Genomic DNA, 57,671 nt, shown 5'->3' with positions numbered 1-57,671 from the left:
GCGCTGCACAGCACGGCCGAGCAGGTCGCGACCGACCTGGACGCGATCGCCGGCTGGAACGTCCGGGTCGCGGTCGACGCCCGGCCGCGCGCCGGCGACGTCGTACTGAAACTTGATCCTGCTGCTGAGGTCGGCCCGGACACCGAGGTCGCGGCCAAGGAGGGCTACCGGCTGCAGGTCGGCGATCGGGTGGAGATCGTCAGCCGGACGGCGACCGGCGCGTTCTGGGCGAGCCGCAGTCTGCTGCAGATGCTGGTCCGCGAGACTCCCGGGCTCGCGACGGCGCCGATCGGGAGCGCGGTGGACTGGCCGAACTACGCGGTCCGCGGCTTCATGCTCGACGTCGGCCGCCGGTGGTTCGATCAGCAGTACATCCGGGACTCGGTGCGCTACCTGAGCTGGTTCAAGCTCAACACCTTCCAGCTGCACCTCAACGACAACGAGATCAGTCCGCCGGGCGGCGACTGGTCGAAGGCACAGTCCGCCTTCCGGCTCGCGTCGGACAACCCGCGGTTCGCCGGACTCGCGGCCAAGGACGGCGCCTTCACCCGCGCGGACTGGGATCGGCTGGAGACCGTGGCGGCCGGCCATCACGTCACGATCGTGCCCGAGATCGATGCCCCAGCTCATGCCCGGGCCTTCATCAAGTTCGATCCCGCACTCGGGCTGAACGGCGGCAGCTCCGATCATCTCGACCTGGGCAAGCCCGCCACCACAACCTTTATGAAGCAGGTCTTCGACGAGTTCACGCCATGGTTCCGCGGGCCGGCCGTCCACGTCGGCGCCGACGAGTACCCGCGGGAGTATGCGACGCAGTACCGGCAGTACTTCAACGACATCACCGCGCACGTGCGCTCGCTGGGCAAGAGCCCGTCGGCGTGGGGCAGCCTGTCGGTGATGTCCGGTGGAGCCGCCGGCTACGACCGCGACGTGACGATGAACTCGTGGAACAACAGCTGGTACGGACCGCAGCAGGCGATCGCCGACGGCTATCCGGTGATCAACACCAACGACGCGCTGCTGTACGTCATCCCGTTCGCGAACTACTACCACGGCAACGGGCTCGACGGCCGCTGGTTGTTCGACAACTGGCAGCCGAACGTGTTCCCCGGCAACCAGACCGTCGATGCGGGCGAACCGTTGCTCCGGGGCGCGATGTCCGCGGTCTGGAACGACCTCGTCCACGCCGAGTACGACGCTCTCGACGTGCACCGCCTGATCGAGCCGACCTTCGGCGTCCTGGGTCAGAAGATGTGGCGGGGCAAGGATTCCGGCCTCACCTACGACGCGTTCCTCGAGCGGATAGGGGCTCTCGGCAACGGGCCTGGTACGGAGCTGATCGCGAGCACGTTGACCAGCACCGGCGATCCGCGGATCGGCATCACTGTCGAGAGTCCGAAGCCATTGCCCGCCGGCGAGTCGGTCATTCTCAGCGCGACGGTGACGAACCGCAGCTCGGCGAAGCTCACGGGGATCGCCCCGAAGTTGTTCGGTGTCACTGCGACTGTTGCTACGCATGGCGCGTCGCAGCTCGATCCGGGGCAGTCTACCGTCTGGAGCTGGCGCCTCACTGCGTCTGCCTCCGCGACGAGCGGGACTGTGACGGCCACGCTCGACGTACCGGCGTCGCATCGCGGTCTGCGGCTCACCGCGCGAAGGCAACTACCGGTACGCACGGTTCCCGCAGCACCGGCGGGGTCGCAGCATCTGTCGTTCAGCGCGACTGCCACCGCATCGTCGGTGGAGGCCGGTCTCGATCGGCTGGCCGCCCGCAACGTCAACGACGGCGACCTGACAACGCGCTGGGCGTCGAACTACACCGACGGCGAGTGGTTGCAACTGGCGCTTGCCGAGCCGAGCCGCGTCACGTCGGCCCGGCTCTTCTGGGAAGCCGCCTGTGCGTCGTCATACCGGATCCAGGTGTCGGCCGACGGCACCACCTGGCGTGATGCGGCCACCGTCGGCACGTCGACCTGCAAGGACGACCAGGTGACGCTCGATGCCCCGGATCCGGTGCGTTTCGTCCGGATGCAGGGCACCAAGCGCGCAACGACGTACGGGTATTCGCTCTACGAGGTCTGGCTGTTCGGCACCAACTAGTGCTGCGGACGGAAGGCGACGGTTCGCCCGTTGAGCGGTTGCAACGGGCGGCTGTCGCCGTCGGGGAAGCGGGACTGGAAGTGGGCCAGTGAGGTCGACTTGATCTCGCGGATGTGGTTCAGGACCAGCCAGGAGACGGGTTCGGAGTACGGGTTGGTGGTGAGCGAACCGTCGTATCGGAAGGTCGAGAGGTTGGCCGGGAGTGCGCCGGCCAGGTTGGCGGCGGGCAGCTTGACGTTCTCGCTGCACTCGGCGGGAACGCTGGCCAGGGCTTGGTCCTGAAGGGTGCCGCCGTGACCGCCGGTGGTGATGAACAGGCCGATCACCAGCTTCTCGCCGTTCGGGCCGAGGTGGACGAAGTGCTGTTCGAGCGGGAACTGGTGGCCGTCGAGGCGGTGCTCGGACCGGGTGTGGAAGTGGAAGTTGGCCAGGTCGTAGCGGACGCCACCGAGCGTCACCCAGGCCGCGCCGGCCGGGATCTCGGCCAGCACGGTCTCCTCGGCCGTCCGGTGCTCGCAGCCGCCGGGCTGGCCGGAATCCTTGCTCTCGTAACGGATTTCCAGGTCGAGCGACCGCGGGTAGTGCACGTGCAGCGCGGGCAGCTGGTGGCTGACGACCGCGCCGCTACGACGGATGTCGATCGGGCTCTGGTGCGGGGTGGCGGCGGTCGCTCTGCTGATCAGCGCCGGGGACGCGATGGCGGCGGCAGCGGCCGGTACGGCGAAAAGGACGGAACGCCGGGTCAAACCGGACATGGGTGTTCTCCGAACTGTGGGCGGACGAAGCGACCGGCCTCATCCGGTCGCCTCGAGCAGTATCGGACTCCCCCGCGCGCTACTGCACGGCGGGCCAGGTGAAGGCCGGATCGCGCAGGTAGTCGTCGCGCCGCCACTCGAGCGCCGCCCGCACCATGTCGTGCGCGCCGGTACCGATGATCTTGCGCAGCGGTGGCTCGGGGTCGTCGAGCAAGGCCAGTAGCGCCTGCGCGGCGACGGCGGGCGACTCTTCGGTGGACGGCTCGGCGGCGGCGACCAGCTCCGGCGTCGGGTAGTCCGGCATCCCGAGGATGCCTTCGCGAGTGCCGTCGTACGCCGGGTTGGCGGTGCTGAAGCGCAGGCTCGAACCGGCCCAGTCCGTGGCGAAGCCGCCGAGCTGCAACAGGTGCACACCGATCCCGAACGGTGCGACCTCCGCGGCCAGCGCCGAGCTCAAGCCCTCCAGCGCCCACTTGGTCGCGTTGTAGGCCCCGAACAGCGGCAGGTACCCGACCGCGCCGACACTCGAGACCTGCACGATCCGCCCGGACCCACGCGCCCGGAGATGCGGAAGCACCGCCTGCGTGACCCAGACCGCGCCGAAGAGATTGACGTCGAACTGCGCCCGGATCTCCTCCTCGGTGAGCTCTTCGATCGCGCCGACCAAGCCGTAGCCCGCGTTGTTCACCACGACATCCGGCGCACCGACGGTCTCGACGACCTCCGTGATCACCCGGCTCACCTCGGCCGCCGACGAAACGTCGAGTTGCCGCGGGACCAACTGATCGCCGTACTGCTTGACCAGGTCGTCGAGTACGCCGTCCTGGCGGATCGTCGCGACCACCCGATCACCACGCTCCAGCGCCGCCTCGGCGAACGCCCGGCCGAGCCCTCGACCCGCCCCGGTGATCAACCACAAAGCCATCTGCACGCCTCCCTTGAACTTCAACGAGACGGACCGTATCGTCTCGCTTATGGAAAGTAAAGACCAGCGTCGCCGCTCCGACCGCGCCCGGACGGCCATCCTCACGGCCGCCACCGAGGCCGTCGCCGAGCTCGGCTACGCCAAGACGTCGATCGAAGGCATCGCCGCCCGCGCCGGAGTCGGCAAGCAGACGATCTACCGCTGGTGGCCCTCCAAGGGCGCGGTCGTGCTCGAGGCCCTGACCGCGGATCAGCAGGACGTCGAGTGGCCGGACACCGGCGACCTGACCGCCGACCTACACCTGGTTCTGCGTGCCACCGTCGACGAGTTCGCCGACGGTGGCACCTCGGCCACCCTGCGCGCGCTGATGATCGACATGCAACAGGACGAGGCCCTCAGCGAGCAGGTGCTGACCCGAGTGCTCGGGCCGCAACTGGCCGCGACCAAGCGCCGGCTCGAGTCCGCGCGAAGGGCTGGGCAGGTTGCCGATGGCATCGACCTCGATGTCGCCGTCGAGATCATCTTCGGCCCGATCTACCACCGCTGGATCCTGCGCACGCACCCCTTCGACCAGGCGTACGCCGACACCCTGACGACGCTGGCCGTCCGGGCCCTCGGAGCACCTTGAGCAGGTCGGTCGGTCTCGTACTTTTGACCGGGGCGATGTGACCGCGCGTGCGATGTGTGACGGCGAGCGAGCCGGAAGGGTTGGGGCGTCCACACAGCTCGGGAGGAATTCGAGATGCGGAAGTCCCTGTCCCTGGTCGTTGCCGCCGCCACCATGGCAACGGCACTGATCCCCAGTACGTCGCAAGCCGACAGCACGAAGGAGTTGAGCTGGAGCGCATGCCCAGCCGATGCCTCGCCGAGCGTGCCCATTCCACCCGGAATGCAGTGCACGACCCTCCAGGTGCCGCTCGACTACCGTGATCCGTCCGGCGCCAAGATCGACATCGCGATCTCGCGGCTGGCCAGCAAGAAGCCGGAGCAGCGCCGCGGGATCCTGCTGACGAATCCCGGTGGGCCCAGCGCCGGCCTCGGCTATCCGGCCACGCTGGTGGCCGCGAAGCTGCCGCAGAGCGTGCTCGACAGCTACGACGTGATCGGATTCGATCCGCGCGGGATCGGGCACAGTACGCCGATCACCTGCGACCTGACCGCGGATCAGCAGCTGTACGGCAACATCCCGCCGTACGCGAAGGATGCGGCCGATGTCGCGAAGCGCGCGACCGAGGTGCAGCAGATCGCCAAGCAGTGCTGGAGTTCGAAGACGGCGTCGCTGTTGCCGTTCATGTCCACCGCCAACACCGCCCGCGACATGGACCAGATCCGCGGCGCCCTCGGCGAGGAGAAGCTTTCGTACCTCGGCGCATCCTGGGGCACGCACCTCGGCGCCGTGTACACGACGCTCTTCCCGGCCCGCAGCGACCGGATCGTGCTCGACAGCAACCTGGCCCCGGGCGGCTGGGACTACACCGGCGATCGCCTGTGGTCGCAGGGAGTCGAAGACCGGTTCCCGGACATCGCGGCGTACGTCGCGGCCAACTTCCGCGAGTACGGTTTGGGGAGGACGCCGGCTCAGGTGACCGCGAGGTACCACGCCCTCGCCGCCAAGCTCGACCGGAAGCCGGTGCCGGTCGACGGGGTCGCCTTCGACGGGTCGATGCTCCGCCTGCTCACGTTCGCCTACTCCTACGGCCCGACGCAGCTGCCCGTCCTGGCGCAGTTGCTGAAGGCACTCGACGCCGGTCAGGCGCCGAAGGCACTCGACGCGCCGGCCACCGCCCTGGCCGAGGGTTCGGACGCGCTCATCTCGGGCCGCTACGCGATCATCTGCAACGACTCCCGCTGGCCGACGTCGGTCCGGACCTACCAGCGCACGGTCGCCCTCGACCGGATCCGCTTTCCGCTGTTCGGTGCGGCCGGGGCCAACATCCAGCCGTGCGCCTACTGGCCGGACTCGATCGAGCCGCCCGTTCGCGTCAGCGACAACGGTCCGGCTAACGTGCTGATGGTGCAGAACCTCCGCGATCCCGCTACGCCCCTGGCCGGAGCCCGGAAGCTGCGGCAGGCGCTGGGGGAGCGCGCGACGATGGTGACGGCGGACGCGGGTGGTCACGGTGTCTACCTGTTCGGCCGCAACCAGTGCGCGAACTACCCGATCACCACCTTTCTGACCACCGGGGTCCGCCCTGCGCACGACTACGCCTGCTCCGCAGCGGCGGCGCCTCGGTGAATCGCACCCGCGCCCTGATGATCGCCGAGATCGTGCTCCTCGTCGGCCTCAACGTCGACGAAGCGGTCCGGCGGATCATCCTGGACGGAGCCCAGCCCGGCGAGGTTCTCTACTACTCGTCGGGCGCGGTCGTCAGCGCACTCGCGCTGCTGCGCCGGCGCTACCCCGACCGGACCGGGCAGCTCGCGGCCACGGCGGTCGCAGTCTCGTTACTGTGCAGCGGTATCGGCCTGCTCACCAGTCCGTCCGCACCGATCGCCGGTGACTGCGAGACCACGGGGCTGATGCTCCTGATCGGCGCCTGCTGTCATCGGCTCGGCTCCCTCCGGGCCGGCGCGCTCGCCGTACTGGGTGGGGTGGCCATGGTCCTCGGGCCGCTGCTGCGGTACGGCGCCGACCAGCCGCGGCTCACCGTCGCCATCTTCTGGGCGATCCTGTGGGGAATCGGAGTGGCGGTCGGGCTGATGCTTCGGGACAGCGTCACCCGCCGCGAAGCCGCACTGGCCGCCGCCCGGAACCGCGAGCGGCTGGCCCTGGCGCGGGAGTTGCACGACCTCGTGGCGCACCACATCACCGGTGTGGTCGTCCGCGCGCAGGCAGCCCAGGTGGTTGTTGCCGACGGCACCGAGAAGGAGATGCTCGGCGAGCTCGAGCAGGCCGGTGCGGAGGCGCTGGCCGCGGTCCGGCGGCTGGTCGGCGTACTGCGGAGTCCGGCCGACGCACCGCCCGTCACCACCGGCGGGCTGGTCGAGGCGGTCGAGTCCGTTGTCGACGGCAACGATCGGGTCGTGCTCGAGCTGGCACCCGGTCTCGCCGAGCTGGCCGTCGCTCCGGAGACCGTCTCGACCGTCCACCGCGTCGTCCTGGAGTCGCTCACCAATGTCACCAGACATGCGCCCGAGGCTCGGCACGTGACGGTCGCGGTCTTTGCCGAAGGCCACCAGTTGCGGGTCGCGATCCACAACGACGGCGTGACCCGCGGCCGGCGTAACGCCGGTGGTTTCGGGCTGATCGGCATGCGCGAGCGGATCGAGGCGCTGGGCGGCCGGTTGACCACGGGACCGGACGGCGACCGCGGCTGGCGAGTCCTCGCCGAGCTGCCCCTGCCCGAGGAGGGCTCATGAGCGTGCGCGTGCTGCTGGCCGACGACCAGGCGCTGGTGCGGACCGGCTTCCGGCTGATCCTGGAGCGCGAACCCGGGGTCGAGGTGGTCGGCGAGGCAGCCGACGGCAAGCAGGCCGTCGCTCTCGCCCAGGAACTCCGGCCCGACGTGACGTTGATGGACATCCGGATGCCGCTGCTGGACGGCCTGGCCGCGACCCGGATTCTGGCCGGTCCGGACGTCGCCAACCCGCTGCGGGTGCTCGTGGTGACGACGTTCGACCTGGACGAGCTCGTGCACGAGGCCCTCCGATCCGGTGCCTGCGGTTTCCTCCTGAAGGACGCAGGGCCGCGGCTGCTGGTCGAAGCCGTGCACGCGGCAGCGAACGGCGAGTCCCTGGTGTCCCCTTCGATCACTACTCGGCTACTGGCCCAGTTCAGCGAACAAGGCCGGGCGCGGCCCGCCGTACCGGCTCTCACTCAGCGGGAGATCGACGTCACGATGGCGGTCGCCCGCGGCCGGACCAACGCCGAGATCAGCAAGGAGCTGATGATCTCGCTGTCGACGGTGAAGTCGCACCTCACCGCGGTCCAGCGCAAAATCACCGCCCGTAACCGGACCGAGGTCGCCGTCTGGGCGTGGGAATCGGGACTGGTGCGGTAGCACCACGGAATCTTCACAGTCGATCAGTACTATTTCGGGGTGGCCGGAGCTGAGCTCGTTGGACGCCGTGCGGAGAGCGCCGAACTCGATCGGCTGATCGCTGTGGCCCGGACGGGGCGCAGCGCGGTTCTGGTATTGCGCGGTGAGCCCGGTGTCGGGAAGACCGCGCTGCTGGATGCACTGGTGACCCGGACCAGCGACTGCGGCTTCACCCGGACGACCGGCGTCGAGGCCGAGAAGGACCTCGCCTACTCCGGTCTCTATCCGCTCTGCCAGCCGTTCCTAGCCCAGCGCGATCGGCTGCCGGCCCCGCTCGCCCAAGCCCTCGGTACGGCGTTCGGCCTGGTCAGCGGACCGACGCCGGACGCGTTCCTGGTCGGCCTCGCCGTGCTGAACCTGTTCGCCGACGCGGCGGCCGACCAGCCGCTGGTCTGTGTGGTCGACGACGCGCAGTGGCTGGACAAGATGTCCGAGCGGATCCTCGCCTTCGTCGCCCGCCGGTTGACCGCGGAGGCGGTGGTGATGATCGTCGCGGTCCGGGACGGCTTCGAGCACGACTTCACCGGGTTGCCGGAGCTGGAGCTCGGCGGTCTGGACCGCGCCGACGCCCAGACGTTGCTGGAGGCCTCGATCCCGGGACTCGTCGACCCGCGGGTCAAGGACCGAATCGTCGCCGAGGCGCAGGGCAATCCGCTCGCGCTGCTCGAACTTCCGCACACCGGCGCCGAGCGCGCCAACGGCTCGAGCCGAACCACGCTGATCGAGGAGAGTTTCGAACGACGACTGGATGCCCTGCCGCCCGCTGCCCGGCAACTGCTCACCCTGGCCGCGGCCGAACCGCTCGGCGATCCGACGCTGCTGTGGCGCGCCGCCGAGCGACTTGGGCTTGGCGCGGAGGCAGCCACGGCGGCTCTTGAGTCCGGGCTGATCACCTTCGGCACCCACGTCCGGTTCCGGCATCCGCTGGTCCGCTCGACGGCGTACCGGACGGCGATCGCCTCGGATCTGCAGGCCGCGCATCGCGCCTTGGCCGAGGTGACCGATCCGGATCGCGACCCGGCTCGGCGAGCCTGGCACCGCGCGCAAGCTGCTCCCCTGCCCGACGAGGAGGTCGCCGCCGAGCTCGAACGGTCGGCGGCCGGCGTCCGCGAACGCGGTGGGCATTTCGCGGCCGGCGCCTTCCTCGAGCGGGCCGTCGAGCTGACTCTCGATCCCGACCGCCGGGCCGAACGGCTGCTGGCCGCTGCGACCGCGCGGTGTGCCGGTGGCGCGCTCGACACGGCTCTCGGTCTGCTCGACCACCTGAAGAACAGTCCGCCGGATGAGCTGCGATCGGCGCTCGCCCAGCGGCTCCGCGGCCAGATCCAGTTCGACCAGGGCGACAACCGGGAAGCCGCAGCCACGCTGCTCGCGGCGGCACGGCAGCTCGAGCCGCTCAAGCCCGACCTCGCGCAGACCACGCACCTTGCGGCGTTGACGGCAGCCATCTGGGCGGCCGGGCGCGATGCCGCCGGAATCATCGGCGAGACGGCGGCCGCCGTACCGGACTCGTGCGATCCGGCCGAGTCGTTGCTGCCTGCGCTGGCCCGGCGATTCACCCGCGGATACGTCGAGGCCGCGCCTGATCTGGCCAAGGCGGTCGCGGCCGAGCTTCGGGACGGTTCCGGCGAGGCAGCCGGGCATCTGGCCAGCGCGATTGTGGCCGTCGATCTGTGGGACTTCGAGAGCGCCCGCAGGCTGGTCGCGCGGCAGGAACGCCTCGCCCGGCAGACGGGTGCCTTGCTGCGACTCCAGTTCGCGCTCGACTTCAACGCGGCCTTGCACAGCATCGCCGGCGACCTCGCTGCGGCGGGCCGGATGGTCGAGGAACGCCGCCGGATCGCGGCAGCGACCGGCAAGCAGTCGGCCGAGTACGGCGGAGTGCTGCTGGCCGCCTTCCGCGGTACCGAGGCCGGCATCACGGCTCGCGGCGTCCTGACGACGTACGCCGAAGCCGTGCGGAACAACGGACTCGGGCGCTACGAGCTCGCCCGGGATGCGGCCCAGTGGGTCTTCGACCAGGACACCATCGGGTACGGCGCTCTGGTCGTGGGCGAGCTCGCGGAGGCGGCTTCACGGACCGGCGACACCAAGATCGTCGCGTCTGCCCTGGCCTGGGCGACTGAGCGGGCGGCCGTCGTACCGACTGACTGGGGTCGCGGGATCGAGGCGCGGGTCCGGGCGCTGCTGGAGGCGGACGAAGCGGCGTACCGGAGTTCGATCGAGTGCTTCGACCACACCAGCCTGGAGGGCGAGGCCGCGCGCGGCCGGCTCCTGTACGGCGAATGGTTGCGCCGTGAGGGTCGTCGGGCCGATGCCCGTGCCGAGCTGCGGACGGCGCACGAAACCCTCACCGCCTTGGGCCTCGAAGCGTTCGCCGAGCGGGCACGCCATGAGCTGCTCGCCACTGGCGAGACGGTCCGGAAGCGCTCGGTCGAGACGGTGAACGACCTGACCACGCAGGAGGCGCAGATCGCCGGGCTGGCTCGCGACGGCCTGACCAATCCGGAGATCGCCGCGCAGCTGTTCCTCAGCCCGCGGACGGTCGAGTGGCACCTGCGCAAGACCTTCGCGAAGCTCGGCATCACGTCGCGGCGGCAACTGCGGGACGCCTTGCCCCGGTGACCAGGGACTACCCCAGTGTGCTCACTGGGGCGACCCGGGAGCGCGCTGGCGATGGTGGACGGACAAGATCCCGTCCGCTACGCAGAAGGAGCCCTCCCCATGACCGACCGTCGTCAGTTCCTCGGCCTCGCCGCCGCGAGTGCGGCCGCCGTCCAGCTCGGCGTACCGAACCTGGCGCACGGGGCGCCGGTGCCCGGTGACCCGCGGATCCGTCCGTACAAGATCAAGGTGCCGCAGGCCGCGATCACGGATCTGCGGCGGCGGATCAAGGCCACCCGCTGGCCCGACCAGGAGACCGTTGCCGACCGTACGCAGGGCGCGCAGCTGGCCAAGCTCCGGCCGCTCGTGGAGTACTGGGGGTCGCACTACGACTGGCGCAAGATCGAGCACAGGCTCAACGCGCTGCCGCAGTTCATCACCTCGATCGACGGGCTGGACATCCAGTTCGCGCACATCCGCTCCAAGCACGCGAACGCGCTGCCGATGCTGATGACCCACGGCTGGCCCGGCTCGATCATCGAGCTGCTCAAGGTGATCGACCCGCTGACCAACCCGACCGCGCACGGCGGCAAGGCCGAGGACGCGTTCCACCTCGTGCTGCCGACCCTGCCGGGGTACGGGTTCTCGGGCAAGCCCACCAAGGTCGGCTGGAACCCCGGCCACATGGCGACCGCGTTCCACGAGCTGATGCAGCGACTCGGCTACAAGGAGTACGTCTCGCAGGGCGGTGACTGGGGCGCGATCATCTCCGAGGTCCTGGCGACGCAGGAACCCGAGGGCCTGCTCGGGATCCACATCAACATGCCGGGCACGGTGCCGCCCGACGTCCTGCGCCACCTGCGCAACTTCGACGCGGCGCCGGCCTCGCTCTCGGCACGCGAGAAGGTCGCCTACGACCGGCTGCTGCACTTCTACCGCGACGGCTTCGGCTACGCCGCGATGATGAACCAGAGCCCGCAGACCATCGGCTACGCGCTCGCCGACTCGCCGGTCGCGATGGCCGCCTACTACTACGACAAGATCGCCGAGTGGACCGACAGTGACGGCGTACCGGAGAAGGTTCTCAGCTACGACGAGATCCTGGACGCGATCTCGCTCTACTGGCTGACCAACACCGGTACGTCGTCCTCCCGCTCGTACTGGGAAGGCGCGCAAGCCGGTGGCGGCCCGTTCAACGCCGTACCGATCCCCCGGGTCCCGGTCGCCGTCACCGTCTTCCCCGGCGAGATCTACCGCGCCCCGCGCAGCTGGGGCGAGCAGACCTTCGGCAACCTGATCCACTGGAACGAGGTCGACCGCGGCGGCCACTTCGCCGCCTGGGAACAGCCGAAACTCCTCACCCAGGAACTGCGCACCGCCTTCAGAGGCCTGCGCTGACAACCAGCCGGTGGGCGTCTCGGTCGGGCGGGCCCGACGCCCACCGGCTGTTCGGTCAGTACTTCACCACCACTTGTCTTCGCGGGCCTCGGCGGTGCCGTTGGTGGTGTCGAGGGCGTCCAGGGCCGCGACGGTGGCGTCGTCGAGCTCGAAGTCGAAGACCGCGAAGTTCTGCTCGATGCGCTCGCGGTGCGTCGACTTCGGGATCACCGACATACCCTTCTGCACGCCCCAGCGGATCAGGACCTGGGCCGGGGTCCGGCCGAGCTCCTCGGCGATCCGGCCGACGGTCGGGTCGGTGAGGTGGTCGCCGGTGCCCAGCGGGCTGTAGGCCTGGGTGACCAGGCCGGTCTCGTTGCCGGCCTCGAGGAGCGCGCGGCGGTAGGCGAACGGGCTGAAGTACACCTGGTTCACCGCGGCCGGGATCTCGCTCACCTTCGCCAGCTCGGCCAGCTCGGCGGCGCTGAAGTTCGAGACGCCGATGCCCTTCGTGAGGCCGGCCGCGCTCGCCTTCTCCATCCCCGGCCAGGCCCAGGTCGGGCCGCCCTGCGGCCAGTGGATCAGGTACAGGTCGAGGTAGTCGGTGCCGAGCCGCTCGAGGCTCTTTTGCGCCTCCACGAACGGGTCGTCGTGGTGCGGCAGGAACTTGGTCGTCAGGAAGATCTCCTCGCGCGGAATCCCGCTCTCCCGGATCGCCTTCCCGACGCTCTCCTCGTTCCCGTAGCCCTGCGCGGTGTCGATCAGCCGGTAGCCGGCCTCAAGCGCCGCCGCCACCGCCCCTTCGGTCTCCGCACCGTTCTCGACCTGCCACACGCCCAGACCCACCGCCGGGATCTCAGTACCGTTCACAAGCTTCAGATTCATGTTTCAACCTTACGTCTCACTGCCGCTCGAGCTTCCAGACCTGCGGCTGCAGGTTGTTGCAGTACCAGATCTGCAGATCCGCGCCGGCCGCCGTCGAGCCGCCGGCCACGTCCAGGCACAGGCCCGAGTTCTGGCCTACCACCTGGTAGTAGTTCCGGCCGACGTTCACGAACTTCCACCGCTGCCACCCGCCGTCCTGACACGCGTACTGCTGGATCTTCGCGCCGGGTTCGAACGAGTTCTTGGTGACCTCGACGCAGAGCTGACTGTTCTGGCCCTTCAGCCGGTAGTACCCATTCCCCTCCGCCGTGAACTGGAAGTTCTGCGGGCCGAGGCCGTTGCAGTACCACTGCTGGATGCGGCCGCCGTACTCACGAGAGTCGGCCGCCACGTCCATGCAGTACGTGCTCTGCGCACTGAGCAGCCGGTACGTCGCTCCGCCGGCCACGCCGGTGTCGGTACCGCTCCCAACAGCGGAGCCGGTGGCGAAGAAGGTCTGGCAGTCGCCGTTGCTGAAGTCGCTGGCCAGCTGCAGGACTCGCGTGCCGTCGGCGGAGCCGACCAGCGGTGAGCTGTAGTTCGGGCAGTAATGGTTGATCGGGTTCGGTACTTGGACCGGCGCCTCGAGTTCGTACCAGGGGCCGTTGCCACCTTCGGTGTTGGCGAGGATCGTCCGGCCGTTGTCCGCGGCAACTGAACCGTTGCCGTTGAGCAGGATCTGGCCGATCAGCAGCAGCTTGTTCCCGGCCACCGCGAGGGTCGGCGCATGCGCGAAGTACTTGCCGTCGAGGGTCTGCGGCCGGATGCCGAGGTCGCTCGGCGAGCCCCAGTTCCAGCCGTCGCTCGAGGTGCGCTTGTGGACGACGCAGTCGTACTGGCCGCCGAGGCCGCAGAGCTCGTAGACCATGACGTAGAAGCTCGGGTTCAGCTGCCGCACCACTGGCATTCCCGGCCGGTGACCGCCGGTAGTGCTCTGCACGGTCGGCACCCGGTCGGTCCAGTTCACGCCGTCACTGCTGCGGACCTCCATCAGCTTCTGGCTGTGGACTCCATCAGTCTCGTCCGCGTAGTGACAGACCAGCCGCCCGTCCGCCGCCACGGAGAACTCGGGCTCCCACAGGCCGCCGTCATTCGGAGCGGTGGCGCAGTTCGACAGGTAGCTCCAGGATCGGCCGAGGTCGTTGCTCCGCCAGATCCGGATCCCCATCGGACGGTCGTTCGCGCCGACCGAACCGGCCCACAACAGAGTGCCGGCCGGCATCGCGCCGATCTGCCGCGGCAGCTCGAACAGGGTCGCGCAGCAGAGCCCCTGATTGGTGGCGGCTTCCGGATCGGCGACCGTGCCGACCTCGGCGAAGCTCGCGCCGTCGTTGGTGCTCTCGTGGATCACACCGACGCCGTTCGCGGAGCCTCGGAACGAGACCACACTCGCGAGGATTCGGCCGTTGGCCGCACCGCTGTGCTGCAGCCGGATCGCGCGTGGATACAGGCTCGCCCCGGCCGGTTGCAGCAGCGTGCCGCTGGCGACTGAAGCGTCAGGCCGGGCCGAGGCCGGCAATGGGCCGGCGACCAGCACCAGGCCGGCGACCAGCAGCAACAGGAAACGTCTCATCGGAACCACCTAACGCGTCGGGGCGGGGACGGATCGGTTACAACGATGTATTGAGCACCATGGCAGCAATCCGCCCCGTAGACAACCCCAAGCTCGCGTCAGTCCCGCGCGGGGAAAAGCACGCGCCACACGGGCAGGTACGCCGGCTGGTTCGGCTGACCGATGAGGTAGCCGGTCAGGCCTGCTTGCTCGGCGGCGGTGATCTCCGCCGGTGTCTCGCCTTCGTAGAAGGAGCGGCACGGCGCCGCGTCGTCCTTCCCGCGCTCGAAGAGGGCGAGTGCCGGCTTCGACTCGGCCTTTGTCCGCGGAGTCAGGATGCGGTCGCCGAACAACGCCCACGGGAACGGGTCCGCCTCGGCCCACTGGCCGTCGACGTACGCCTTGGTGGCCGCGGCGCGCTCGGCGTCCGTGGCACCCCACTCCGGCGGCACGTTGGTGATCAGCCCGATCGGTACGCCGACGGCCCGCAACTGACGGAGGTGGCGTTGAGCGCCCGCCATCCAGGTCATCCGGCCGGCGACCGTGGTGTCGACCAGGGTGTTGCCCAGATCGAACCAGACGACCGAGCACCGCGCGGACCGGGATTGTGGTTCCGCGGTGGGCGTCGCCGTTGCCGTGGTGGGCAGGGCGAACAGGAGACCGGCCGCGGCGGTTGCCGCGGCCAGCCGGGTGAAGAGCTTCACTGTGCCTCCGAGCGCCCGTCCGCCTGGGGCGGTGGCGCGGTCGATTCTCGGTGGATGACGCGGTTGACGGTGTGGACCGACGGCTCCGGCGCGGGCTCACCGCGGATCTCGGCGAGCAGCCGGGCGATCGCGTTACGGCCCTGGGCCTCGCGGTCGACGGCCACCGTCGACAACGCCGGGGTCGCGAACCGGCCCATGTCCTCGTCGTCCCATCCGAACACACTAAGGTCACGCGGCACCTCCCAGCCGCGGTCCCGCGCGCCGCGGATCACCCCCATCGCGACCACATCATTGGCGGCCACCACCGCGGTCACTCCGCAACCGGCCGGCAGCGCGGCGATCGCGTCGTACCCGGACTGGCCGGACCAGTCACCGTCGATCACTCCGAACGAGTGCAGGCCGAGCCGCTCGATCGTCTCCAGATAGACGCTCTTCCGGTTGCGGGCCGAGGCGTACTCCTGGTCGCCGGCCACGTGCAGGAACGTCCGGTGTCCCAGCGAGCTGAGGTGCTCGACAATCTCGCGCACCTCGGCGGCTCCGGCCAGGTCCCCCAGCACCCGGAGTTTCTCGTCGTGGCTCTCGCTGCGGACCAGCGGTACGCCGAGCGACTTGGTGACCTTGAGATCGATCGACGACATGGCCAGGATCCCGTCGACCTGACCCGACCGGGCCAGTTCGTCGATGCGTGCGGCCCGGGCCCGCGGGCCACCCTCCACGCTCACCACCTCGACCTGATAGCCGGCCTGGTGCGCGACCTCGGAGGCAGCGGCCAGTTGCCGGCCCGGGAAGTGCGGACCCGTCGCGAGCACGATCGCGAGCCGGTTCGTCCGCCGGGTCCGCATCGAGCGCGCGACCAGGTTCGGCCGGTAGTCCAGCGCCTTCACCGCGTACTCGACCTTGAGCCTGGTCTTCGGCTTCAGGTTGTCCTTGTCCTGGAGGTACCGCGACACGGTGGTGTGCGAGACACCGGCCAGCCGGGCCACCTCGTGAATGGTCGACGGCCGTTTCCGCCCCGCATCGGTCACGCCCCGAACGTTAGCCGATCGAGCGAACTCTTGACACCCTCCACCGGCTGCGGTTAGCTACCGGCTCAGAAGTGGATCGATCACTTTTTATTTCCCTCAACCTCCATAAGGAGGATGGTGTCTCTTTTCACGCGATTGCGCCGCGACTATCCCATCCTTTTACTGGCGGTCCCGGGAATGCTGATCATCTGTGCATTCCATTATTTCCCGCTCTGGGGAAATGTGATCGCCTTTCAGGATTACCAGCCGTACCTGGGCGTCGGCAAGAGCCTCTGGTCCGGCCTGGAGAATTTCAGCACCATCGTCGACGGCGACCCGGAGTTCCTGAACGCGGTCAAGAACACGCTGGTGCTGACCGCCATCCAGACCGTCATCGTCTTCCCGGCGCCGATCGTGGTGGCGCTGGTCCTGCACAGCCTGCTGTCGAACCGGCTCCGCCAGTTCGTCCAGACCGTCATCTACCTGCCGCACTTCATGTCCTGGGTGATCGTGGTCGCGGTCTTCCAGCAGATGCTCGGCGGCACCGGCATGATCAACAACTGGCTGCGCTCGCACGGCTACGACCCGATCCACATCATCGGCAACGCCGACGCGTTCCGGGCCCTGCTCACCTCGCAGGTGATGTGGAAGGACACCGGCTGGGCCACGATCCTGTTCCTGGCCGTGCTGTCGCAGATCGACCGGTCGCTGTACGAGGCGTCCGCGGTCGACGGCGCCGGGCGCTGGAAACAGACCTGGCACATCACGCTGCCGGGCCTGAAACCGATCATCATCCTGCTGCTGATCCTCAAGCTCGGCGACTCGCTGACGGTCGGTTTCGAGCAGATCATCCTGCAGCAGCAAGCCGTCGGCACCGATGTCAGCGAAGTGCTCGACACCTACGTCTACAACAACGGCATCCTCGGCGGCGACTGGGGAACCTCGGCCGCGGTCGGTCTGGTGAAGAGCGTGGTCGCGCTGATCCTCGTGCTGGGCGCCAACAAACTCGCCCATCGCTTCGGTGAGGAAGGGGTGTACCGCGGATGAAACGCCAGCAGGTGCTCGTCGGCGGGATGCCGATGCCGGGCCGGGCCGAGCGGGTGGTCAAGGCGATCTTCCTGACCGTGATCTGCGCGGTGGTCGTGGTCCCATTCATCGGGGTCGTGTCCACCAGCCTGGCCTCGCCCGAGGAAGTGATCCGCGCCGGCGGCTTCGTCCTGTTCCCCACCCATGGGATCGACCTGTCGTCGTACCGCTCGATCCTGTCCGGCGGGACGGTCACGCAGGCGCTGCTGATCAGCGCCTTCATCACCACCGTCGGTACGACGATCGCCCTGGTGCTGACCTGCATGCTGGGCTGGGCGCTGAGCCGCCGCGGCAGTGTCGGCAACAAACCGCTGCTGCTGCTCGTGCTGATCAGCCTGCTGTTCAACCCGGGCCTGATCCCGAGCTACCTGGTGATCCAGCAGTTCGGGCTGCTGGACAGTCTGTGGGCTGTCATCCTGCCGACCTCGGTGAGCGCGTTCAACGTGATCGTCGTCCGGGCGTACTTCGTCGGGCTGCCGGCCGCGGTGCTCGACTCGGCCCGGATCGACGGCGCTTCGGAATGGAAGATGTTCTGGCACATCGGCCTGCCGCTGTCCAAGGCGGTGGTCGCGGTGGTCGGCCTGTTCTACGGCGTCGGCTACTGGAACAGCTTCTTCGGCGCCCTGCTCTACCTGAACGACCCCGGCAAGTGGCCGCTGCAACTGGTCCTGCGGACCTATGTCGTCAACGGCGTCGAGATCGGCGCCCAGGACCTCGGGGCGGCCGGTGAGGCGCTGCCGCCCCAGACCTCCATCCAGATGGCGATCCTGATGATCTCGGTCGTCCCGATCCTGTGTGTCTACCCGTTCATCCAGCGGCATTTCGCCAAGGGCGTGCTGACCGGAGCAGTGAAGGGCTGAAGATGAGTAATCACGATGCGCGGCTCAGCCGCCGTACCTTGCTCGCCGGCGCCGCGGCCATCGGCCTCGCCGGTTGTTCCAACGACGGCCGCGGCGGATCGGCCGGTGCCGGCGGCACCACGGCCGGCGTCCGTCCGGCGTACCAGCCGTACACGGGCGTCAAACCCGACCTGTCGGGTGTGGAGTACAAGATCCCGAACGCGTTCACCCGCTATCCGGCCGATCCGGTCCAGGCGATCACGACCCCGCCGGGTGACGGCAAACCGATCGACGTGCTGACCTACACCAACACGCCGATCCCGCCGAAGCTCGAGCAGAACCGGTTCTGGCAGGAACTGAACCGCCGGGTCGGGTCGCCGGTCACCGTGAACCTCACGCCGTCGGTCGACTACAACCAGAAGTTCGCCACCGTGCTGGCCGGCGACCGGCTCAGCGACATCTTCCTGGTCGGCGGCGTTCCGCAGGTACCGCAGATGCTGGAGGCGAAGGGCGTCGACCTGACCCCGCATTTGTCCGGCGACAAGATCAAGAAGTACCCGTTCCTGGCGAACATTCCGGAAGCGGCCTGGAACGTATGCATTTTCGGCGGCAAGATCATGGGCGTCCCGATTTCGCGGGGCGCGATCAGTTCGAACGCGATGTACAGCCGGGCGGACATCCTGAAAAAGCACGGACTACAGGGTGACATCAAGGATCTCGACGAGTTCTTCGAATTGTGCAAGGCACTGACCGACAAAAGGCAGAACCGCTTCGCGCTGGCAGCCTCGCCCACGGTGTTCGTCCGCAACATGTACGGCGTACCGAACAACTGGAGCGAGAACGGCAAGACCCTCGTCAGCGCCCTCGAGCACGAGGGGCAGGAAGACGCCCTCGAGGCACTGCGGAAGTTCTGGAGCTCCGGCTACATCCACCCTGACGGGTTCTCCGGGCAGAACCAGGACCTCAAGGTGCGGTTCGGGAACGGATCGAGCGCGCTGGTCGTGGACACCTTCAGCGCCTGGCCGAGCTACCTGCAGACCGCAGTCGACAAGGAGGCCGAGATCGCGATCATCGGTCCGCCGAAACACGACGGCTCGGGGGCAGCCCCGATCTGGCTGGGCGTTCCCGCCATCGGCTTCGCCGCGATCAGCAAGAAGGCCGAGGCCCGGGTCGAGACGCTGCTGGCGTACATGAACTACCTCGCGGCGCCGTTCGGCACCCAGGAGTATCTGTTCCGCAAATACGGGCTGCCGGGGCTGGACCACAAGGTCGTCGACGGCAACCCGGTGCTGACCGAGAAGGGCTTCAGCGAGGTCCAGCTCGGTCTGATGTACACCGCGGACGCTCCGTGGACGATCTTCCTGCCGGAGAAGCCGGGCAGCGCCGAGGCCGAGTTCGAGGCGATGAAGAAGCTCTGCCCGACCGCCCTGGCCGACCCGGTCGCCGGGCTCTACTCCGAGACCAACGTCCGCAAGGGCCCGCAGCTCACCACCGACATCACCCAGATCACCAACGACATCATCCAGGGTCGCAAGCCGGTGTCCGCCTGGGCCGGCGCGGTCAAGAAGTGGAAGAGTGGCGGCGGCGACAAGATCGCCGAAGAGTTCGCCCAGGCGCTGCACTCCTCACGCTGACAGATCACTTTCGAGAGGAACTCCCTTGAGCACCAACACCGTCAGGTTCGCGGCCGTCGGTCTTGATCACGCCCATATCCACGGCCAGATCGCCGGCCTGATCGCTGCCGGCGCCGAGTTCGTCGCGATGGCGACCGACGACCCGGCCGCGGCGATCGCCGTGCAGGTTCGAGAGCGGTACCCCGAGGTTCCGGTCGCCGACGACCCGGCCGAGCTGATCGGCCGCGACGACATCGATCTGATCGTGACGGCCGCCGTACCGGACCGGCGCGGGCCGATCGCGGTCGCCGCGCTGCGGTCGGGCAAGGACGTCGTCGCCGACAAGCCCGGCTGCGTGAGCTTCGCGCAGCTGGAGGAGATCGAGAAGGCGGTCGCCGAGAGCGGCCGGTTCTGGTCGGTGACGTTCTCGGAGCGCTTCGAGGTGCGCTCGGCGATCAAGGCCGGTGAGCTGGTCCGCGCCGGCAAGATCGGCACCGTCGTGCAGACCATCGGGCTCGGGCCGCACCGGATCGGCGACCGCGGTCACCTCGGCGGCGGCGCGGGCCGGCCGGACTGGTTCTACGACAACACCCGGTACGGCGGCATCCTGGTCGACATCGCGTCGCACCAGATCGACCAGTTCCTCTGGTACACGGGATCACGCACCGCGGAGGTCGTGGCCAGCACGGTCGGGAACTTCGCGAACCCCGGCAAGCCCGGGCTGCAGGACTTCGGCGACCTGCTGATCCGCAGTGACAACGCGCAGGGCTACATCCGCGTCGACTGGTACACGCCGGACGGGCTGCCGACCTGGGGCGACGGCCGGCTGATGATCCTCGGCACCGAGGGCTACATCGAGCTGCGCAAGTACGTCGACATCGCCGGCCGGCCGGGCACCGACCACCTGTTCCTGGTCAACAACGACGGGATGGAGTACATCGACTGCTCCGACGTGCAGCTGACCTACTACGCCGACCTGCTGAACGACGTACGGGATCGGACCAGTACGGCGGCGCCCCAGGAGCACACGATCGAGACCATGCGGCTGGCGCTCACCGCACAACAGCAGGCGGTCGTCCGTGGAGCCGCCCAGTGACGGATCTCAAGGTCGCGATCGTTGGCTGCGGCAACATCAGCCGCAGCCACGCCCGCTCGTACGCCGCTGCTCCGGCCGAGCTGGTCGGAGTGGCGGACATCGTGCCGGCCAAGGCGGAGGAGCTCGCCGGGCAGTACGGCAGCACGCCGTACGCGAGCGTCACGGAGTTGCTGAAGGCAACGGATCCTGACCTGGTCTCGGTCACCACTCCCCCAGGCAGTCATGCCGAGATCGCCATCGAGGTCCTGGCCGCCGGCAAGTCCGTGCTGCTGGAGAAGCCGCCGGTCCTCAACCTGGCCGAGATGGATGCAGTGGCTGCAGCCGAGGCTGCCAGCGCCGGCTCCGTGTACGTCGTCTTCCAGCATCGGCACGGCTCGGGTGGCCGGCGGGCCGCATCGCTGCTGGCGGACGGCACGCTGGGCAAGCCGCAGGTCGCCGTCTGCGAGACGTTGTGGTACCGGCCGGTCAGCTACTTCGATCCGGAGTGGCGCGGCACGTGGGTCGGCGAGGGCGGTGGCCCGACACTCGGCCACGGCATCCACCAGATCGACCTTCTGCTGCACCTCCTCGGTCCTTGGCGAACACTGACCGCGACCGCCCTTCGGCTCGACCGGCCGGTTCAGTTCGAGGACGTGTCGATGGCTTCGGTGATCTTCGAGAGCGGCGCGGTCGCGACCGTGATCAACAGCCTGCTGTCACCCCACGAGCTGAGTCGCATCCGGATCGACACCACCGGTGGTTCGCTCGAGGTCAACCACCTCTACGGCTACTCCGACAACGACTGGCGCTTCACTCCCGTCCCCGATGCTGCGCGGGCCGCGACGCTGGGGATCGATCCCGGCACCCGTCGTACCGATTCAGTCGTCGTGGACACCGACCCGTGGGCGGCCTCCGCGGGCGACGACATACCAAGCAATCACGCGGCGCAAATCACCCGCCTGGTCGACGACCTGCTGGCCGGCCGCGCCCACGAAACTACGCTGGCCAGCACGCGCCCCACGATGGAGTTCGTCACGGCTCTCTACGCGTCGGCGCTCACCAGCAGCCCCATCCACCGCGCCGACCTGACCCCCACCCATCCCTTCTACCAAGCCCTGCACGGCAACGTCCCGCAGTCCGATATCGACCAGGCGATGTCGAACCGGTAACGGCTCACCGGTACGACGAGCACCGGCGTGACCGCAGTCAGTACGTTGTGAATCATGTCCCGCCCCGGTCAGCCTGAGCGCTCTGCCACGTATGCGGAGGTCTTCGCGGTCGCGGAGTTCCGGTGGTCGTGGCTCGCGCTGGTCGGGTCGGTGATCGGCGACCAGCTGGCCCGGGTCGCTCTCGCGATCCTCGTCTTCGACCGCACCGGGTCGGCGGGGCTGTCCGCGTTGACGTATGCGCTGACGATGTTGCCGGACGTCGTCAGCGGGCCGCTGCTCGGCGGCCTGGCGGACCGGTTCCCGCGGCGGCGGATCATGGTCGCCTGCGACGCCGCCCGCGCGGGACTGGTGGCCTTGATGGCGATCCCCGACACGCCGCTGTGGGTCCTGTGCGTGCTGCTGGTCGCGGTGCAATTGCTCGCCGCCCCCTTCCAGTCCGCCCGTACGGCGTTCCTGGCGACGCTGATGACCGGCGACACGTATCGGGCCGCGGTGGGGTTGTCGACGGTCACCGTCCAAGCCGCGCAGCTGGCCGGATTCGTGGCCGGTGGCACCATCGTGGCGCTCCTCGGCTCGAGCCAGGCCCTCGCATTGAACGCGTTGTCCTTTGCGGTCTCGGCCGTATTACTCCGCTTCGGCATCCAAGAACGCCCCGTCCCGCTGGATCCCGCCGCCCGCCCGAGCTGGTGGGGCTCGCTGGTCGCCGGCGCGCGGCTCGTCTGGCACAACCGCCGCCTGCGCTACCTCCTGGCGCTCATCTGCGTCCCCGGCTTCTACATCACCGTCGAAGGCCTGGCCACGCCGTACGCCGCCTCGATCGGCGGCGGCGCGATCGCCGCCGGCATCCTGTTCGCCGCCAACCCGGCCGGCCAGGTCGTCGGCATCCTGCTGGCATCACGCATCGCCCCGGCCCGCCGGATGGCGATGATGGGACCGCTCGCGATCGGAACCTGCGCGGTCCTGATCGGCTGCGTGTTCCAGCCCGGGTTGTGGGTGACGGTCGCGTTGTGGACGGCGTCCGGCCTGTGCGCATCGTTCATGCCGCTCGCCCAAGCGACGTTCGTCCAGGCGATTCCTGATGCGCAGCGGGGCCAAGTGATCGGCCTGGCCCGCACTGCGCTGGTGGTTGCTCAGGGGATGGGGATCCTGGTCGCCGGAGCGGCCGCGGATCATGGGAAACCGGCCATGGTCGTGGCCGTAGCAGGTGTCCTAGGCGTCCTCTACGCCGCCGGCGCCGCCCGGGGGTACCGGCGTGCGGGAGTCTGAGGATCAGGTCCAGTCGTTGGAGCGCATGGTGACGCACCTCCTCCCGGGGAGCGCCATCACTACCTGACAACGCAGTGACATTGGGTGATACCGCGTTTACTCTGACAGTGAGGACCAGTGGGGCTGGGGGAAACGTTAATGACGAGTATCCGCCATTTGAGCCTGCGGCGCAGGCACCGTCGTGACACTGACGTGCCCGTGTCCAAGTGGTTACCTGCGCACTGGGCGCTGTGGTCTGCGCCCAGGGTCGTCCTGGGCTACGTCCTGGTCGTGGACGCGCTGGCACTCACGGTGATCGGCGCCTCCTTCATCGGCTTGGACGTCCACTCGCACGACTGGATCCGCTTCGGCGCTCTGGTGATGGGGTCAGTGCTGCACGTCGAGGCCGGCCGAGAGATCGAACGGCTGCGCGTGGTCGTCTCCGAGGGGACGACGTACGTGAACCTGAAGTCGATGTGGATGTTCGCCGCCGTCCTGATCCTGCCACCGCCACTGGCCGTCGCGGTGATCGCGGTCAGCTACATCCACTCGTGGGCCCGGCTGCGCCGGAGTCCACCGCACCGCGGCTTCTTCTCCGCGTCCACGGTCATCCTCGGCTCGGCGGTCGCGACGATGTGCTTGCGGACCGTCAATCCGGACAACCACCCCGCCTTCGCCGGCGGGTTCATCGGTCTGGTCGCCGTGACTGCTGCCGCACTTGCCTACTGGCTGATCAACTTCGCCCTCGTGGTCGGCGCGGTTCTGTTGTCCAACCCGGATGCCAATGCCAGCAAGGCTTTGGGGCAGCTGTCGGATCAGCTCATCGTGGCTGGTGCAATCGGCCTCGGCGTCAGCACTGCCGCGCTGTTGATGTACCAGCCCTGGCTCAGCGTCGCCCTGCTGATCACCGTTCTGGGGCTGCACCGAGCGTTGCTCGTCGGGCAGTTCCAGTTCGCGGCGCGCACCGATCCGAGCACCGGCCTGGCGAACACCATGTTCTGGCACGAGATCGCCGCCAAGGAGCTCGAGCGCGCACAGAACACGCATAGCCAGCTCGGCGTTCTCTACCTGGACCTCGATCACTTCAAAGCCGTCAATGACACGTACGGCCACCTGGCCGGCGACCAGGTGCTGAAGGCGATCGCAGCCGAGCTGAAGCACGAGGTCCGCACCGACGACCTGGTCGGCAGACTCGGCGGTGAGGAGTTCGCGATTTTGCTGCCGAGCACGAGCGCCGACGACACACTCCGCACGGCCGAGCGCATCCGGCGCCGAGTCGCCAGTCTCGCCATCCCTGTCAACACGCCGAGCGGAGACACTGTCGTCGACGGGCTCAGCTGCTCGATCGGCGCGGCGACGTACCCGGCGGCCGGCCAGGACCTCGACGTGCTGCTGATGGCGGCGGACACCGCGACCTACGCAGCCAAGGAGTCCGGCCGGAACCGCGTTGTCACAGCTCCCAGTCGGACTCCTGGGCAATTGAGCTGAAGTAGACCGCCTGCTCGTCCGGATGTGGTGGATCGAAGTCGGCGAGGTGCTGAGCGAGGACCTCGTCCGTGACGTCCTGCCGGTGTCTGCTGGCACGATTCGCCGCGTGGCGGGCGCGGACGACGGCGGGGTCGGTGTCCACGTAGAGGAGTGTGAAGCGGGCGTCGGCTTCTGCGGCCAGCTTGCGCCAGGCGTCGCGGAGGAAGCGCGGGGAGCTGGTGTCGTCGACGATCACCGAGGTGCCGGCGGCCAGGAGCTCGCGGGCTTCGGCGTGCGCTTCGTCGTTGGTCTTGATCCACTCCGAGACCGGGATGCCGTCGCCGCCCCACAGACCACGGCGCGCGTTGATCTCGTCCAGGCTGACAACCTTCGCCGCGATGCGCGTAGCCAGCTCTCGGCCGACGGTGCTCTTGCCGGAGAACGACGTCCCGCAGAGCAGGACGAGTCTGGGAGGCATATCAGTCCTTCAAGAGAGCTTTGGCGAGCATCGCGACGACGCGGTCGGGGTCGTCGGTCAGGCTGCGGAGGATATCGTCGGCGAGGGGCGCGGGAAGCTCGGCCAGGGCCTGGGTGAGGCGGATCCGGGCCGGCGAATCGGAGACGGCCAGCGCGTCGGTGAGCGCGGTGAGCACGCTGGTGTCTTCGGCGAGAGTGCCGAGGATTTCGGCGGCCTCCACGTCGTTGACCCCTTCGACGATCAGACCGACCAGCGCCGGAATCGCCGCGACGACACCTCGGTTGCCCAAGGCAAGGGCTGCGTGCTTGCGCACGGTCGGGTCGTCGTCGGCCAGCACACCCTCCAGTACGGCGGTCGCCTCCGCACCAGGCAGTTCGACGATCGCCTGCACCGCACGCCGCCGTACGGCGGCATCGTCCGACCGCAGACCGGACGCGAGACTCGCCACACCGCCCTCGGCGCGGGCGAGCGCCCAGCGCAGAGCGCCGGCGACGTTCGGGTCGGATTCGGTCAGGATCGCCTTGGCGAGGACTTCGGTCGGGACGGGGTCCGGAGTGAGGGCGGCCTGCTGGCGACGGGCGGGGTTCGGCGAGTCGATGTTGTGCAGGAGCTCGATGATGCGGAGGACGTCTTCCCAGCCGGACGGCGCCGAGGCGTCGACGGTACGGAGCCGGTCGAGGAGTTCCTGCTCGCGGCGCAGGCGGTCCTCGGTTCGCTGGATCAGGTCGCTGACGAGAGCGGCCGGGGCGAAGGCCGGATCCTCCAGCGCCTGACCGATCTCGCGGAGCGAGAGGCCGAGCGAGCGCAGGCTCTCGACGTGGAAGATCCGGCTGATGTCGTCGGCGGAGTACTCGCGATAGTTGCCGACGGTTCGGCCGGTAGGGCGCACCAGCCCGAGGGAGTCGTAGTGCCGGAGCATCCGGCTACTCACCCCCGAGCGGCGCGCCACCTCACCGATCAGCACGCGAGCCGCGCCTCTACCTGAGCCGCTTTTTCGGGGCCGAGGGCATCGATCCGCTTCGCCGCGTCGACGTCCGCCGCGAACGCCGCATCCGGATCCCGCAGCAGCAACTCCGTCGCCCGGGCGTGGGCACGCACCCGCGGGTCCGGGTTCGTCAACGCCTGCTGCAGATGCGGCTCGATGAGGTTGTCCAGGGCAACCAGCGCCCGGCTGAGACTCAGCTGCACCGTCCGGTCCCCTCGTCCGAGCTGCGTGACCAGTACGGCGGCCAGCGCCTCCCGTTCGTCGACAGGCGCTAGTGCCACCGCTGCGCGCCACGCCGTACGGGCTACTTCGTCGTCCGGGTCGCGCAGCAACTCCGGCGTGATCGCGGCCCACGTGCTCGGGACTCCAAGCTTCGACAGCGTGTGCAGCGCCTGACTGCGCGCCTGCACACGCTCCGACTGCAACTCCGCCAAAACCTTCGGCACCGTCACCTCGGCCGGCTGGCGCAGCAACGCCCAGGTCAGCATGTCGCGCACGAAGAAGTCCGGCTCGACCGCGCACCGCTCCAGCAACGCCTCCACCAGCCCCGGCTCCGACCCGACCGTCATCGCCGTCCGAAGCCGCGCCGACGCGTCCCCGGCACCCAGTACCGCCACCAACCTGTCCACCGCACTCACGGTGATCACCTCCTGCGCCCCAGTGAAGACCTTGTCACAGTGTCAAGGTCAACCCCGGGGCGCCGTACCCGTTACGGGTAGTTGACCCATTGGGCCTTGTTGGTTTGGGAGTTGGAGGGGCCGCCGGTGTTGTTGATGATGTGGGCGATGGTGCCCTTGCCGCCGAGGGAGACGGTGACCATGTTGTGGAACTTCACGGCCGGTTTGTTCGGTACTTCGAAGGCGCGTTCGGCGACGATGGACGCGTCGGAGGTGAAGACGCAGTAGCTGCCGAGGCCCCAGGCTTCGTGGGTGTTCACGGAGTCGGCGACCTTGTAGGCGGCGTAGCCGCGGGTGGAGCCGTTCATCCAGGCGGCCTGGTTGGGCGGGTCGTAGGGCAGTTCGTTCTGGTAGAAGTACGTTCGGCCGCGTTCGCCGTTCCAGATCGTCTGGTACTTCTGGTAGTGCTCGACGAACAGCCCGTACGCCGTGACGTCGTCGCCGTTCACGACGAGACCGGTGTCGGCGGTGTTGGTGCCCCAGCCGACACCGATCGCGTGGTCGCCGCGCCAGAGCCAGGTGTGGTCGAGGATCACGTCGTCACTGTTGATCCGCAGCGATTCGGTCGCCTTGCCGACCGCGGAGCCGCCGATGCGGAAGTAGACGTCGTGGATCGAGGTCGGGTTCGCGCTGTGGTCGGCCGAGGAGTTGGTCGGGCCGAGCTCCATCAGGAGCGGCGAGTTGGTCGGGGCGGCGTCGATCAGCAGGCCGGCGAGTTTCACGCCGTCCACGTCCGCGACCGACACGGCCGACGTACCGTTGGTGGGCATGATCGTGGCCAGGCCGAGGCCCAGTACGACGGTGTTCGCGCGGGTGACCCGCAGGGTGTCGCTCAGCTTGTAGACGCCGGGCGTGAACAGGAGGTCCTTGCCGGCGGCAAGCTCCGCGTTGAGCGTGGCCGCGGTGACACCCGGCTTGGCGATGTAGAACTGGCTGATCGGTAGCGACTGACCGGCCGGCGCGCCGTTCGCCCAGCCCGGACCGGCCGAATTCGACTTCACCGCCGGGACGAACACCTGGTAGGCGCCCGCGTCGTCGACGTACAGGTAGGGCTTCTCCCGGACGATCGGGGTCTGCGCGACCTTCGTGTACGGCGGCTCCGGGAAGCTGCCCGCGGGCGCGTTCTCGGCGCCGACGAAGACCATGTTCCAGTTCTGACCGGTCCAGCTGCCCCAGCGCGTGTTGCGCGACAGCCACTGCTGCTGGCTGCCGGACCGCACCTGACCGTCGACGATCGTGTCGGCCATGAAGCCGCCGCTCGCCCAGCCGCCGTCGTCCAGGGCGAGGTTGCCCTTCAGGTGCATCCGCCGGTACGCCGACGCCTGGCTGACCGCCCAGCGGTCGAGGCCGCCCGGCGGGGTGACCGTGAGGCCTTCCGCGCCGCGCCAGAAGTTCTGCGTCGCGTTCTGCGGTGGGAACCAGTCCGCCTCGACATGGACGGCGCCGTTGATGTTCACGGTGCCCGGCGTGAGACCGAGCCCCGCGACCTGGGTGAAGAACCCGACGTTCGCGCTGACGTTGTAGGTGCCCGGCTTGAACAGCAGCGCGTACCGCTGCTCGCCGTACTGGTTCTGCTCCTGCTGCTGGAAGACCTGGTCGAGTCGCGACTGGATCTGGCTGGCCGGCATCGACGGGTCGAAGACGGAGACGTTCGGGCCGAGGTCCGGCGTACCGGGCGGGTTCGGCGGAGTGTCCACAGAGGTGATCCTGAACGATTGAGCGGCGCTCCCGTTGCAGGTGTACTGCTGCAACTGGACGCTGTCCGCGGTGGAGGCCGACGGTACGTCGAGGCACTTGCCGCCGTTCCGGTTCACCAGGTGGTAGGCGCCGTCCGCCTCCTCGACCGGAAGCCACTGCTGATTGTTGCCGCCGCCGTACGCCCAGAGGTGGACGAGCGCTCCGTCGGCCGTCGAGACGTTCGAGACGTCGACCACCTGCGCGGGATTCGTCCGGACGTTGATCCGGACGTAGCCGCCGCTGGTCGGCTCGAACTGCCATTGCTGGGCGAAGCTGGCGTTGCAGGTGTACTGCTGGACCACCGTGCCGTTCGCCGTACCGGCGGCACGGGTGTCGAGGCATTTGGCACTGTGTTTGGCGGTGACTGTGTTCCAGCCGGTCGGCGAGATGGCGGCGCTCGCGGCGGGTGGGTCGACCAGCGTCAACCCACTGGCGACGACGCCGGCCAGCGTCGCAGCGATCACGACGGTACGTCCGGGCATGAGATCTCCTCGGTTGGGGCGGCAGAGGTCCGCCCAGGAAAGCGGATTCCCGCACTTAATTCAAGACCTGACCGAAGTTCCGCAACCATAGACCCGACCAGATGAGAGTCTTGACCCATGACGAATGAGAGCGCTCCCACCGTGCAGATCAGGCCCTACCGGCCGGCAGATCGCGAGGCCGTCCACGACATCTGCATCCGGACCGCCGACGCCGGCGAGGACGCCACAGCCTCGTACGACGACCCGAACGTGCTTCCGGAACTCTTCGCGCACCCGTACACCCACCTGGACCCGAACCTCGCCTTCGTCGCCGACGACAACGGCCGCGTCGTCGGCTACGTCCTCGGAACCTCCGACACCGCCCGGTTCGCCCGGCGCTTCAGAACCGAATGGCTCCCCCTGGTCGGCGATCGGTACCCCGCACCGCCCGGTCCGCCGAACACTCCGGACGAGGTGATGGCGCACTTGCTGCACACTCCGGAGCGGATGGTTCAGCCGGCCCTGGCGGCGTATCCGGCCCATCTGCACATCGACCTGCTCCCGGACCACCAAGGGGCCGGCCACGGCCGCGCCCTGATCGACACCTTCCTCCAGGCGCTCGACGGCGTTCCCCTGCACGTCGGCATGGTCACCGCGAACCACCGGGCCCGCGGGTTCTACGACCGCCTCGGCTTCCACGAGATCCCGCACCCCGACCCCGGCCCGCTCACCTATCTCGGCCGCAATTAGCCTGCAATTCATTCCATTGACACGTTCCGCCGGCCGTCCGCAAACTCCCAGGCATGACGGCAAAGAACGGACTGAATTCGTTCCGTAAAAGGAATGATATTCGCATCGGACTGGTCGGCGCGGGCAGTGTGGCCGCCGTGTACGTCGAGGCGGCGGCAAGCCTGCCCGGAATCGCGATCAGGGCCGTCTGCGACGTGCGAACCGACGCCGCCGAGGCGTTGGCGCAGCAAGCGAATGCCCAGTCCTACAACGACTATCAGACCATGTTCGCGGTCGGCGAGTTGGATGCGGTCGTTATCACCTCACCGCATGCGCTGCACCTGCCGATGGCCGCCGACGCCGCAGCCGCTGGACTGCACGTATTGATGGAAAAGCCCATGGCAACCACCGTGGCCGACTGCCGGAAAATGATTCAAGTCTGCGAAGACGCCGGCGTACGACTCGCCATCGGTAATCTTCAGCGATTTGTTCCCACGGTGGCCGAGGCGGCCGCAACAATTCGGTCGGGACGGCTCGGCCGGCCGCTGCTGATCACCGAGCGGCGCGCGGTCCGCTACGACCCCGAGTCCCGGCCGGCCTGGTTCTTCGATCCTGAGCTCGCGGGCGGCGGGATCATGATGAACATCGGCGGCCACAGCGTCGACAAGGCCCAGGTGCTCACCGGGCAGCAGGTGGTCGCCGTGAACGCCCGGACCTGGCAGCGGCCCGGCCTGGCCGTCGAGACCGAGGCCTCCGGCGTGATGGAGCTGTCCGGCGGTGTTCAGCTCACCTTCTCGATCACCAGCACCGGTCTGCCACCCCAGGACGAGACCGAGGTGATCTGCGAGCGCGGCGCCCTGCGGCTCTCGCACACCGACGGTCTGTGGCTGTTCCAGGGTGACGAGCCCATCCTGCTACGCGGACGCACCGGCCACGACGAGATCGTCACCGCCTTCCGCGACCAGCTCCTCGATTTCACCGGGTCCGCTCCCCCGCGTGTCTCCGGCGACTACGGCCTGTCGGTCGTGGCCGCCGTCCAGGCGACTTATCACTCGGCCGCCGAACTCACCCTGCAGCGAACGGAGTACCGATGAACCTCAACCGGATGACGCGGGCGGCGCTGGCCGCCGGGCTCGCCCTGGCCACCCTGGCGGCGTGTAACAGCAACGGCGCCAAGTCGACGGACGACAACGGCGTGGTCACCATCAAGTGGCAGGGCTACAGCCAGGAGCGGCTCGAGTTCTACAAAGAGGCCGCCGCCGAGTTCCGCAAGGAGTTCCCGAACATCAACGTCGTCCCCGAGGAGCTCGCGGAGGCCGACTACAAGCAGGCACTGCCGTTGAGCTTCCGAAGTAAGAACTCCCCCGACATCTACACCTATACCTGGCCTGCTGCCGGTGAGTACTTCGAGCTGTCCGATGTGATCAGCAACAAGTGGGCCGTCCCGCTCGACGATTCGGTGCTCCCGGCCGACTTCCGGTCTCGCTTCCGCGACACCTCGAACCTGATGGAACCGATCTACAGCCAAGGCGGCAAGATCTACACCACCCCACGGCCGCCCGCCACCGGCACCATCGGCTTCGGCTACATGTACTTCAACAAGGACGTGATCGCGAAGGCCGGCCTGACCGGCAAGCTGCCCGCGACCTGGGCCGAGTTCACCGCCGCCTGCCAGGCGATCAAGGAGAAGGCGGGCGCGAGCTGCCTGGCGCAGTCCACGCAGGGGCCGGACGAGATCGAGCGGCTGCTCACGACGTTCGTCGGCGTGAACAAGAAGGGCTACACGCCGAGCAAGGTCTCGCTGCAGACGGGCAAGTACACCGAGACCTCCGATCCGCAGTTCGTCGAGGCGTTGCAGTTCATCCGGTCCTTGTACGAGCAGCAGTACGTCTTCCCGGGCCAGTACGACAAGATCGCTGCGCGCCAGGCCGTCGCCGGCGGCAAGGCCGCGTTCTACTTCGACGGCGGCTGGATGTCGTCGGTCTTCCCGCAGACCTTCAAGTTCAAGAACTTCGGCGTCGCGCTGCCGCCGGCCAAATCGACGCCCGCACCTGGCGGGTACGCCGGCCGGATCGCCCAGGGGCCGCCGTTGCCCGAGCTCTTCATCAGCTCGCAGAGCAAGCACCCGAAGGAAGCGACGCAGTTCCTGGAGTGGATGACCCGGCCCAACGGGTGGTTCGCGGAGCACTTCACCGCCAAGGGCTTCGACCTGCCGCCCTGGGTCGACCCGGCCGACGCGGCCAAGTGGCTGCCGAAGGAGAACCTGGCCCGCGAGCTGCTGCCGCTCGATCCGAAGGTGCACGTCCTCGCTCCGGTACCGGCGCTCAAGTGCCCGGACCTCGCCAAGTCCGAGGCGATGAGCAAGGTCGACCGGATCCAGGAGAACCTCGTCTACAGCACGGTGAACAAGTACCTGCAGAGCGGCGGTGACTGGCTCGCGCTGGCCAAGGGCATCGAAGACAAGCAGAACAAGGTCTTCGAGGCCCAGCTCGCCAAGGAGGCGGCTTCCGGACTGAAGGTCTCGACCGACTGCTACGCCGAGCCTGACTGGGACGGCCTGACTCCGTTCACGTTCGCCCGATGACCCGCCGTACGGATGTCGGCTGGATCTACCTCGTGCTGATCCCGTTCATCGTGCTGTTCCTGGCCTTCACGGTCTGGCCGCTGGTCCGGACCGTGCAGTTCAGCCTGCACGACTTCGACGGGATCGGCACCCTCGGTGACTCGCCGAACGTCGGCCTCGACAACTACAAGACGGTCCTCACCGATCCGCTGTTCGGCAAGGCCTACGCCAACACGTGGGCGTTCACGATCGGGCAGACCCTGATCAAGCTGCCGCTGTCGTTCCTGATCGCGCTGCTCCTGACTCGTCCGTGGCTGCGCTGGCCGGCGTTCTTCCGCACGGTGTTCTTCCTGCCCTGGCTGATGCCGGCGTCGATCGTGGCAATGATCTTCGGCTATCTGCTCAGCCCCGCCGACGGCGCGGTCAACCAGCTGCTCACCGCTCTGCACCTCGTCGACGAACCGGTGGACTTCCTCCGGTCCGGACCGATCGCGTTCGGCACGATCGCGGTCATCTCGACCTGGCAGATCATGGGGCAGTACGTGATCTTCTGGATGGCAGCGCTCCAACTGGTTCCGCAGAACCTGATCGAGGCAGCCGAGGTCGACGGAGCCGGCGCCCTGCAGCGCCTGTGGCACATCGTCCTGCCGCTGGTCCGGCCGATGGGCGTCATCATCGCGTCCCTCGGCCTGATCTGGTCGCTCGGCATCTTCGACTGGGTTCAGATCCTGACGTCGGGCGGACCAGGCACCGACACCTATGTCATCAACTACTACGTCTATGAAATGGCCTTCGCCCAAGCCCGCCCACAGTTCGGTACGTCGAGTGCGGCGGCCTTCGTCTTCGGCATCACCGTGCTGATCGTGTACGCGCTCGTCGGCAAGCTGGTCGGCCGGGCTCAGCTCAAACGCAAGGAATACGGGGTCTAGTCATGCGCACTCACCGATGGACTCCACGGTCGGTCCTGGTAGTCGCCGCACTGCTGGTCGTTTCGTTCTTCTACCTCTATCCCTTTCTGTGGCCCATCGTCATGTCACTCAAGTCACCTGATTGGACCCTCGAGAACTACGGCCGCGCCTGGACGACGGCGAACTTCAGCCGCTACCTGTTCAACTCGGCCTTCTACAGTACGGCGAGCACGGCCGTCACCGTGATCGCGTCGGCCCTCGCCGGCTACACCCTGGCCCGCTACAAGTTCCCGGGCAGCCGGCTGATCGGGATGCTGATCCTGGCCTTCCTCTTCATGCCGACGGCAACGAGTGTGCTGCCGGTCTTCGAGCTGATCCAGACGATCGGCCTACTCAACACTGTCTGGGGTGTCCTGCTCGCCCTGACCGGCGGCGTCGGCTTCAGTACGCTGCTTTTCCGCGGCTACTTCGGCGCGATCCCGCAGGAGCTGTTCGACGCGGCCGCGATCGACGGCGCCGGCTTCTTCCGCACCTTCAGGCTGATCTTCCCGCTGGCCAAGCCGATCATCGCCACCACTGCGATCCTCGGCTTCACTTCCAGCTGGCAGGAGTACTTCGTGCCGCTGATCTTCACCCTCGGCGATCCGGACCTCCGCACCGTCTCGGTCGGCCTGCGCGCATTCACCCAGCAGTACAGCGTGGACCTGTCCGGTTTCGCCGCGGCGGTCACTCTCTCGATGGTCCCGATCGTCGTCGTCTTCCTGTTCTTCCAGCGCTACTTCATCGAAGGGCTGGCCGGCGCCGTCAAGGACTGACCAACTTTCTCCCAGGACCTCGCGTCATACCCGGCAAGTGATTTTCGGGGTGTGGCGAAATTCTGGGGGAATTTCCATGACTGCTGTACTGACGCATGTCCAATTACCGGCGGAACTGCCGGCGGCGCGGCGGATTCTCAAGCATCCACGGCTGATGCAGAGTCATCGCCTGACGCTGCTCGTGGTTCTCGCAAACGGAGTGGTCGTAGCCGCTGGCAACCACTCGATCCAGACCGTGGCTTTGATCGCACAGCTGAACTTCGCGCTCGGCATTCTGGTACGGCAACAGTTCTTCGTGAATGCCCTGTGCAGACTGGTGATGCGAGTACCGAAGTCGTGGCCGCTCAAGCTGCGCTGGACGGTTGCCAAGGGCTACCATCTCGGCGGCCTGCACGTGGGCGGCGCCATCTGCGGAACGCTGTGGTTCTGGGCGCTGACCGTGATCGCGATCGGTCAGGTCGATGCCGGTCTGCAGGTGACCTATTGCCTGCAATCCCTGCTCCTGCTGGGTATTGTGATGACTTCACGGCCGAAGTTCCGGGCCGAGCACCACGACCTGTTCGAGCGCATGCACCGCTTCGGCGGCTGGGCGCTGTCGGCGCTGTTCTGGATCAGCGCGATCCAGCTCGGCAACGCGCCGGCGATCGTCGTACTGAGTATCACCACTATCAGTTCGCTGCTTCCCTGGGTGTTGCTGCGGCGAATTCCGGTCGACGTACTCCGGCCGTCGTCCCACGTCGCCCTCGTCAGCAGCAATCGCTTTCGGCCGATGGCAGGGTCGACGCGGTCGATCGCACGGCATCCGCTGCAGCAGTGGCACAGCTTCGCGGTCATCCCGGTCGCCGGTGCGCCGGGTTTCCGGATGGCGATCTCGCGCGCGGGTGACTGGACCAGCGACTTCATCGACAACCCGCCGTCGCATATCTGGGTGCGCGGGATCTCGACCGCCGGCATGGCGAACTACGGCAGCGTCTTCAACCGCGTCGTGTACGTCGTGACCGGCAGCGGGATCGGTCCGGTACTGGCGCACATCCTCGCCAACCGGGTGCCGATGCAGCTGGTCTGGGTGACTCGGAACCCGGTCAAGACGTATGGGCAGGCACTGGTCAACGAGATCCTGACCGCCCAGCCCGACGCGATCATCTGGGATACCGATGCCGACGGCAAGCCAGACATGGTGAAGCTGGCCTACTCGGCGTACGAGTCGACGAACGCCGAGGCCGTCATCTGCGTGTCGAACCGGAAGGTGACGTGGTCGGTCGTGCACGGCCTGGAACGCCTCGGCATCCCCGCCCTCGGCCCGATCTGGGACTCCTAGTGGTCGATCAGGCCGAGCTCGTCAGCGCCGAGGGTGGCGAAGTAGGCGGCGACACACTCGTCGGGTACGTCGTCGAAGGTCGCCGGCGACCACTGCGGATTGCGGTCCTTGTCGATGACCTGCGCCCGCACGCCTTCGATGAAGTCGTGCGAACCGTGGAACCGTAGCGAGAGCCGGTACTCCTGCTCGAGCGCCGCCGGCAGCGACGGCAGATCGGCGGCGAGGCGCAGCGCGCGCAGCGTCACCTTGAGCGAGGTCGGCGACTTGGTCAGCAGCAACGCTGCGGTCTCTCGCGCAGCCGGTACGCCGGAATCTTCCAGCCGACGGTGGATCTTGACCAGGTCGTCGCCCTCGTACGCCGAGTCGATCCAGTCCTGCTCAGCCAGCAGGGTGGACTCTGGCGGCCGGGCTGCGAACTCGGCGACGGCAGCAGCGGCGTCCTGAGACGCCAACGCAGTCAGGAGATCCGGCAACCGGTCGCTCGGCACGTACCAGTCGGCGAGGCCGATCGCGATGGCATCGCCTGCTCCCACCAGGCCGGCCGTCAGGGCCAGGTGGGTGCCCAGCTCGCCCGGGGCACGTGACAGCAGGTAGGTGCCGCCGACGTCGGGAAAGAAGCCGATTCCGGTCTCGGGCATGCCGAGCTTCGACCGCTCGGTGACGACCCGGATACTTGCGTGTGCCGACAGGCCGATCCCGCCGCCGAGCACGATCCCGTCCATCACCGCGACGAACGGCTTCGGGTACTCCGCGATCTCCGCGTTCAGCCGGTACTCGTCGGCCCAGAACGCCGCGGACGCCGTACCGCGGGCAATGCCGTCGTGGTACATCGCGACGATGTCGCCGCCGGCGCACAGCCCGCGGTCACCGCTTCCGGTCAGCACAACAGCCCGTACGGCGGGATCCGCGACCCACTCGTCGAGGACCCGGCGGATGGTCGTGACCATCTCGTGGGTGAGTGCGTTGATGGCGCGTGGCCGATTCAGAACGAGCCGGCCGACGTGGCCATCGACGGAGGCCAGCACCGAACATTCCCCGAGGCCGCTCATAGCCCCGCAAACTAGCTGGACGTCCTACTGAATTCGTAGGGCGTGGATCACAGATAGCGCGTCGCGGTTACAGGTGTCGTAGGGTGGGCACCGCACTTTCAGAGTCACCGTTCTCGTGTCGTGACCGGCGCACAGATCCCTGGCGGCGGAACTGTCTACGCAGACTGAGCTGATTCACTTCCCCATCGGCCCGCGTCACCACGATTCGAGGAAACAATGCCTTCCGCCGGCACGACGTTGTCCCCTACCCAAAATCAGCCGAGCTGCGCTCCCTCGAAGGGCAGCGATTTCGCGCCGCTGCTGCGGGAGATCAAGGCGGCCGGCCTGCTCGAGCGGCGTACCGGTGAGTATGCGCTCGGGATCGTGGTCAACCTGCTCTGCCTGGGCGCCGTCGTCGCCGGACTGATCCTGCTCGGGAACTCCTGGCTCGTGCTGCTGCTGACCATCCCGGCCGGCATCTTCAGTACCCGCGCCGCCTTCTTCGGCCATGACGCCGGTCACCAGCAGATCGGCAGCTCCCGCCGGCTGCACGACGCGATCGGCCGGCTGCACGCGAACTTCCTGCTCGGGATGAGCTACGGGTGGTGGAACGACAAGCACAACAAGCACCACGCCAACCCGAACCACACCGACAAGGACCCCGACGTCGCCGCCGGCGTACTGGTCTGGACCTTGGCCCAGGCCGAGGGACGGCAAGGCCTGTACGGCTGGCTGAGCCGCAACCAGGCACGCATCTTCTTCCCGCTGCTCAGCCTCGAGGGCTTCAGCCTGAAGGTCACCGGGATCACCTACCTGCTCAACCAGCGGCCGCGCCGCGAGGCGCTGGTCGAGCTCGGCCTGATCCTCGCGCACCTGGCCGGGTACTTCGGCGGTCTGCTGCTGATCATGTCGCCGCAGAAGGCGCTCGTCTTCGCCGTCCTGCACCACATGCTGTTCGGGATCCACCTGGGCAGCGTCTTCGCGCCGAACCACAAGGGCATGGAGATGCCCGACTGCGACTCCAAGTGGGGCCACCTCGAGAAGCAGGTCCGGACGTCGCGCAACGTGAACGGCAACCTGATCACCGACTGGATGATGGGCGGCCTGAACTACCAGATCGAGCACCACCTCTTCCCGAACATGCCGCGCGCCAATCTGCGCCGTGCCCAGGCCTCCGTCCGCGCCTACTGTGAGCGCGTCGGCGTGCCGTACCTGTCGACCGGCATCATCGAGTCCTACGCCCAGGGACTGCGGCACATGCACGAGGTCGGCCGGCAGTTGCGCTCTCCCGCCACGTCCTGACCCCGCCCGTCGCCCCGGCGAGGCATGATATGGCCATGGATCAGATGGCCTTCGACGCGGACACGTTCGCCCGCCTCGCGGTCGAGTTGCACGACGCCGACGGGATGGACGAGACGGTCGAGGCCGTCGTCCAGTTCGCACTGCAGGCCGAGGCCTGCTCGTACGCCGGAGTCGCGCTCGTGCTGCGCGGTCAGCGCGAGATCGCGGCCGTGACCGATCCGCTGGTCGCCGAGATCTACCAGTTGCAGTTCGAGCTCGGCGAGGGTCCGATGTTGACCGCGCTGACCGAGGGCGTCGCCGTCCAGGTCCAGGACGTGGCCGCCGAGACGCGCTGGCCGTCCTGGACCGCCCGGCTCGCGCAGTACCCGATCGGGTCCGTGCTGCACACGCCGATGTGGGCCAACGCCCAGCCGATCGGCGTGCTGTCGCTGTACAACACCGCCCCGTACGCCTTCAGCGCCGACGACGAGGCGATCGCGCACATCCTGGCCCGGCACGCCTCGGTCGCCGTCGCCTCGGCGCGCGATGACGAGACGATGGCCGCGGCCGTCGACGCCCGCAAGCTGGTCGGGCAGGCGATGGGCATTCTGATGGAGCGGTTCGATCTGGACGACACGCGCGCGTTCGAGATCCTCAAGCGCTACTCCCAGGAGCACAACGTCAAGCTCCGCGATGTCGCGCAGGAGCTGATCGACACGCGCAAGCTGCGCGGCTCCATCGATCCCGCGGGATCTTGACTTCCATCGATGTAAATGGCCTAATTTCAGGGCCTGAACTCAGGTCATCCCGCCCCTGACCGTGTGAGGTATCGATGCGACCTTCGCCTGCCCGGATTCTCCGTCTGCTCGCCGCCGGCACCAGCCTGTCTCTGATCGCCGGCACGGCGCTGGCCGGTCCCCCACCGCCCTCCCGATCGATCGTGACCGACGGCGCCGCCCGCTTCCAGGTCCTCTCCCCCACGCTGATCCGGGTCGAGTACGCCGCGGACCGGAAGTTCGAGGACGCGACCACCTTCACCGCGATCAACCGCGCGTTCCCGCGGACGCCGTACACGACCAAGGTCACCGCGGACGGGTTCCGCGAGATCCGGACCAGCGGAGTGACCGTGCGCTACCGCCGGGACAGCGGCCCGTTCACTCCGGCGAACCTCTCGATGGTTGTCGCTGGCAACAACGTCACCGCGAGTCCGGCCTTCCCGTCGTACTGCGGGTTCGGCACCGCTTGTGAGGCCGAGAACGCGCTGCTCCTCGGGCACGCGTCGACGGCGTACGACCATGTCAATCACACCGGCTCCGGATTCGTCGCCGGGTACGAGAAGGCGGGCGCCGGGATCACGGTGAACGTCTCCGGCATCCCGGCGGCCGGTAGCTACCGGCTGGCCGTCAGGTACGCGAACGCGACCGGCGGCGACGGACAGAACACCACCAGAACCCTGTCCACACAGGCGAATGATGCCGCCGGCCCGAGCCTCAGCCTGCCGCCGACCGGTTCGTGGGACACCTGGTCGACCATGAGCACGGCGATCGAGCTCAAGGCCGGGACCAACAGCATCACCATCCGGCAGCGCCCGACCGACAGCGGCAAGGTCAATGTCGACAGTATCGCCGTCACCACAGTCGACACCTCGACCTATCCATCAGCCGACAACAATCTCCTGAGTACGGCGTACGGCGCCGGCCCGGCCACCACCCTCGGCGGGTGGAGCCGCTCACTCGACAACCCGCGCCAGGTCCCGGCGTACCAGCATCCCGGCATCCTCAACCGCGACGGCTGGTACCTGCTCGACGACACCCGAACCGCCTTGCTGAACGCCGATCACGTCGTCGGCACGCGCCCGGGCCACGGCACGAATCCCTACCAGGACGGCTATCTGTTCGGCTACGGCCGCGACTACAAGCAGGCGCTGGGCGATCTGAACACGCTGACCGGCGGCACCAACCTGCTGCCGCAATCGGCGTACGGCGTCTGGTACTCGCGCTATCACGCGTACAGCACCGACGACTATCAGAAGGACCTGCTGCCGAAGTTCCGCGCGGGCAAGGTGCCGATCGACTGGTTGGTGATCGACACCGACTTCAAGTCCCCGAGCACCTGGAACGGCTGGAACTGGAACGCGTCGCTCTTCCCGAACCCGCAGACCTTCATGGACTGGACTCGCGAACAAGGATTGTCGGTGGCACTCAACGTGCATCCGACGATCGCCGACGACGATCCGCAGTTCGCCCGGACCAACGCGACCGCGGGCGGTCTCGAACTCGACGGCGGCCGCAACTACCTGTTCGACTGGTCGAAGCCGGCTCAGCTGAAGGCATACCAGGATCTGCACAAGCCCTTCGAGCAGCAAGGCGTCCGGGCCTGGTGGCTGGATTACTGCCAGTACTGCGGCGGCTCCACGGCCTCCGACCCACAGGTTGCCCCCGACAACTTGATCAACCAGGCGTACGCCGACAGTGCCGCCGAGCGCGGTCTTCGCGGCTTCTCGTTCGCCCGGATCGGCGGCGCCGAGTACGGCGGGATCGAGAGCTCGTACCCGATCGGACCGTGGTCGGAGCGGCGGAACACGCTGCAGTTCACCGGTGACACGCCGGGCAGCTGGGACTTCCTGCGGTACGCCGTCCGCTTCACCGCCGACGAGGCCTCGGCCGGGCTGTCGAACGTCAGCCACGACATCGGCAGCTTCCACGGCGATCATCTGCCCGACGACCAGTACGCTCGCTGGGTGCAGTTCGGCACCTTCCAGCCGATCGACCGGCTGCACTCCGACCACGCCGACCGGTTGCCCTGGGAGTACGGCGCCGAGGCCGGAGCCAGCGCGACGAAGTTCCTGCAACTGCGCGAGGCGCTGGTCCCGTACACGTACACGATGGCCCAGCAGGCACACACGACCGGCGTACCGATCGTGCGGCCGATGTACCTCGAGTATCCGGCCGAGGAGGCGGCGTACAACGCTCCCGGCCAGTACCTGTACGGCGACAGCCTGCTCGTCGCACCGATCGTGGACAGCTCGGGCTCGACCTCGGTTTGGGTACCGCCGGGCACCTGGACCGACTACTTCACCGGTACGTCGTACACCGGGCCGGCCACAGTCACGATGAGCGCCCCGCTGGACCGGATGCCGGTGCTGGTGAAGAGCGGCGGCATCGTGACCACCCGGACCGACTACGTCGACAACCAGACCGGCGGCGCACCCACCCAGCTGACGGCCACGGTCGCCGCGGGAGCCAATGGCAGCTTCAACCTCTACCAGGACGCCGGCGAGGGCTCGAGCAGCTCGGCGACCACGCAGCTCACCTGGAACGACCGCAGCCGCGCACTCACTGTCGGCGCCACCCGCGGCAGCTACCCGGGCGCGGCCACAGCGCGCGCCTACACGCTCCGGCTCACCAACAGCAGCGCCCCGTCCGCGGCGTACGTCGACGGCCGCCGTACCGGCTGGTCGTACGACGCGGCCAGCCGCACGGTCACCGTCACGACCGGCAGCCTGAGCACCCGCTCCCCGCACCACATCACGCTGAACACCCCCTGACCCCCCACACCCCCCAGGCGGAGAGATGAGGGATCGACCCTCATGCCTGGGGGGTGCCTCAGGCGGGAGATTTGGTGGCAGAAGGACAACCACCAAAAACCACGCAACCTGGGGGTAAGAGAAATGAAGCGTCAAGGGATCGCCGTACTGGCCGGAGTCGCCGCAGTGTTCGCCGGAACGGTTCTGCCGGCCGGGACCGCCGCCGCCGACGGGCTGCCGCTGCAGACAGCGTGCGCGGAGCAGAAGGACGTCGAGGGAGCCCAGTTCGCCGTCAAGCTGTGCGACGTGACCGACGCGGACCAGTTCCGCACCAACCTCGACAAGTCGGGCAGTGTGCACTGCGGGCCCACCTCGCTCTATAACGCGATGTACTACCTCGGCGAGCACAAGGGGCTGCCGATGCGGATCGTCCCGAACGGCCAGCTGATGACCGAGTACGACCCGCACGACCCGGCCGACTACGACGAGGCGACCGCCTGGATCGGGTGGCTCGGCTACAAGGCCGGGATGGGCACCGACCCGAGCGGTTCGAGCGCTGCCGGCAACCGGGCCGCCTTCGACGCCGCAACCGTCGGCGCCAAGGCGAGCGGCTGGACGGTCAACCGCGGCGGCACCAGCTCCGACAGCGTGCCCGAGTTCGGGCTCGAGATCGCGAAGCGGTTGCGCCAGGCTCCCCTCCAGCTGTGGTACGGCCGGTACGTCCTGAACGCGGACAATACCCACACCCGCACCGGCGGCCACGCCGTCACGGTGGTCGCGGCCAAGGGTGACGTCGGCTCCGGCAAGGTCGAGCTGACCCTGCACGACCCGGCTCGCTCGGACGACCACAAGACGCCCGGCTACCTGGACACCCAGTCGGAGATCCGCGACGAGAAGGTCACCCTGTACCGGGTAGCGATCCGGACCAAGTCCGTGGACGAGGAGACCGGGGTCGAGACGATCAAGCAGCACACCTACTGGCGGCTGTTCGGCGAGAACTACACCGGCACGACCCTGCAGTACGTCGAGGCCTTCAACTGGTTCGAGACCGCACCGCCGGTCGGCTGATCCGAAGCCCTGACGAGCGGCCCCTGGAGGGAGGGGGCCGCTCGTTCGTGGTCTAGGTGAGAGCGCGGCCCAGCTCGCGGCGGCCGGTGATGCCGAGCTTCACGTAGATCCGGCCGAGATGGTTCTCTACCGTTTTGGGTGAGACGAAGAGTTCTTGGGCGATGTCGCGGTTACTGCGGCCGGTGACCGCGAGCCCGGCGACTCGGCGCTCGCTTGCGGTCAGCGAGTCCTGGCCCGGCGCCACCAGCGACCGCGGCCGATCGCCCAGCGCCTGCAGGGCTTCCGCGACCCGGCTCCGCAGAGCAAGCGCTCCACAGGTCGCGGCCAGCTCGCCGGCGCGGTTCAGCGTCTCGCGCGCATCCGCCCGCCGACCGACCACCCGATAGGCCTCGCCGAGATCCGCCAACGCCAGCGCAAGCTCCAGCCGAGCCGGCGATCGCTCCAGTACGGCGACCGCCTCGGTCAGCGTCTCCACCCGGCGAGCGCCCTGCCCGACATCGACCTTGGCTGTCAGCCGCAGCGCGGCGCCCAGATCGGAGGCCGCACCCCACCGCCGGGTCAGCTCCAGCTGGCCGTTCGCCAACTCCCGAGCCGCCGCCTCGTCGCCCAGCCGCAGCTGCGCCAGCGCGGCCGGCGTCCGCCACGGCACGGCCGGCGGATCCAGATCCGCCGCCACCATCTCGTCCCGCAGCCGGTACGCGTGCTCGAGAGCGGCGTACGGATCGTCGAGCTCCAGCGCGAGCCGGGCCCGGGTCGCCTCCAGCCACATCGCCGCGATCACTCGCGGCGCGTTCCGGCTGGACTCGTCGTACTCGGTCAGCATGGTCTGTGCGCCGGCGAGGTCACCGCGCTCCAAGGCCGCATAGACCGCGAATGTCACCGCGGTCACGCGGATCGCGACCACCTGCGGAGTCTGGTCCTCGGACGCGACCGCGGCCAGTACGGCGTCCGCGTCGGCCTCGACCGCGGGCAGATCACCGCAGCGCCACGCCAGGAAGTCGGCCACATTGGCGACCATCGCGAACTCGATCGGCGAACCGTGCCGCCGAACCCAGTCCTGCGCGCCCGCGATCTCGTCCCGAGCCGGTCCAACACCATCGGCCGCGATCAGCGACATCATCGCGAGCAGCCAGCCGATCAGCGGGTCGGCCTGACCGACCGAGTCATTGAGCAGTGCCCCGCGACGCAACGCCCGCTCGGCAGTACGCCGTACGTCGGCCGACGGGCTCACCTCGTACCGGCCGCGCTGCGCCAGGAGTGCGAGCAGGATCCGCTCGTCGGGCGTGTCACCGGGGAGGTCGGCGAACCCGCGCAGATGGCGCGAGGCACGCTTGCGCTCCGACGGCAGATACGAGCGCGTGATGCCGAGTCGCGCGTCGAGCGCCAACCGTCCCGGCTCGTCGGCCGCCCAGCCGTCCAGCGCCTGCATCAGCTCGGACGCAGCCGCGACCGGTCCGTCGATCACCGAGGTGGCGGCAGCCGCCGTACCGAGGAGGTCGGCGCGCTCGCGGCCACTGCTCGACTCCGCGGCGGCCAGCAAGTAGCGCCGGGCCGTGCGTGGATCGCCGTTGCGGAGCAGGAGTTTCCCCAGCAGGGACTGGAGTTTCGCGTTGCCCGGCTCGACCTCGATCGCCCGGTTCAGGTAGTCGATCGCCGTCCCGACATCGCCTGCGGTCGCGGACAGGGTCGCGGCCTCGGCGAAGATCGTGACGGCGGCGTCCAGCGTGCCGGCCGGTGCCTGCACCAGGTGGGCGGCGACCCGGTCCGCTGCCGCCCGCGCGGCCCACAAGGTCTCCGCGGCTCGTCCGTGCAGGGTGGCCTGATCGACCGGGCCGAGCGTCGCGGTCACCGAGTCGCGAATCACGGGGTGCACGAAGTTCAGCAGGGCCGGCGCCTGCGGGGTCTGGGCAGCCTCGACGGTGACGACGTGCGCGGCCACAAGCTCGTCCACGGCCGCCGCCAACGCGGACTCCGGCAGTTGCGCGACCGCACCGGCGGTCCAGACGTCCGCGCGCACACCGAGCACGGCCATGCTCTTCGCCAGCGCCAGTGCCGTCGGTGACAGCCTCGACAGCAGCGTCCGGCTCACCGCGCTCGTTCCGAGCCCGCGGACGGTCTCCGCCGTCGCCGCGTCCGCGGCTGACCGATTCAGCACGGTCAGCTCATCCAGCAGTGACTCGGCCAGGAACGGGTTGCCGCCACTGGCCGCCAGGACCGCGTCCACGACTGGCTCCGCAGCCTGGCTCCGACAGTGCTCCGCAATCAGTACGGCGATGCCCTCGCGGCTGAGCGGTCGCGGCAGCAACCGCTCGACGTGCCGGGCGACGGTCAGCTCGGCGAGCGGACCCAGCCGGTCCGGCGGCGGCCTGGTCGCCACCACCAGCGCGATCGGCAGATCGCCGACTCGCTTGGACAGATAGGACAGGAAGCGCAGCGACGGCGGATCGGACCATTGCGCGTCGTCGATCGTGATCAGCAACGGCCGCGGCGACGCCAGGTCGACCGCCACCCACCAGAGCGCGTGCATCGTCCGGGCCACCTCGGCGTCCCCGGCATCCGGAGCGGCCTTGTCGAGCGCCTCGATCGCACGTCCGGTCGGTCCGGCGATGATCGCGGCCCGCGTCTCCCCGGCGTACCGGGCGATCGACCGCTCGATCAACTGGCGGACCACACCCCACGCCATCGCGCTCTCGACCTCGTCACCGGTCGCCTGCATCCGGACGAAGCCGCGCTGCTTGGCCATCGCGCGGGCCTCGGCCACCAGCCGCGACTTGCCGATCCCGGCCTCGCCCTCGATCACCACGACCTGGCCCTCGCCACGACCGGCCGCATCCAGCGCGGCAGCGATCCGGCCGAGCTCGTCCGGCCGCTCGAGCACGCCGCTCACTCAGAACCCGGTAGGGCGTCGACGACTCGGGTCAACAGGTCCGGGTCTCGCAGTGGTTTGCCGTGCCCGAACAGCACCAGCTCCGGCCGCAGCGCGGCCAGCCGGCGCATCGCCTGATGGTTGCGCGGCACATCGAAGGTCAGGAAGTTCCACGGCGCGGAGACCTTGGGCAGCCGGAAGAAGACGTCGCCGCAGAGCAGCGTCCGGTCCGATTCCCGCCACAACGCGATGTGGCCGGGCGAATGACCCGGCACGTCCAGCACGGTGAAGCTGCCGACCTGATCGCCCTCGACCAGCCGCCGGCTGACCGGATGCGGCGGCGGCATCTTGCCGCGGGCCAGCATCCCGGGCAACCATCCCTCGGCCGGCACCGGCGTCGCCGTCTCGATCGCCTCGGCGTCGTTCGCACCTGCCCACAAGGGGATCCCGAGCTCGGTGCAGACGGCATGGCTGGACCCGAAATGGTCCGGATGCGCATGCGTCACCACATGCGCCGTCACGTCCCGCCCGCGGAGCTGCCGCAGGATCCGCCCGGCCGCCGCCGGGGTGCCGGCATCCACCAGTACGTCGTCGACGAGGTACGCGTTCATGAAATGCGGCGGCCGGCCCAACAACTGACCGACCCCCACTGCTAGCTGCCGCACAGACGGATCTTAGAGCAACGCTGGACGGCCTTCTGCAAAAGACCGTCCAGCGCCACGTCTGACGGACGCACTACGCCCGCGGTTCCGTTACTTCAGCGAGCGGAAGAAGCCGCGGAGGTCGTCGAGGAGCAGGTCGGGGGCATCCTGGGTGGCCCAGTGGCCGCCGCGGTCGTACTCGTTCCAGGACACGATGTTGGCGTGGTCGCGGTCGGCGAACCGGCGCAGCGGGGTGAAGTCGTTCGCGAAGCTGGCCAAGCCGGTCGGGGCCGTGGTCGGCTCCGCCGGGTGCTCGGCGTGGTGATCCTCGTAGTAGAACCGCGCCGACGACGCTGCCGTGTTGGTCAGCCAGTAAATGGTCGCGTTGGTCAGGACATGCTCGTCCGGGCAGGCCGCGAGCAGCTGGGCAATCCAGGCCAGCTGACCACTCGGCGAGTCCGCCAAGGCGTGCGCGAGATTCTGCGGCGCGGTCTCCTGCAGTTTCGCGTACGCCGACATCTCCTCGTTGAACGTCTGCAGGAACCCGAGGTACTCCAGGTCCTTCTGGCTCAGCCCCTCGAACTCGGCCGGGTCGCCCGACGGGAACGAGAACAGCTGGGTGACGTGTACGCCGATCACCTGATCCGGCGCGATCCGGCCCAGCTCCGGCGCCACGAACGACCCGACATCGTTGCCATGCGCACCGAATCGCTCGTAGCCCAGCCGGTGCATCAGCTCGGCCCACGCCTGCGCCGTCCGGTGCCGGTTCCAGCCCTTCTCGTACGTCGGCCCGGAGAACCCGAAGCCGGGCAACGAGGGCACTACAACGTGGAACGCGTCGGCCGGGTCACCGCCGTGCGCGCGCGGATCGGTCAGCGGACCGATCAGGTCGAGGAACTCGATCACGCTGTTCGGCCAGCCGTGGGTGAGGATCAGCGGCGTCGCGTCGGGCTCGGGCGAGCGGACGTGCAGGAAGTGGATGTTCTGCCCATCGATCTCGGTGGTGAAGTTCGGGTACTCGTTCAGCCGCGCTTCCCACTTGCGCCAGTCGTAGCTGTCCCGCCAGGTCTCGACCATCCGCTGCACATACTCCAGCGGTACGCCGTACTCCCAGCCCGGCACGAGCGGACCCCGCTGAACGCCGTCGGTGACCTGGTCGCGCGGCAACTCGTTGGCCCAGCGGACCCGCTGCAGCCGCTCGGCCAGATCATCCAGCTGTGACTGCGGAACGTCGATCCGGAGCGGCCGCACCGCCTCGTCCGCGGCATCGCGCGGACGGCTGTTCGGAGTGTTCACTGTCATCTCCCTCAGAGCTCGTCGTATCTCGCCAAAAATGAGACGGCTCAGGCCCCCAGCCGGTCTACGATTCACAGCGTGCTGGCAGACCGGCTCCGGCGAATCCGTGGAACGCGGTATTTCCATGTCCGGTGACGATCCGTACGCCGCCGGACGACAACCGCTCGTCAGCCCCCTGTACGTCGGCCGCCAGGCCGAGCTGGCTGAGCTCCGTGCCGCGGCGACCCAGGTCGAAGCGGGAGGTTCGGCCCGGATCCTGATCGCCGGCGAGGCCGGTATCGGCAAGTCCCGGCTGATCGCGGAGTTCACCGCGAGCCTCGGCCCGGACTGGTTGTCCGCCACCGGCGGCTGCCCCGAACTCGGTGCCGAACACCTTCCGTACGTCGCCTTCCTGCCGATCGTGCGGCAACTCGTCGAGACCGAGGGCGGCCCGTCATCAGGCGGTGAACTCAGCGCACTGCTCCCCCGGCAACCCGATCAAGGCGCGCACGGCGGCCGGTTGACCTTGCTGAACGAGTTGCTGGCGTTGCTCGAACGCGCGGCCGCCCGGCACCCGCTGTTCGTCGTACTGGAGGATCTGCAGTGGGCCGATGGGGCGAGCCGTGAGCTGTTCGGCTACCTCGCGCGCAACCTCGGCGATCTCCCGGTGCTGCTGGTCGGAACCGTTCGGACCGGCGAGCTTCCGGCCGGGCATCCGGTCCGGCAGCTGGTCGCCGAACTCGGTCGGCGCCAGGACATCACCACCCTTCACCTCGAGCCGTTGGAGCAGCGTTCTGTCGGCGAACTGCTGACCGCGTTGGACGGCCGCTACGACCCGGCGCGTGCCGCGGCGATCCATCGGCGTTCCGGCGGGAACCCGCTGTTCATCGAAGCGCTCGCCACCGACGATCCCGGCAAGACCAACGGCAACAGTCCATTGCGCAGGTTGTTGCAGGAGCGGGTCGCCCAGCTGTCGGAGTCGGCACGGCCGGTCCTGGCGGTGGCGTCCATCGCCGGCGCCGCGGTCGGGCACGACCTGCTGACCCTGCTCGCCAACCGCTCCGACGACGAGCTCGACCGCGCCCTGCGCGAGCTGGTTGAGCGCGATCAACTCCTGGCGACCGACGACGGGTATCGGTTCCGGCACGCGCTCATCCGCGAGGCCGTCTACACCGGGCTGCTCCCCGGTGAACGTCGTCGGCTCCATGCCCGGGCCGCGACGGCCTTGGCGGCGCAGCCGGATCTCGCCACGCACGGCCTGCCCGCCGCCGAGCTGGCCGAGCACTGGTACCTGGCCGGTCGACCGACCGAGGCTTTTCAGGCCGCTCTGATCGCGGCCGACGAAGCCCAAGCCAGCTTCGCGTACGCCGAAGAGCTCAAGTACGTCCAGCGTGCACTCGCTCTCCTGCCGAAGACCGAGTCCCGTACGGACGTCGCGCTTCGCCTGAAGCTGCTGCGTCGAGCTATTGGTGCGGCCGCACCGGCGGGCCGGGCCGAGCAGGGCGTGGCGCTCTGCACCGAGGCGCTGGAGCTGGTCGACTCCCAGGCCGAGCCGGAGGTGGCGGCTCAGTTGCACCTCGACCGGGGCACCTTTCGCAGCCGCACGGACCTCGGTGCCCGCGAGGACCTCGAGCACGCCCGCCGCCTACTGTCCGGCCGGCCGTCGTACGCGCTCGGCATGCTGCACTACGGACTGGCTATCGACGCGGCGACGGCCAGGGACCGGCCCAGCGCACGACAGAACACCCAGCAGCTGCTGGAGATCGCCGAGGCGCTGGACGACGACCGGCTCCGCGGCCGCGGTTTCGCCGCCGTCGGATTCGTCGAGCAGATCGACGGCAACCTGGCCGCGGCGCTGGCCGGGGCCGGGCGGGCCCGGGAGATCGCGCGCCGGATCGGCGACGACACCACCTTCGTCGCCAACGCCAACTGGGAGATCTCTGCCCTGGCCTGGGCGGGCCGCTACGAGGAGATCGTTGCGAAGGCCCCGGTGGCGCTGCGCGAGGTCGAACTGGTCGGGATGCTCAACTGGCGCGGCCCGATGCTGCGCATCAATCTGGCGTCCGCGCAAATGATCCTGGGTCGCTGGGACGATGCGCTGACAACGATCGAGGAGAGCCTGGCCGCCGAGCCCGAGCCGCTGTACCGGATCGGGACCTGCGGCATGCTCGCCACCATCCGCGCCTACCGCGGCGAGTTCGAGCAGGCGGCGGCTGTCCTGCACACACCGGAAGAACTCGCCGCGGGCTCACCGGTGCTGCGCAACTACATCCTCGGCTACATCACGATGGTGTGGTGCGAGCTCGCGATGGCTCGCCAGGATCCCGAGTCGGCGGCCGGGCCGGTCGAGATCTTCCTGCGGCACTGCGCCGGCCCGGACTTCATCCCCGACCAGGACGGTCTGCTCGGCGTCGCGATGCTGCAACGGGCCAGGCTGGCGGCCGCGCCCAGGAACCGGGCGATCGCCGCCGAGGCCGCCGCGATCCGCGCGAGGATCGGCGAGCTCGTCACCCTGCTGCCGCCGGGCGGCGCCGCTCAGGAGGCCTACCGCTGCGCGATCCTGACCGCGATCGGCCCCGGCCGGATGGCCGACTGGGACCGGGCCGCGGACAGCTGGCGCCGGATCGGGCACCTGTGCGGCCTGATCGACTGCCTCATCCCGGCCGCGGAGGCCGCGCTCGCGGCCAGCAACCGGGCCGGAGCGCGCCGCCGTCTCGAAGAGGCCCGCGAGATCGCCACCCGGTTCCGCAGTTCCGTCTATCTCGACCGGATCGCCGCCCTCGGTCAGCGCGCCCGCCTCGAGGCGCCGAGCTCGACCCCCGGCGACGACAGCGGACTGACTCCGCGCGAGTACGACGTACTGCGGCTGCTGGCGCGCGGGATGCCTAACCGGCAGATCGCCGCCGAGCTCTACATCTCCCCGGCAACCGTCGGTGTGCACGTCGGCCGGATCCTGACCAAGCTGAACGCCACCACCCGCACCGAGGCCACTGCCGTCGCGCACAGCCGTGGACTGCTCCCCTAGACTCCGGCCAATGAACGGACTGCAGCGGCTGATCGGCAAGCTCGGCACCACCAAGGCCTTCGCGGCCATCGGCCAGGCTGTGGTCCGCGTCGACGAACGATTGCTCCGCAGTACCAACGGCCGCTTCGGCTTCGGTACGTCGCTCGGCCTGCGAACGTTGTTGCTCACGACAACCGGCCGCCGCAGCGGCCAGCTCCGCCAGGTCCCTCTCCTGTACGTCGAGCGCGACGGTGCCTACGTGGTGATCGGCTCCAACTGGGGCGGCGAGAACCACCCCGCCTGGTCGGCCAACCTGATCGCCCAGCCCGAGGCCAGTGCCACCGTCCGCGGCCGCACGGTGCCGGTCCACGCCCGCCTACTGACCGGCGACGAGCGCCAGCAGATGTGGGACGCGGTCGCTGCTTATTGGCCGGCGTACAACACCTATGCCACCCGAGCCGCGCACCGCGAGATCCGCGTCTTCCGCCTCGACCCGGTCAACCCAGCTTGAGTGTGGTCGCGGCCGACGTACCGTCGCGGTACGTGACCCGGACCGGAACCGGCTGGATTCCCTCGAATTCTCTTCCCGGCAGCCAGAAGGCGAAGTAGCCGTTCATGACGGTTGCCTTCACGACCCCGCGGGTCGGGCTCGTGTAGGTCATCCCGACGATGTCCGCACCGGACCTGCCCATCGCTGTCGTCACGTAGCCGAGCGAGCCACCGCCGCCGGCGCCCATCCCCGACACCGAGAGTTCCCGCGGACCGACCGGGGGACGGCCCGGACCGCCGACTGAGCCGAAGCCGCCGCCACGCAGGCCGGTCTTGACGTTCGTCATGCAGCTCGCCTCGGACTGGTCGGCCGCGGCGAGGATCACCAGGGACCAGTCGCCGCGCCGTTCGACCACGGCCGGGTCCGACCGGTCGATCTGGTCGTCCACGCCCATGCCCTTCAGGGACTTGCGGCATTCCTTGACGGCCTCGGCGTGTTCCTTGGCCGTCATCCCGGAGGGCTGCGCGGTCCAGCTCGCGTAGGCATCACCGTTCGGCAGCGGGCCGCCGTCGCGTGGCAGCAACACGATGGCCGCGGCAATCGCGATCGCCGCGGTGGCCACGGCTGCCCGCACCAGCGGGCGTCGCAGCCGCGGCAGGCCGACGCCGTACGACGGGTCGGTGGCGAGGATGCGTTCCAGCGACGCCTGGGCGCGCGGGCTGTGCGGGTCGGCTTCGGTGGTTGCCGGGTCGAGGGTCTTCAATGCAGCGAACTCGTCGAGGGGTCTCATGAGGGTTGCCTTTCAGCGATGCGTGCAGCGGTAGGGCGGTGATCGAGCTGACCGCGCAGGGCATTGCGCGCCCGGGACAACCGCAGCCGGTACGCGACGCTCGTGATACCGAGCACCGCGGCCGCCTCGCGACCCGGGAGGTCGTCGATCACCGCCAGAGCAAGAGCCTCCTGATGGACCGCGGACAGCCGCTCCCACGCGCGCGCGAGATCGACCTGGCGGGCGACGAGTTCGGCGTCGTCCGGGCGCCAGGTGGTCGCCACCTCGGCCAGCCGGACGGCGACCGCCCGTTGCCGGCGCGCGCCCCGATGGCTGTTCAAGATCGTGTTGCGGACGATCCCGAACAACCAGGCCCGCGCCTGCGGCAGCTGTGCCGGTGCGTCGTCCAGTCGGCGCCAGGCCGCCAGGAACGCCTCGGCCACGGTGTCCTCGGCCTGACCGTCGGGCACTCGTCGCTGGGCGAACCGGACGAGATCCGCGTACGTCGCCTCGTACAAGGCGACGAACCGTTCCTCGCGCCCGCCCGTTTCCGATGGCTTGCTCATGCCTCTACGTGTCCGCCACACCCCGATGTGTATCTCACCACCGGGACCCCCTCTGTTCTTCGACCAGCTGCTTAGGTTAGCCTCGCCTAACCCGCCAACGAGGAGGATCCACCCTGTGGAAGGCTTCGAACTGATCGGGGTCGGTTTCGGCCCATCCAACCTGGCCGTGGCGATCGCCGCCTCCGAACTCGGCGCGGCGACCCCGCGGCAGTTGTTCCTGGAGCGGCAGCCGCGGTTCGGCTGGCACCGCGGGATGCTGATCGAGGACGCGACCATGCAGGTCTCGTTCCTCAAGGACCTGGTCACGCTGCGGAACCCGGCCAGCCGGTTCAGCTTCCTGAACTTCCTGCACGAGAGCGGCCGGCTGATCGACTTCATCAACAACAAGACGCTGTTCCCGCTGCGCGTCGAGTTCCACGACTACCTCGAGTGGGCCGCGGCCCAGATCGACGACGTCGTGCGCTACGACCGAACTGTGGTCGCCGTCCGGCCGGTCACGCACGACGGAGTCGTCGACGAGTTCGAGGTCACCTCGGCATCGGCCGACGGCAGCGCGCGGGAGACGCACCGGACCCGCAACCTGATTCTCGGAACCGGCCTGTCGCCGCGGCTACCCGAGGGCGTCACCGCGTCGGACCGCGTCTGGCACAACCGGGAGCTGCTCGACCGCGTCGAGCAGCTCGGCGACACGACGCCGCGACGCGTGGTCGTCGTCGGCGCCGGCCAGAGCGCGGCCGAGGTGACCGGCTTCCTGCACGACCGCTTCCCGTCCGCCGAGGTGTGCTCGGTCTTCTCGCGGTTCGGCTACAGCCCGGCCGACGACAGCCCGTTCGCCAACCGGGTGTTCGATCCGGGCGCCGTCGACGAGTTCTACTCGGCGCCGGAGGACGTGAAGCAGCAACTCCTCGGCTACCACGCGAACACGAACTACTCGGTCGTCGACACCGAGGTCATCCAGGACCTGTACCGCCGCAGCTACCGCGAGCGGATCGTCGGCAAGGAACGGCTGCGGTTCTTCAACGTCTCCCGGGTGATCGACCTGCACGACTCCCCCACTGGCGTCTCGCTCACCGTCGAGTCGCTGAGCACCGGCCAGAAGACTCCGCTCGACGCCGACCTGATCGTGTTCTGCACCGGCTACACCCCGGGCGACCCGACCGACCTGTTAGGTGACCTCGGCAACGAATGCCGGCGCGACCAGGCCGGGCGGGTGCGGATCGGCCGCGACTACCGCGTCGTCACGACCCCGCAGGTCCGCGCCGGCATTTACCTGCAGGGCGGTGGCACCGAGCACAGCCACGGCCTCGCCTCGTCACTGCTGTCCAACATCTCCGTGCGGGCCGGCGAGATTCTCGCGTCGATCCGGCAGCAGCCGGCCGCCCAGCACACCGTCCCGCAAGCTGTCGCCGTCTAGAGGAGACGATCATGACCAACCCGTTCGACGATGCCGACGGCACCTTCCTGGTCCTCGTCAACGACGAGAACCAGCACAGCCTCTGGCCGCAGTTCGCCACCGTGCCCGAGGGCTGGCGGCCCGTCTTCGGCCCGACTGACCGCCAGGCCTGCCTCGACTACATCGAGACCAACTGGACCGATCTGCGCCCCGCCTCGCTGATCGCCCAGGGAACCGACTAAGCCTGCGGGTACGGCGAGTCCTGCAGGCCGAGGTTCTTCCAGACGAACCGCGGGATCCGGGAGAGGAAGTCGCGGATGAAGTAGGAGCACCTGCCGATCGTCTGGTGGTCGTGCCGCGGGACCTGGAACCACACCCAGTTGCCGGTGATCCGGAACGGCGCCGGCCTGATGGCCATCAGGAACTCCATCGTGCGCGGATGGATGACGTCGTACGCGAACTTGTGGTCGTCGGCGCGGACGCAGAAGTCGTCGTTGAAGGCTTTGCTCTCGAAGCTGATGCCGCCGCCGGAGTAGGCGACCTCCAGTCGCGGCATGAAGGCCGGCAACTCGAAGCCGAGGATCGCCTCGCTGTGGTAGTCGGTGACCGTGCGGGTGGTCGTGCGGCCTTCGGAGTCGGTGGAGCTCTCGGTCCGGGTGGTCTCCCAGTGATGGGTGAAGGCGACGAACGGCGGGCCGTCGCCGTCGCGGCCGCGGATCACGTCGCTGGTCCGATGGGCGTGGCCGCCCCGGTTGGCCGGCGTACTCTGCAGCAGGCTGTCGTCCTGGCCGATCCAGTACCACTCCGGGTGCTGGTAGAAGCTCAGCCGCGGCTCCCGCGGCGGCTGGATCCAGCGGTCCAGCGGCAGCGCGTCGATGGCGTCGGCCAGCGCAGCCAGCTGATCCAGCCAGGGCGCCAGCAGCTCGGGGTCCTTGCGCGGCGGGTCGAGCACGACGAGTTGATCGCCGTCGATGCTGAGGTTCACACCCGGCTGACCGCCGGCCAGCGTGAGCAGCCCAATGCACAACTGGCCGCTGAGAACCTCCTGCGCGAACACCGGATCCTGTACGCCGACGGCCCAGCCCGCGCCGAGCTGCGGCGGCACCGGAACCATCGTCGCGGAAACGCCGGCACGCGGACCCGTCTGCCCACCGGTGACCCACAGCTCGGGCAGTCGCCGCGACAGCGTCACCATCCCGACCCAGCCCTTCCAGTACTCACTTGCGTACTCGATCACCTGGAACGGCCGCCCACTGCTGGTCAGCCCGGTGATCTGATCGTCCGGCGACCGCTTGAAGCCCATCCCGAACGGCGGATTCGACAACCGCGCGACCGACTCGAACGCCGGGCTCCCCACGAACGTCCAGCCACGGTCCCGCAACGCCTTCACATAGCGCTGGCGCCGCACGAACAGCGCGACGCCCACCGCCGTACCGGACACGAGCAGCACGATCATGATCAGACTGAAGACCTGGCTTCCACTCACGGAGTCGACCCAATCACATCGACGGGTCCCGGAGCGCCGACCACTGCTAGAGTCAGCGGCTCAACTGCATATCGCGCCGTTCGAATCGGGGCGGGAGAGTCCGGGCTGATCAGTGCCCGGCGCCGAAGGAGCAAATCTCCCCAGAATCTCTCAGGCCCACTGACCGTTCCGATGAGGCGAACTCTGGAAAGCCGGACCCCCGCGTAGCCGCGAGGCGCTCCGCACCCACGGTGCAAACCGCCTCACCCGGCGGCGAAGCTCTCAGGTACAGATGACAGAGCGGGGAGGTCACCCAGCAGTGGCATCGCACGCGCGGTGCCTGACCGAGGGAGCCTCCCAACTGATGACAGCTCAGTCACGCGCGACGCCGCTTGCGGCGGAACATTTGCAGCTCGGTGCGTCGTTCACCGACTTCGCGGGCTGGTCGATGCCGGTCCGCTACACCTCCGACATCGCCGAGCACACGGCGGTCCGGACCACGGCCGGTCTGTTCGACCTGTCGCACATGGGTGAGCTCGAGGTGATCGGGGCGTCCGCCGCCCGGGCGCTCGACCACAGCCTGGTCGGGCAACCGTCGAAGATCGCGCCGGGCCGCGCGCGGTACTCGATGCTCTGCGCCGACGACGGCGGCGTCATCGACGATTTGGTCGTCTACCGGCTCGCCGACGACCACTTCCTGATCGTCGCGAACGCGAGTAACACCGCGGTCGTCCGCGACGAGCTCAAGCAGCGGATCGCGGGGTTCGAGAGCGAGCTGCGCGATACCACCGAGGACTGGGCACTGATCGCCGTTCAGGGTCCGGTCTCCGCGCAGATCGTGGCCGAGCTGACCTACACCGTACTGGCCGATCTCAAGTACTACGAGATCACCGAGACGAAGATTGCCAACAGCAACGTTTTGCTGGCGCGCACCGGTTACACCGGTGAGGACGGGTTCGAGATCTACTGCCGGCCGGGTGACGCCGCGCACGTCTGGGCCGAACTGCAACGCGCCGGAACGCCGTACGGGTTGAAGCCGTGCGGGCTGGCCTGCCGGGACACGCTGCGGCTCGAGGCCGGAATGCCGCTCTACGGCAACGAACTCAGCCGCGAGCTCACGCCGTTCGAGGCCGGGCTCGGCCGGGTTGTTGCTTTCAGCAAGGAAGCGGACTTCGTCGGCCGCGACGCACTCGCCCATCGCCGAGACGTTGGCGCCCAGCGCATCCTCGTCGGCCTCACCTCGGCCGGCCGCCGCTCACCACGCAGCGGGTACGCCGTACTGGATTCGACGGGCCGGCCGATCGGCACCGTGACGAGTGGCGCGCCGTCGCCCACGCTCGGCCACCCGATCGCCATGGCCTACGTCGAGACCACCTACCAGGAGCCGGGCACCACGCTCCAGGTCGACATCCGCGGCACGCACGAGGAAGTCACCGTCGTCCCCCTCCCCTTCTACCGCCGCCAGGAGTCCTGATGACCGTTCCCAACGAGCTCCACTACACCGCCGACCACGAGTGGGTCGCGCTCGACGGCGAGATCGCGACCGTCGGCATCACCGCGTTCGCCGGTGAGGCCCTGGGCGACGTCGTGTACGTCGAACTCCCGGCTGTCGGTACGGCGATCACCACCGGCGACGCCTGCGGCGAGATCGAGTCGACCAAGTCGGTCAGCGACCTGTTCGCGCCGGTCGACGGCGAGGTCGTGGAGCTGAACGACGCGGTCGTCGCCGATCCCGGTCTGCTCAACACCGATCCGTACCAGGCCGGCTGGCTGCTGCGGATCAAGGTCACCGGACCGACCAAGTTGCTCGACGCCGCCGCCTACGAAGCGCTGACCGGAGGCGAGTGAGATGAGCACTCTCGACCAGAGCCTGGCCGACTTCGACCCGGAGATCCACGCTGCCGTCACGGCCGAGCTCGGCCGTCAGCGCGACACCCTCGAGCTCATCGCCAGCGAGAACTTCGCACCGCTCGCAGTGATGCAGGCGCAGGGCTCCGTCCTCACCAACAAGTACGCCGAGGGCTACCCCGGCCGCCGGTACTACGGCGGCTGCGAACATGTCGACGTGGTCGAGCAGTTGGCGATCGACCGGGTGAAGGCGCTTTTCGGCGCCGGGTTCGCGAACGTCCAGCCGCACTCCGGCGCGCAGGCGAACGCGGCCACCATGTTCGCACTGCTCGATCCGGGTGACACGATCCTCGGCCTCGACCTCGCGCACGGCGGTCACCTCACGCACGGCATGCGTCTGAACTACAGCGGCAAGCTGTACGACGTCGTCGCGTACCACGTCCGCGACACCGACTTCGTGGTCGACATGGCCGAGGTCGAGCGACTCGCCCTCGAGCACCGGCCGAAGCTGATCGTGGCCGGCTGGTCGGCGTACCCGCTGCACCTGGACTTCGCCGAGTTCCGGCGGATCGCGGATCTGGTCGGCGCCTACCTGATGGTCGACATGGCGCACTTCGCCGGACTCGTCGCGGCCGGCCTGCACCCCAACCCCGTCCCGTACGCCGATGTCGTCACCACCACGACCCACAAGACGCTCGGCGGCCCGCGGGGCGGCGTGATCCTCACCAACCGCGCCGACCTGGCGAAGAAGTTCAACTCGGCCGTCTTCCCGGGCCAGCAGGGCGGTCCGCTGGAACACGTGATCGCCGCCAAGGCGGTGGGCTTCAAACTGGCGGCCACCGAGGAGTTCCGCGACCGGCAACGCCGTACGCTCGAAGGCGCACAGACGATCGCCGCCCGGTTGCTGGCCGACGACGTCCGGGCGGCCGGCATCTCGGTGCTGACCGGCGGGACGCAGGTGCACCTCGTCCTGGTCGACCTGCGCCACTCCGAGCTCGACGGGCAGCAGGCCGAGGACCGGCTGCACGCGGTCGGCCTGACCGTGAATCGCAACGCCGTACCGTTCGACCCGCGGCCGCCGATGGTCTCCTCCGGACTCCGGATCGGTACGCCGGCCCTCGCCGCCCGAGGCTTCGGTCCGGCCGAGTTCGCCGAGGTCGCGGACATCATCGCGACGGTCCTGGTCAACCCCGCCGACGACTCGGTGCTCGCCGGTCTGCGCGAGCGGGTGGGCCTGCTCACCACCAAGTTTCCGCTCTATCCGGAGCTCTGACTCCCAGCAGGTAAACAGAAATCCCGCT

At 68.7% G+C, this 57,671-nt stretch carries 48 protein-coding genes and 1 riboswitch (1 of these 49 running past the window's edge); of the genes, 31 read left to right on the top strand and 17 right to left on the bottom strand.

The genetic code is table 11. The features are described 5' to 3' along the window. Positions 1-2,100: the 3' portion of a family 20 glycosylhydrolase gene (locus ABZS29_RS19690; protein WP_355463687.1), read on the top strand. 186 nt of this gene lie to the left of the window's left edge; only the last 2,100 of its 2,286 coding nucleotides appear in the window; its start codon lies off the left edge, out of view; it ends in the stop codon at positions 2,098-2,100. On the opposite strand, the gene ABZS29_RS19685 is transcribed toward ABZS29_RS19690, so the two are convergent. Next, positions 2,097-2,855, bottom strand: coding sequence for a carbonic anhydrase family protein (locus tag ABZS29_RS19685; RefSeq protein ID WP_355463686.1), 759 nt, complete (start codon positions 2,853-2,855; stop codon positions 2,097-2,099). The genes ABZS29_RS19690 and ABZS29_RS19685 overlap by 4 nt on opposite strands. Positions 2,856-2,934: 79 nt before the next feature. Continuing rightward, positions 2,935-3,780, bottom strand: a complete 846-nt coding sequence (locus ABZS29_RS19680) for an SDR family NAD(P)-dependent oxidoreductase (RefSeq protein WP_355463685.1) — start codon at positions 3,778-3,780, stop codon at positions 2,935-2,937. A 49-nt stretch (positions 3,781-3,829) separates the two neighbouring features. Between ABZS29_RS19680 and ABZS29_RS19675 the strand changes: the two genes are divergently transcribed. The 6 genes from ABZS29_RS19675 to ABZS29_RS19650 all read left to right on the top strand — a co-directional run bounded on the left by ABZS29_RS19675 (position 3,830) and on the right by ABZS29_RS19650 (position 11,822). Next, positions 3,830-4,408 (top strand): TetR/AcrR family transcriptional regulator, encoded by a 579-nt coding sequence (locus ABZS29_RS19675; RefSeq protein ID WP_355463684.1) that lies wholly within the window; start codon positions 3,830-3,832, stop codon positions 4,406-4,408. Positions 4,409-4,522: 114 nt separating this feature from the next. Then, a complete protein-coding gene (locus ABZS29_RS19670; RefSeq protein ID WP_355463683.1) occupies positions 4,523-6,016 on the top strand; it encodes an alpha/beta hydrolase in 1,494 nt (497 codons plus the stop codon). Beyond that, the gene (locus tag ABZS29_RS19665; protein ID WP_355463682.1) at positions 6,013-7,140 is read left to right on the top strand and encodes a histidine kinase; all 1,128 of its coding nucleotides are present in this window, start codon (positions 6,013-6,015) and stop codon (positions 7,138-7,140) included. The genes ABZS29_RS19670 and ABZS29_RS19665 overlap by 4 nt, the downstream gene beginning before the upstream one ends. Beyond that, the gene (locus tag ABZS29_RS19660) at positions 7,137-7,781 is read left to right on the top strand and encodes a response regulator transcription factor (RefSeq protein WP_355463681.1); all 645 of its coding nucleotides are present in this window, start codon (positions 7,137-7,139) and stop codon (positions 7,779-7,781) included. Before ABZS29_RS19665 ends, ABZS29_RS19660 begins: the two co-directional genes overlap by 4 nt. A gap of 39 nt (positions 7,782-7,820) precedes the next feature. Further along, positions 7,821-10,445, top strand: coding sequence for an AAA family ATPase (locus ABZS29_RS19655; protein WP_355463680.1), 2,625 nt, complete (start codon positions 7,821-7,823; stop codon positions 10,443-10,445). Between the two features lie 99 nt (positions 10,446-10,544). Beyond that, positions 10,545-11,822: an epoxide hydrolase gene (locus tag ABZS29_RS19650; RefSeq protein WP_355463679.1), complete on the top strand. Its 1,278-nt coding sequence runs from the start codon at positions 10,545-10,547 to the stop codon at positions 11,820-11,822. A 63-nt stretch (positions 11,823-11,885) separates the two neighbouring features. Here the strand turns inward: ABZS29_RS19650 and ABZS29_RS19645 are convergent, their stop codons facing one another. The 4 genes from ABZS29_RS19645 to ABZS29_RS19630 form a co-directional block, all read right to left on the bottom strand. Beyond that, a complete protein-coding gene (locus ABZS29_RS19645) occupies positions 11,886-12,686 on the bottom strand; it encodes an aldo/keto reductase (RefSeq protein WP_355463678.1) in 801 nt (266 codons plus the stop codon). 16 nt (positions 12,687-12,702) lie between these two features. Next, complete coding sequence (locus ABZS29_RS19640; RefSeq protein ID WP_355463677.1) at positions 12,703-14,298, bottom strand: RICIN domain-containing protein; 1,596 nt, start codon at positions 14,296-14,298, stop codon at positions 12,703-12,705. Between the two features lie 98 nt (positions 14,299-14,396). After that, positions 14,397-14,981, bottom strand: coding sequence for an HAD family hydrolase (locus tag ABZS29_RS19635; protein ID WP_355463676.1), 585 nt, complete (start codon positions 14,979-14,981; stop codon positions 14,397-14,399). Beyond that, positions 14,978-16,006 carry a LacI family DNA-binding transcriptional regulator gene (locus ABZS29_RS19630; RefSeq protein WP_355463675.1) on the bottom strand — a complete coding sequence of 343 codons (1,029 nt, stop codon included), beginning with the start codon at positions 16,004-16,006 and terminating at the stop codon, positions 14,978-14,980. The genes ABZS29_RS19635 and ABZS29_RS19630 overlap by 4 nt, the downstream gene beginning before the upstream one ends. A 177-nt stretch (positions 16,007-16,183) precedes the next feature. On the opposite strand from ABZS29_RS19630, the gene ABZS29_RS19625 reads away from it, so the two are divergent. The 7 genes from ABZS29_RS19625 (at position 16,184) to ABZS29_RS19595 (ending at position 24,500) form a co-directional block, all read left to right on the top strand. Then, positions 16,184-17,032, top strand: coding sequence for an ABC transporter permease subunit (locus ABZS29_RS19625; protein ID WP_355463674.1), 849 nt, complete (start codon positions 16,184-16,186; stop codon positions 17,030-17,032). Further along, the gene (locus tag ABZS29_RS19620) at positions 17,029-17,931 is read left to right on the top strand and encodes a carbohydrate ABC transporter permease (RefSeq protein WP_355463673.1); all 903 of its coding nucleotides are present in this window, start codon (positions 17,029-17,031) and stop codon (positions 17,929-17,931) included. Before ABZS29_RS19625 ends, ABZS29_RS19620 begins: the two co-directional genes overlap by 4 nt. Before the next feature lie 2 nt (positions 17,932-17,933). Further along, positions 17,934-19,544: an extracellular solute-binding protein gene (locus ABZS29_RS19615; protein WP_355463672.1), complete on the top strand. Its 1,611-nt coding sequence runs from the start codon at positions 17,934-17,936 to the stop codon at positions 19,542-19,544. 25 nt (positions 19,545-19,569) lie between these two features. Beyond that, a complete protein-coding gene (locus ABZS29_RS19610) occupies positions 19,570-20,619 on the top strand; it encodes a Gfo/Idh/MocA family oxidoreductase (protein ID WP_355463671.1) in 1,050 nt (349 codons plus the stop codon). Next, positions 20,616-21,767 (top strand): Gfo/Idh/MocA family oxidoreductase, encoded by a 1,152-nt coding sequence (locus ABZS29_RS19605; protein ID WP_355463670.1) that lies wholly within the window; start codon positions 20,616-20,618, stop codon positions 21,765-21,767. The genes ABZS29_RS19610 and ABZS29_RS19605 overlap by 4 nt, the downstream gene beginning before the upstream one ends. Positions 21,768-21,821: 54 nt before the next feature. Then, positions 21,822-23,033 (top strand): MFS transporter, encoded by a 1,212-nt coding sequence (locus ABZS29_RS19600; protein WP_355463669.1) that lies wholly within the window; start codon positions 21,822-21,824, stop codon positions 23,031-23,033. Between the two features lie 198 nt (positions 23,034-23,231). Next, entirely contained in the window at positions 23,232-24,500 is a 1,269-nt protein-coding gene (locus ABZS29_RS19595; protein ID WP_355463668.1) for a GGDEF domain-containing protein, read from the top strand. Here the strand turns inward: ABZS29_RS19595 and ABZS29_RS19590 are convergent. The 4 genes from ABZS29_RS19590 to ABZS29_RS19575 all read right to left on the bottom strand — a co-directional run bounded on the left by ABZS29_RS19590 (position 24,463) and on the right by ABZS29_RS19575 (position 28,838). Further along, positions 24,463-24,957 (bottom strand): ATP-binding protein, encoded by a 495-nt coding sequence (locus tag ABZS29_RS19590; protein ID WP_355463667.1) that lies wholly within the window; start codon positions 24,955-24,957, stop codon positions 24,463-24,465. The two genes, ABZS29_RS19595 and ABZS29_RS19590, sit on opposite strands and share 38 nt — an antisense overlap. Position 24,958: 1 nt before the next feature. After that, entirely contained in the window at positions 24,959-25,921 is a 963-nt protein-coding gene (locus ABZS29_RS19585) for a HEAT repeat domain-containing protein (protein ID WP_355463666.1), read from the bottom strand. Then, positions 25,915-26,571: a HEAT repeat domain-containing protein gene (locus tag ABZS29_RS19580; RefSeq protein WP_355463665.1), complete on the bottom strand. Its 657-nt coding sequence runs from the start codon at positions 26,569-26,571 to the stop codon at positions 25,915-25,917. Before ABZS29_RS19580 ends, ABZS29_RS19585 begins: the two co-directional genes overlap by 7 nt. A gap of 80 nt (positions 26,572-26,651) precedes the next feature. Continuing rightward, a complete protein-coding gene (locus tag ABZS29_RS19575) occupies positions 26,652-28,838 on the bottom strand; it encodes an RICIN domain-containing protein (protein WP_355463664.1) in 2,187 nt (728 codons plus the stop codon). A gap of 117 nt (positions 28,839-28,955) precedes the next feature. Here ABZS29_RS19575 and ABZS29_RS19570 point away from each other — a divergent pair, with 117 nt between their 5' ends. The 6 genes from ABZS29_RS19570 to ABZS29_RS19545 all read left to right on the top strand — a co-directional run bounded on the left by ABZS29_RS19570 (position 28,956) and on the right by ABZS29_RS19545 (position 35,150). Beyond that, the gene (locus ABZS29_RS19570) at positions 28,956-29,567 is read left to right on the top strand and encodes a GNAT family N-acetyltransferase (RefSeq protein ID WP_355463663.1); all 612 of its coding nucleotides are present in this window, start codon (positions 28,956-28,958) and stop codon (positions 29,565-29,567) included. A 53-nt stretch (positions 29,568-29,620) separates the two neighbouring features. After that, positions 29,621-30,640 carry a Gfo/Idh/MocA family oxidoreductase gene (locus ABZS29_RS19565; protein ID WP_355463662.1) on the top strand — a complete coding sequence of 340 codons (1,020 nt, stop codon included), beginning with the start codon at positions 29,621-29,623 and terminating at the stop codon, positions 30,638-30,640. Further along, complete coding sequence (locus tag ABZS29_RS19560) at positions 30,637-32,130, top strand: extracellular solute-binding protein (protein WP_355463661.1); 1,494 nt, start codon at positions 30,637-30,639, stop codon at positions 32,128-32,130. Before ABZS29_RS19565 ends, ABZS29_RS19560 begins: the two co-directional genes overlap by 4 nt. Continuing rightward, a complete protein-coding gene (locus tag ABZS29_RS19555; protein ID WP_355463660.1) occupies positions 32,127-33,038 on the top strand; it encodes a sugar ABC transporter permease in 912 nt (303 codons plus the stop codon). The genes ABZS29_RS19560 and ABZS29_RS19555 overlap by 4 nt, the downstream gene beginning before the upstream one ends. A 2-nt stretch (positions 33,039-33,040) precedes the next feature. After that, entirely contained in the window at positions 33,041-33,832 is a 792-nt protein-coding gene (locus ABZS29_RS19550) for a carbohydrate ABC transporter permease (protein WP_355463659.1), read from the top strand. Positions 33,833-33,908: 76 nt separating this feature from the next. Continuing rightward, positions 33,909-35,150, top strand: coding sequence for a hypothetical protein (locus tag ABZS29_RS19545; RefSeq protein ID WP_355463658.1), 1,242 nt, complete (start codon positions 33,909-33,911; stop codon positions 35,148-35,150). Here ABZS29_RS19545 and ABZS29_RS19540 read toward each other — a convergent pair. Further along, on the bottom strand, positions 35,147-36,199 hold the full coding sequence (locus ABZS29_RS19540) for an enoyl-CoA hydratase/isomerase family protein (RefSeq protein ID WP_355463657.1): 1,053 nt from the start codon (positions 36,197-36,199) through the stop codon (positions 35,147-35,149). The genes ABZS29_RS19545 and ABZS29_RS19540 overlap by 4 nt on opposite strands. Before the next feature lie 216 nt (positions 36,200-36,415). Here ABZS29_RS19540 and ABZS29_RS19535 point away from each other — a divergent pair, with 216 nt between their 5' ends. From ABZS29_RS19535 to ABZS29_RS19520, 4 genes are all read left to right on the top strand, one after another. Further along, entirely contained in the window at positions 36,416-37,480 is a 1,065-nt protein-coding gene (locus tag ABZS29_RS19535) for an acyl-CoA desaturase (RefSeq protein WP_355463656.1), read from the top strand. 29 nt (positions 37,481-37,509) lie between these two features. Continuing rightward, positions 37,510-38,217, top strand: coding sequence for a GAF and ANTAR domain-containing protein (locus ABZS29_RS19530; RefSeq protein WP_355463655.1), 708 nt, complete (start codon positions 37,510-37,512; stop codon positions 38,215-38,217). A gap of 74 nt (positions 38,218-38,291) precedes the next feature. Continuing rightward, entirely contained in the window at positions 38,292-41,006 is a 2,715-nt protein-coding gene (locus tag ABZS29_RS19525) for a TIM-barrel domain-containing protein (RefSeq protein ID WP_355463654.1), read from the top strand. A gap of 123 nt (positions 41,007-41,129) precedes the next feature. Further along, on the top strand, positions 41,130-42,053 hold the full coding sequence (locus ABZS29_RS19520; RefSeq protein WP_355463653.1) for a hypothetical protein: 924 nt from the start codon (positions 41,130-41,132) through the stop codon (positions 42,051-42,053). A 52-nt stretch (positions 42,054-42,105) separates the two neighbouring features. Here ABZS29_RS19520 and ABZS29_RS19515 read toward each other — a convergent pair whose 3' ends face one another. From ABZS29_RS19515 to ABZS29_RS19505, 3 genes are all read right to left on the bottom strand, one after another. Then, complete coding sequence (locus ABZS29_RS19515; RefSeq protein ID WP_355463652.1) at positions 42,106-44,940, bottom strand: AAA family ATPase; 2,835 nt, start codon at positions 44,938-44,940, stop codon at positions 42,106-42,108. After that, entirely contained in the window at positions 44,937-45,584 is a 648-nt protein-coding gene (locus ABZS29_RS19510) for an MBL fold metallo-hydrolase (protein WP_355463651.1), read from the bottom strand. The genes ABZS29_RS19515 and ABZS29_RS19510 overlap by 4 nt, the downstream gene beginning before the upstream one ends. A gap of 87 nt (positions 45,585-45,671) precedes the next feature. Next, entirely contained in the window at positions 45,672-46,862 is a 1,191-nt protein-coding gene (locus tag ABZS29_RS19505; RefSeq protein WP_355463650.1) for an epoxide hydrolase family protein, read from the bottom strand. A gap of 118 nt (positions 46,863-46,980) precedes the next feature. On the opposite strand from ABZS29_RS19505, the gene ABZS29_RS19500 reads away from it, so the two are divergent. Further along, positions 46,981-49,860 carry an AAA family ATPase gene (locus ABZS29_RS19500; protein WP_355463649.1) on the top strand — a complete coding sequence of 960 codons (2,880 nt, stop codon included), beginning with the start codon at positions 46,981-46,983 and terminating at the stop codon, positions 49,858-49,860. A 10-nt stretch (positions 49,861-49,870) separates the two neighbouring features. After that, positions 49,871-50,350 (top strand): nitroreductase family deazaflavin-dependent oxidoreductase, encoded by a 480-nt coding sequence (locus ABZS29_RS19495; protein ID WP_355463648.1) that lies wholly within the window; start codon positions 49,871-49,873, stop codon positions 50,348-50,350. On the opposite strand, the gene ABZS29_RS19490 is transcribed toward ABZS29_RS19495, so the two are convergent. Together ABZS29_RS19490 and ABZS29_RS19485 are read right to left on the bottom strand one after the other, a co-directional pair. Continuing rightward, entirely contained in the window at positions 50,337-51,119 is a 783-nt protein-coding gene (locus ABZS29_RS19490; protein ID WP_355463647.1) for a hypothetical protein, read from the bottom strand. The genes ABZS29_RS19495 and ABZS29_RS19490 overlap by 14 nt on opposite strands. Continuing rightward, on the bottom strand, positions 51,116-51,664 hold the full coding sequence (locus ABZS29_RS19485) for an RNA polymerase sigma factor (RefSeq protein ID WP_355463646.1): 549 nt from the start codon (positions 51,662-51,664) through the stop codon (positions 51,116-51,118). The genes ABZS29_RS19490 and ABZS29_RS19485 overlap by 4 nt, the downstream gene beginning before the upstream one ends. A 115-nt stretch (positions 51,665-51,779) precedes the next feature. Here ABZS29_RS19485 and ABZS29_RS19480 point away from each other — a divergent pair, with 115 nt between their 5' ends. Further along, on the top strand, positions 51,780-53,078 hold the full coding sequence (locus ABZS29_RS19480; protein WP_355463645.1) for a lysine N(6)-hydroxylase/L-ornithine N(5)-oxygenase family protein: 1,299 nt from the start codon (positions 51,780-51,782) through the stop codon (positions 53,076-53,078). A gap of 11 nt (positions 53,079-53,089) precedes the next feature. After that, positions 53,090-53,299: an MbtH family protein gene (locus ABZS29_RS19475; protein ID WP_355463644.1), complete on the top strand. Its 210-nt coding sequence runs from the start codon at positions 53,090-53,092 to the stop codon at positions 53,297-53,299. On the opposite strand, the gene ABZS29_RS19470 is transcribed toward ABZS29_RS19475, so the two are convergent. Beyond that, positions 53,296-54,543, bottom strand: coding sequence for a hypothetical protein (locus ABZS29_RS19470; RefSeq protein WP_355463643.1), 1,248 nt, complete (start codon positions 54,541-54,543; stop codon positions 53,296-53,298). The genes ABZS29_RS19475 and ABZS29_RS19470 overlap by 4 nt on opposite strands. An 81-nt stretch (positions 54,544-54,624) precedes the next feature. Continuing rightward, a riboswitch (glycine riboswitch) is annotated at positions 54,625-54,719 on the top strand. A 167-nt stretch (positions 54,720-54,886) separates the two neighbouring features. Here ABZS29_RS19470 and gcvT point away from each other — a divergent pair. The 3 genes from gcvT to glyA are packed head-to-tail and all read left to right on the top strand — an operon-like array spanning position 54,887 to position 57,643. Next, positions 54,887-55,996 carry a glycine cleavage system aminomethyltransferase GcvT gene (gene gcvT / locus ABZS29_RS19465; protein ID WP_355463642.1) on the top strand — a complete coding sequence of 370 codons (1,110 nt, stop codon included), beginning with the start codon at positions 54,887-54,889 and terminating at the stop codon, positions 55,994-55,996. Then, the gene (gene gcvH, locus ABZS29_RS19460; protein ID WP_355463641.1) at positions 55,996-56,370 is read left to right on the top strand and encodes a glycine cleavage system protein GcvH; all 375 of its coding nucleotides are present in this window, start codon (positions 55,996-55,998) and stop codon (positions 56,368-56,370) included. The genes gcvT and gcvH overlap by 1 nt, the downstream gene beginning before the upstream one ends. A gap of 1 nt (position 56,371) precedes the next feature. After that, positions 56,372-57,643: a serine hydroxymethyltransferase gene (glyA, locus tag ABZS29_RS19455; protein WP_355463640.1), complete on the top strand. Its 1,272-nt coding sequence runs from the start codon at positions 56,372-56,374 to the stop codon at positions 57,641-57,643. The last annotated feature ends 28 nt before the right edge of the window (positions 57,644-57,671 follow it).

Origin of the sequence: Kribbella sp. NPDC005582, assembly GCF_040605415.1 — a bacterium.
Taxonomy (GTDB): Bacteria; Actinomycetota; Actinomycetes; order Propionibacteriales; family Kribbellaceae; genus Kribbella.
This window is presented reverse-complemented; position numbering and strand designations above follow the sequence as displayed.

Bases quoted from the DNA above. Each gene is read 5' to 3' on its own strand.
- ABZS29_RS19685 (WP_355463686.1), bottom strand. From the start codon at position 2,855: ATGTCCGGTTTGACCCGGCGTTCCGTCCTTTTCGCCGTACCGGCCGCT.
- ABZS29_RS19680 (WP_355463685.1), bottom strand. From the start codon at position 3,780: ATGGCTTTGTGGTTGATCACCGGGGCGGGTCGAGGGCTCGGCCGGGCG.
- ABZS29_RS19675 (WP_355463684.1), top strand. From the start codon at position 3,830: ATGGAAAGTAAAGACCAGCGTCGCCGCTCCGACCGCGCCCGGACGGCC.
- ABZS29_RS19670 (WP_355463683.1), top strand. From the start codon at position 4,523: ATGCGGAAGTCCCTGTCCCTGGTCGTTGCCGCCGCCACCATGGCAACG.
- ABZS29_RS19660 (WP_355463681.1), top strand. From the start codon at position 7,137: ATGAGCGTGCGCGTGCTGCTGGCCGACGACCAGGCGCTGGTGCGGACC.
- ABZS29_RS19650 (WP_355463679.1), top strand. From the start codon at position 10,545: ATGACCGACCGTCGTCAGTTCCTCGGCCTCGCCGCCGCGAGTGCGGCC.
- ABZS29_RS19645 (WP_355463678.1), bottom strand. From the start codon at position 12,686: ATGAATCTGAAGCTTGTGAACGGTACTGAGATCCCGGCGGTGGGTCTG.
- ABZS29_RS19640 (WP_355463677.1), bottom strand. From the start codon at position 14,298: ATGAGACGTTTCCTGTTGCTGCTGGTCGCCGGCCTGGTGCTGGTCGCC.
- ABZS29_RS19625 (WP_355463674.1), top strand. From the start codon at position 16,184: ATGCTGATCATCTGTGCATTCCATTATTTCCCGCTCTGGGGAAATGTG.
- ABZS29_RS19620 (WP_355463673.1), top strand. From the start codon at position 17,029: ATGAAACGCCAGCAGGTGCTCGTCGGCGGGATGCCGATGCCGGGCCGG.
- ABZS29_RS19615 (WP_355463672.1), top strand. From the start codon at position 17,934: ATGAGTAATCACGATGCGCGGCTCAGCCGCCGTACCTTGCTCGCCGGC.
- ABZS29_RS19600 (WP_355463669.1), top strand. From the start codon at position 21,822: ATGTCCCGCCCCGGTCAGCCTGAGCGCTCTGCCACGTATGCGGAGGTC.
- ABZS29_RS19590 (WP_355463667.1), bottom strand. From the start codon at position 24,957: ATGCCTCCCAGACTCGTCCTGCTCTGCGGGACGTCGTTCTCCGGCAAG.
- ABZS29_RS19575 (WP_355463664.1), bottom strand. From the start codon at position 28,838: ATGCCCGGACGTACCGTCGTGATCGCTGCGACGCTGGCCGGCGTCGTC.
- ABZS29_RS19570 (WP_355463663.1), top strand. From the start codon at position 28,956: ATGACGAATGAGAGCGCTCCCACCGTGCAGATCAGGCCCTACCGGCCG.
- ABZS29_RS19565 (WP_355463662.1), top strand. From the start codon at position 29,621: ATGACGGCAAAGAACGGACTGAATTCGTTCCGTAAAAGGAATGATATT.
- ABZS29_RS19560 (WP_355463661.1), top strand. From the start codon at position 30,637: ATGAACCTCAACCGGATGACGCGGGCGGCGCTGGCCGCCGGGCTCGCC.
- ABZS29_RS19555 (WP_355463660.1), top strand. From the start codon at position 32,127: ATGACCCGCCGTACGGATGTCGGCTGGATCTACCTCGTGCTGATCCCG.
- ABZS29_RS19550 (WP_355463659.1), top strand. From the start codon at position 33,041: ATGCGCACTCACCGATGGACTCCACGGTCGGTCCTGGTAGTCGCCGCA.
- ABZS29_RS19545 (WP_355463658.1), top strand. From the start codon at position 33,909: ATGACTGCTGTACTGACGCATGTCCAATTACCGGCGGAACTGCCGGCG.
- ABZS29_RS19540 (WP_355463657.1), bottom strand. From the start codon at position 36,199: ATGAGCGGCCTCGGGGAATGTTCGGTGCTGGCCTCCGTCGATGGCCAC.
- ABZS29_RS19535 (WP_355463656.1), top strand. From the start codon at position 36,416: ATGCCTTCCGCCGGCACGACGTTGTCCCCTACCCAAAATCAGCCGAGC.
- ABZS29_RS19530 (WP_355463655.1), top strand. From the start codon at position 37,510: ATGGCCATGGATCAGATGGCCTTCGACGCGGACACGTTCGCCCGCCTC.
- ABZS29_RS19525 (WP_355463654.1), top strand. From the start codon at position 38,292: ATGCGACCTTCGCCTGCCCGGATTCTCCGTCTGCTCGCCGCCGGCACC.
- ABZS29_RS19520 (WP_355463653.1), top strand. From the start codon at position 41,130: ATGAAGCGTCAAGGGATCGCCGTACTGGCCGGAGTCGCCGCAGTGTTC.
- ABZS29_RS19505 (WP_355463650.1), bottom strand. From the start codon at position 46,862: ATGACAGTGAACACTCCGAACAGCCGTCCGCGCGATGCCGCGGACGAG.
- ABZS29_RS19500 (WP_355463649.1), top strand. From the start codon at position 46,981: ATGTCCGGTGACGATCCGTACGCCGCCGGACGACAACCGCTCGTCAGC.
- ABZS29_RS19495 (WP_355463648.1), top strand. From the start codon at position 49,871: ATGAACGGACTGCAGCGGCTGATCGGCAAGCTCGGCACCACCAAGGCC.
- ABZS29_RS19490 (WP_355463647.1), bottom strand. From the start codon at position 51,119: ATGAGACCCCTCGACGAGTTCGCTGCATTGAAGACCCTCGACCCGGCA.
- ABZS29_RS19485 (WP_355463646.1), bottom strand. From the start codon at position 51,664: ATGAGCAAGCCATCGGAAACGGGCGGGCGCGAGGAACGGTTCGTCGCC.
- ABZS29_RS19475 (WP_355463644.1), top strand. From the start codon at position 53,090: ATGACCAACCCGTTCGACGATGCCGACGGCACCTTCCTGGTCCTCGTC.
- gcvT (WP_355463642.1), top strand. From the start codon at position 54,887: ATGACAGCTCAGTCACGCGCGACGCCGCTTGCGGCGGAACATTTGCAG.
- gcvH (WP_355463641.1), top strand. From the start codon at position 55,996: ATGACCGTTCCCAACGAGCTCCACTACACCGCCGACCACGAGTGGGTC.
- glyA (WP_355463640.1), top strand. From the start codon at position 56,372: ATGAGCACTCTCGACCAGAGCCTGGCCGACTTCGACCCGGAGATCCAC.